The 57,671-nt window shown below is 63.8% G+C and carries 49 protein-coding genes (1 of these 49 running past the window's edge); 26 read left to right on the top strand and 23 right to left on the bottom strand.

Going from position 1 to position 57,671, the window contains the following annotated elements:
* The first annotated feature begins 50 nt into the window (after window positions 1-50).
* From FAY22_RS01285 to FAY22_RS01270, 4 genes are read left to right on the top strand one after another with little or no spacing between them, the layout of a single operon-like run.
* Window positions 51-476: a MarR family winged helix-turn-helix transcriptional regulator gene (locus FAY22_RS01285; RefSeq protein ID WP_146328559.1), complete on the top strand. Its 426-nt coding sequence runs from the start codon at window positions 51-53 to the stop codon at window positions 474-476.
* A gap of 54 nt (window positions 477-530) precedes the next feature.
* Window positions 531-995, top strand: coding sequence for a cupin domain-containing protein (locus tag FAY22_RS01280; RefSeq protein ID WP_146328558.1), 465 nt, complete (start codon window positions 531-533; stop codon window positions 993-995).
* Window positions 996-1,054: 59 nt separating this feature from the next.
* Window positions 1,055-1,480: a PaaI family thioesterase gene (locus tag FAY22_RS01275; RefSeq protein ID WP_146328557.1), complete on the top strand. Its 426-nt coding sequence runs from the start codon at window positions 1,055-1,057 to the stop codon at window positions 1,478-1,480.
* Between the two features lies 1 nt (window position 1,481).
* Entirely contained in the window at window positions 1,482-2,126 is a 645-nt protein-coding gene (locus FAY22_RS01270) for an alpha-ketoglutarate-dependent dioxygenase AlkB (protein WP_146328556.1), read from the top strand.
* On the opposite strand, the gene FAY22_RS01265 is transcribed toward FAY22_RS01270, so the two are convergent.
* Entirely contained in the window at window positions 2,107-2,322 is a 216-nt protein-coding gene (locus FAY22_RS01265; protein ID WP_146328555.1) for a hypothetical protein, read from the bottom strand. The two genes, FAY22_RS01270 and FAY22_RS01265, sit on opposite strands and share 20 nt — an antisense overlap.
* Window positions 2,323-2,618: 296 nt before the next feature.
* Here FAY22_RS01265 and FAY22_RS01260 point away from each other — a divergent pair, with 296 nt between their 5' ends.
* From FAY22_RS01260 to FAY22_RS01235, 6 genes are all read left to right on the top strand, one after another.
* Window positions 2,619-3,071: a hypothetical protein gene (locus FAY22_RS01260; RefSeq protein WP_146328554.1), complete on the top strand. Its 453-nt coding sequence runs from the start codon at window positions 2,619-2,621 to the stop codon at window positions 3,069-3,071.
* Window positions 3,072-3,170: 99 nt separating this feature from the next.
* Window positions 3,171-3,542, top strand: coding sequence for a SirB2 family protein (locus FAY22_RS01255; protein ID WP_146328553.1), 372 nt, complete (start codon window positions 3,171-3,173; stop codon window positions 3,540-3,542).
* Window positions 3,543-3,590: 48 nt separating this feature from the next.
* Complete coding sequence (gene yegQ, locus FAY22_RS01250; protein ID WP_146328552.1) at window positions 3,591-4,958, top strand: tRNA 5-hydroxyuridine modification protein YegQ; 1,368 nt, start codon at window positions 3,591-3,593, stop codon at window positions 4,956-4,958.
* An 81-nt stretch (window positions 4,959-5,039) separates the two neighbouring features.
* Entirely contained in the window at window positions 5,040-5,909 is an 870-nt protein-coding gene (locus FAY22_RS01245) for a neutral zinc metallopeptidase (protein ID WP_146328551.1), read from the top strand.
* A gap of 37 nt (window positions 5,910-5,946) precedes the next feature.
* Window positions 5,947-6,165 carry an RNA-binding S4 domain-containing protein gene (locus FAY22_RS01240; protein ID WP_146328550.1) on the top strand — a complete coding sequence of 73 codons (219 nt, stop codon included), beginning with the start codon at window positions 5,947-5,949 and terminating at the stop codon, window positions 6,163-6,165.
* 128 nt (window positions 6,166-6,293) lie between these two features.
* Window positions 6,294-7,736 carry a 3'-5' exonuclease family protein gene (locus tag FAY22_RS01235; protein WP_146328549.1) on the top strand — a complete coding sequence of 481 codons (1,443 nt, stop codon included), beginning with the start codon at window positions 6,294-6,296 and terminating at the stop codon, window positions 7,734-7,736.
* 55 nt (window positions 7,737-7,791) lie between these two features.
* On the opposite strand, the gene FAY22_RS01230 is transcribed toward FAY22_RS01235, so the two are convergent.
* Both FAY22_RS01230 and FAY22_RS01225 read right to left on the bottom strand, forming a co-directional pair.
* A complete protein-coding gene (locus FAY22_RS01230; protein ID WP_146328548.1) occupies window positions 7,792-8,175 on the bottom strand; it encodes an Hsp20/alpha crystallin family protein in 384 nt (127 codons plus the stop codon).
* A 14-nt stretch (window positions 8,176-8,189) separates the two neighbouring features.
* Entirely contained in the window at window positions 8,190-8,630 is a 441-nt protein-coding gene (locus tag FAY22_RS01225) for an Hsp20/alpha crystallin family protein (RefSeq protein WP_146333106.1), read from the bottom strand.
* Window positions 8,631-8,821: 191 nt separating this feature from the next.
* On the opposite strand from FAY22_RS01225, the gene FAY22_RS01220 reads away from it, so the two are divergent.
* The 3 genes from FAY22_RS01220 to trxC are packed head-to-tail and all read left to right on the top strand — an operon-like array spanning window position 8,822 to window position 10,536.
* Window positions 8,822-9,772 carry a DnaJ C-terminal domain-containing protein gene (locus FAY22_RS01220; RefSeq protein WP_146328547.1) on the top strand — a complete coding sequence of 317 codons (951 nt, stop codon included), beginning with the start codon at window positions 8,822-8,824 and terminating at the stop codon, window positions 9,770-9,772.
* A 12-nt stretch (window positions 9,773-9,784) separates the two neighbouring features.
* Window positions 9,785-10,093 (top strand): chaperone modulator CbpM, encoded by a 309-nt coding sequence (locus FAY22_RS01215; protein WP_146328546.1) that lies wholly within the window; start codon window positions 9,785-9,787, stop codon window positions 10,091-10,093.
* Window positions 10,094-10,107: 14 nt separating this feature from the next.
* A complete protein-coding gene (trxC, locus tag FAY22_RS01210) occupies window positions 10,108-10,536 on the top strand; it encodes a thioredoxin TrxC (RefSeq protein ID WP_146328545.1) in 429 nt (142 codons plus the stop codon).
* A 74-nt stretch (window positions 10,537-10,610) separates the two neighbouring features.
* On the opposite strand, the gene phaP is transcribed toward trxC, so the two are convergent.
* Window positions 10,611-11,162 (bottom strand): TIGR01841 family phasin, encoded by a 552-nt coding sequence (phaP, locus tag FAY22_RS01205; RefSeq protein WP_146328544.1) that lies wholly within the window; start codon window positions 11,160-11,162, stop codon window positions 10,611-10,613.
* 330 nt (window positions 11,163-11,492) lie between these two features.
* On the opposite strand from phaP, the gene FAY22_RS01200 reads away from it, so the two are divergent.
* The gene (locus FAY22_RS01200) at window positions 11,493-12,503 is read left to right on the top strand and encodes a hypothetical protein (protein WP_146328543.1); all 1,011 of its coding nucleotides are present in this window, start codon (window positions 11,493-11,495) and stop codon (window positions 12,501-12,503) included.
* A 53-nt stretch (window positions 12,504-12,556) separates the two neighbouring features.
* Here FAY22_RS01200 and FAY22_RS01195 read toward each other — a convergent pair whose 3' ends face one another.
* The 4 genes from FAY22_RS01195 to FAY22_RS01180 form a co-directional block, all read right to left on the bottom strand.
* Window positions 12,557-13,258: a hypothetical protein gene (locus tag FAY22_RS01195; protein ID WP_146328542.1), complete on the bottom strand. Its 702-nt coding sequence runs from the start codon at window positions 13,256-13,258 to the stop codon at window positions 12,557-12,559.
* Between the two features lie 389 nt (window positions 13,259-13,647).
* The gene (gene phbB / locus FAY22_RS01190) at window positions 13,648-14,388 is read right to left on the bottom strand and encodes an acetoacetyl-CoA reductase (protein ID WP_146328541.1); all 741 of its coding nucleotides are present in this window, start codon (window positions 14,386-14,388) and stop codon (window positions 13,648-13,650) included.
* A gap of 52 nt (window positions 14,389-14,440) precedes the next feature.
* Window positions 14,441-15,616, bottom strand: coding sequence for an acetyl-CoA C-acetyltransferase (locus FAY22_RS01185; protein WP_146328540.1), 1,176 nt, complete (start codon window positions 15,614-15,616; stop codon window positions 14,441-14,443).
* A gap of 376 nt (window positions 15,617-15,992) precedes the next feature.
* Window positions 15,993-16,463 (bottom strand): MarR family winged helix-turn-helix transcriptional regulator, encoded by a 471-nt coding sequence (locus FAY22_RS01180; protein WP_146328539.1) that lies wholly within the window; start codon window positions 16,461-16,463, stop codon window positions 15,993-15,995.
* Between the two features lie 99 nt (window positions 16,464-16,562).
* On the opposite strand from FAY22_RS01180, the gene FAY22_RS01175 reads away from it, so the two are divergent.
* Together FAY22_RS01175 and FAY22_RS01170 are read left to right on the top strand one after the other, a co-directional pair.
* Window positions 16,563-17,714: an efflux RND transporter periplasmic adaptor subunit gene (locus FAY22_RS01175; protein ID WP_146328538.1), complete on the top strand. Its 1,152-nt coding sequence runs from the start codon at window positions 16,563-16,565 to the stop codon at window positions 17,712-17,714.
* Complete coding sequence (locus tag FAY22_RS01170; RefSeq protein ID WP_146328537.1) at window positions 17,711-20,830, top strand: efflux RND transporter permease subunit; 3,120 nt, start codon at window positions 17,711-17,713, stop codon at window positions 20,828-20,830. Before FAY22_RS01175 ends, FAY22_RS01170 begins: the two co-directional genes overlap by 4 nt.
* 135 nt (window positions 20,831-20,965) lie before the next feature.
* On the opposite strand, the gene FAY22_RS01165 is transcribed toward FAY22_RS01170, so the two are convergent.
* The 10 genes from FAY22_RS01165 to FAY22_RS01120 form a co-directional block, all read right to left on the bottom strand.
* A complete protein-coding gene (locus FAY22_RS01165) occupies window positions 20,966-21,622 on the bottom strand; it encodes a hypothetical protein (protein WP_146328536.1) in 657 nt (218 codons plus the stop codon).
* 33 nt (window positions 21,623-21,655) lie between these two features.
* On the bottom strand, window positions 21,656-23,476 hold the full coding sequence (locus tag FAY22_RS01160) for an alpha/beta hydrolase (protein ID WP_146328535.1): 1,821 nt from the start codon (window positions 23,474-23,476) through the stop codon (window positions 21,656-21,658).
* A complete protein-coding gene (locus FAY22_RS01155) occupies window positions 23,473-26,508 on the bottom strand; it encodes a type VI secretion system Vgr family protein (protein WP_210411869.1) in 3,036 nt (1,011 codons plus the stop codon). Before FAY22_RS01155 ends, FAY22_RS01160 begins: the two co-directional genes overlap by 4 nt.
* A 136-nt stretch (window positions 26,509-26,644) precedes the next feature.
* Window positions 26,645-27,439 (bottom strand): IclR family transcriptional regulator, encoded by a 795-nt coding sequence (locus FAY22_RS01150; protein ID WP_146328534.1) that lies wholly within the window; start codon window positions 27,437-27,439, stop codon window positions 26,645-26,647.
* Window positions 27,440-27,491: 52 nt separating this feature from the next.
* Window positions 27,492-28,199: an ABC transporter ATP-binding protein gene (locus FAY22_RS01145; RefSeq protein WP_146328533.1), complete on the bottom strand. Its 708-nt coding sequence runs from the start codon at window positions 28,197-28,199 to the stop codon at window positions 27,492-27,494.
* Window positions 28,192-28,905 carry an ABC transporter ATP-binding protein gene (locus FAY22_RS01140; RefSeq protein ID WP_146328532.1) on the bottom strand — a complete coding sequence of 238 codons (714 nt, stop codon included), beginning with the start codon at window positions 28,903-28,905 and terminating at the stop codon, window positions 28,192-28,194. The genes FAY22_RS01145 and FAY22_RS01140 overlap by 8 nt, the downstream gene beginning before the upstream one ends.
* Window positions 28,898-29,842 (bottom strand): branched-chain amino acid ABC transporter permease, encoded by a 945-nt coding sequence (locus tag FAY22_RS01135; protein WP_146328531.1) that lies wholly within the window; start codon window positions 29,840-29,842, stop codon window positions 28,898-28,900. Before FAY22_RS01135 ends, FAY22_RS01140 begins: the two co-directional genes overlap by 8 nt.
* A 4-nt stretch (window positions 29,843-29,846) precedes the next feature.
* Window positions 29,847-30,719: a branched-chain amino acid ABC transporter permease gene (locus FAY22_RS01130; RefSeq protein WP_146328530.1), complete on the bottom strand. Its 873-nt coding sequence runs from the start codon at window positions 30,717-30,719 to the stop codon at window positions 29,847-29,849.
* 70 nt (window positions 30,720-30,789) lie between these two features.
* Entirely contained in the window at window positions 30,790-31,962 is a 1,173-nt protein-coding gene (locus FAY22_RS01125; protein WP_146328529.1) for an ABC transporter substrate-binding protein, read from the bottom strand.
* Between the two features lie 30 nt (window positions 31,963-31,992).
* The gene (locus tag FAY22_RS01120) at window positions 31,993-33,546 is read right to left on the bottom strand and encodes a class I adenylate-forming enzyme family protein (RefSeq protein ID WP_246860612.1); all 1,554 of its coding nucleotides are present in this window, start codon (window positions 33,544-33,546) and stop codon (window positions 31,993-31,995) included.
* Window positions 33,547-33,855: 309 nt separating this feature from the next.
* On the opposite strand from FAY22_RS01120, the gene FAY22_RS01115 reads away from it, so the two are divergent.
* The 9 genes from FAY22_RS01115 (at window position 33,856) to FAY22_RS01075 (ending at window position 48,225) form a co-directional block, all read left to right on the top strand.
* Window positions 33,856-35,397: a 3-hydroxyacyl-CoA dehydrogenase gene (locus tag FAY22_RS01115; protein WP_146328528.1), complete on the top strand. Its 1,542-nt coding sequence runs from the start codon at window positions 33,856-33,858 to the stop codon at window positions 35,395-35,397.
* A gap of 3 nt (window positions 35,398-35,400) precedes the next feature.
* Complete coding sequence (locus FAY22_RS01110) at window positions 35,401-36,603, top strand: 3-oxoadipyl-CoA thiolase (protein WP_146328527.1); 1,203 nt, start codon at window positions 35,401-35,403, stop codon at window positions 36,601-36,603.
* A 23-nt stretch (window positions 36,604-36,626) separates the two neighbouring features.
* Entirely contained in the window at window positions 36,627-37,805 is a 1,179-nt protein-coding gene (locus FAY22_RS01105) for an acyl-CoA dehydrogenase (protein WP_146328526.1), read from the top strand.
* A gap of 87 nt (window positions 37,806-37,892) precedes the next feature.
* Window positions 37,893-39,089, top strand: a complete 1,197-nt coding sequence (locus tag FAY22_RS01100; protein WP_146328525.1) for an acyl-CoA dehydrogenase family protein — start codon at window positions 37,893-37,895, stop codon at window positions 39,087-39,089.
* A 9-nt stretch (window positions 39,090-39,098) separates the two neighbouring features.
* Complete coding sequence (locus tag FAY22_RS01095; RefSeq protein ID WP_146328524.1) at window positions 39,099-40,244, top strand: acyl-CoA dehydrogenase family protein; 1,146 nt, start codon at window positions 39,099-39,101, stop codon at window positions 40,242-40,244.
* A gap of 125 nt (window positions 40,245-40,369) precedes the next feature.
* Window positions 40,370-41,056: a TetR/AcrR family transcriptional regulator gene (locus tag FAY22_RS01090; protein ID WP_146328523.1), complete on the top strand. Its 687-nt coding sequence runs from the start codon at window positions 40,370-40,372 to the stop codon at window positions 41,054-41,056.
* Window positions 41,053-44,367: a carboxyl transferase domain-containing protein gene (locus tag FAY22_RS01085; RefSeq protein WP_146328522.1), complete on the top strand. Its 3,315-nt coding sequence runs from the start codon at window positions 41,053-41,055 to the stop codon at window positions 44,365-44,367. The genes FAY22_RS01090 and FAY22_RS01085 overlap by 4 nt, the downstream gene beginning before the upstream one ends.
* A gap of 174 nt (window positions 44,368-44,541) precedes the next feature.
* The gene (locus FAY22_RS01080; protein WP_168204725.1) at window positions 44,542-47,658 is read left to right on the top strand and encodes an EAL domain-containing protein; all 3,117 of its coding nucleotides are present in this window, start codon (window positions 44,542-44,544) and stop codon (window positions 47,656-47,658) included.
* 6 nt (window positions 47,659-47,664) lie between these two features.
* Entirely contained in the window at window positions 47,665-48,225 is a 561-nt protein-coding gene (locus tag FAY22_RS01075) for a DNA-3-methyladenine glycosylase (RefSeq protein ID WP_146328520.1), read from the top strand.
* Here the strand turns inward: FAY22_RS01075 and FAY22_RS01070 are convergent, their stop codons facing one another.
* The 5 genes from FAY22_RS01070 to FAY22_RS01050 all read right to left on the bottom strand — a co-directional run bounded on the left by FAY22_RS01070 (window position 48,226) and on the right by FAY22_RS01050 (window position 57,289).
* Window positions 48,226-49,482: an EAL and HDOD domain-containing protein gene (locus FAY22_RS01070; protein ID WP_146328519.1), complete on the bottom strand. Its 1,257-nt coding sequence runs from the start codon at window positions 49,480-49,482 to the stop codon at window positions 48,226-48,228.
* A gap of 163 nt (window positions 49,483-49,645) precedes the next feature.
* Window positions 49,646-52,030, bottom strand: coding sequence for a cache domain-containing protein (locus tag FAY22_RS01065; RefSeq protein ID WP_168204724.1), 2,385 nt, complete (start codon window positions 52,028-52,030; stop codon window positions 49,646-49,648).
* Between the two features lie 203 nt (window positions 52,031-52,233).
* Window positions 52,234-53,763, bottom strand: a complete 1,530-nt coding sequence (locus FAY22_RS01060) for a hypothetical protein (protein WP_146328517.1) — start codon at window positions 53,761-53,763, stop codon at window positions 52,234-52,236.
* Window positions 53,756-55,501, bottom strand: a complete 1,746-nt coding sequence (locus FAY22_RS01055) for an alpha/beta fold hydrolase (RefSeq protein ID WP_146328516.1) — start codon at window positions 55,499-55,501, stop codon at window positions 53,756-53,758. The genes FAY22_RS01060 and FAY22_RS01055 overlap by 8 nt, the downstream gene beginning before the upstream one ends.
* Before the next feature lie 33 nt (window positions 55,502-55,534).
* Window positions 55,535-57,289, bottom strand: a complete 1,755-nt coding sequence (locus FAY22_RS01050; protein ID WP_146328515.1) for a GMC oxidoreductase — start codon at window positions 57,287-57,289, stop codon at window positions 55,535-55,537.
* Between the two features lie 227 nt (window positions 57,290-57,516).
* Here FAY22_RS01050 and FAY22_RS01045 point away from each other — a divergent pair, with 227 nt between their 5' ends.
* Window positions 57,517-57,671, top strand: partial view of a 7TM diverse intracellular signaling domain-containing protein gene (locus FAY22_RS01045; RefSeq protein ID WP_146328514.1) — the 5' end (the start) only. Its footprint extends 3,181 nt past the window's final position; only the first 155 of its 3,336 coding nucleotides appear in the window; the start codon lies at window positions 57,517-57,519; its stop codon lies beyond the right edge, outside the window.

Below are 57,671 nucleotides of genomic sequence, written 5' to 3'. Positions count from 1 at the left end.
TAGATGTATATGCATCTATATTCATTGCATTCGTTTTCTTTTTCTATCCCGTGAAGCCGATCAGACTGCCCTGCTATGCCGGCTCGTTTCGCCAGGCCGCGCGCATCGTGACGCAAATGTACGATGCCGCGCTCAAGCCGTCGGGCGTGAAGATCACCCAGTTCGGCATCCTGCGCCTGCTGAACGCCTATCCGGGCCTGACGACCGGCGAGATGGCCGAGGCGCTGGTGATGGACAGCACGACGCTCACGCGCACGCTGAAAATCATCCAGGACAATGGCTGGATTGCGGTGGTGCCCGGAGCAGACCGGCGCGAGCGGCACTGGAGCATCACGCCGGCGGGGCTGGAAAAGATGCAGCAGGCGCTGCCGCTGTGGAAGAATGCACAAAAGGAATTTGCGGGACTGGCGCAGGACGTGGACCTGGACAGCCTGACCCGCACGGTTTTTCACTTGGTGCAGAAAGTGGGTACATAAATTTTTTTGCCCGAATAGATGTATATACACCCTTATTACGGAAGGAGCAGGACGATGAGCGAATCGCAACTCGACGTAGTAACAGGCAGGAATTTTTCCAGCGCACAAGTCGGCGCATTAAGCAATCTGGATCGCTACCAGTTCTTCCACCCGCTGGGCAAGGGGCGCGGCTTTCCAGGCAAGCTGTTCCTGAAGGAGGCGCTCGGCATGAACGGCATGGAAGTGTCCCTCAACAAGCTGCCGGCGGGCCAGGGCGTACCGTTCTATCATCAGCACATGACGCACGAAGAGCTGTATATCTTCCTGCGGGGACGCGGCCAGTTCCAGGTCGACGGGCAGGTGCTCGACGTGTGCGAGGGCACCGTCATCCGCATCGCGCCCGACGGCGTGCGCACCTGGCGCAATCATTCGGAGGAAGACCTGTATTACATCGTGGTACAGGCCAGGGCCGGCAGCATGGAAGCAAGTGCCATCGACGATGGCGTGGCGTGTCCTGAAAAGGTAAGCTGGCCGGCCTGATCCGTGCTGGAACGCCTGTGCGCCCGGCATGAATATCCAACCAAGCGAGGTTCAGAACTATGCAAGCAAGCATCACCGCAGACGCCTTCAACGAGCGCGGCAAGCCCTTCCTGCCGGGACTGCTCGGCATCGTCGTGACCGCCGTCGACAAGGAATTCCTCAAAGCCGAACTGGCGGTGCAGCCATCGCACTTGGCGCCCAACGGTTACCTGCACGCCGGCAGCGTGGTGACGCTGGCCGATACGGCCTGCGGCTACGCCTGCATCGCCAACCTGCCGCAGGGTGCCGCCAGCTTCACCACCATCGAACTCAAGAGCAATTTCCTGGGAACCGCGCGCGAAGGCGTGGTCGAATGCGAAGCGCGTGCCGTGCACACCGGCCGCAATACGCAAGTGTGGGACGCATTGGTCAAACACCGCGACACCGGCAAGCTGATTGCCACCTTCCGCTGCACGCAGATGATCCTGTGGCCGAAGCAGGCGTGAGATGAACGACCTGTTCGGGCCAGCTCCGGCGCTGGAGCCGATCCCGATGATCGACGCCGACGTGACGTTCATGCACGGCTTCTACCGCCAGCCGCACACCGGTTTCCTGCTGCAGGCGCTATTGCGGGAAATCGCGTGGCGCCAGGAGACGATCCGCCTGTGGGACAAGGAGTACCTGCAGCCGCGGCTGTCGGCCTGGTATGGCGATGCGGGGGCGCGCTACACCTACTCCGGCTCCACCTTCGAGCCGCATGCGTGGACGGAAACGCTCATGGGCATCAAGGAAGACATCGAGGCCCTGAGCGGGCATCGCTTCAACAGCGTGCTGTGCAACCTCTACCGCAACGAGCGCGACAGCGTGAGCTGGCACAGCGACAACGAGGCCGAGTTCGGCGAGCAGCCGGTGATCGCTTCGCTGAGCCTGGGCGAGACGCGCGTCTTCAAGTTGCGCCACAAGCGCCGCAAGGACCAGAAGCGCATCGCGCTCGAGCTGACCGACGGCAGCCTGCTGATCATGGCGGGCGCCACGCAGCAGCATTGGCAGCACGCCGTCGAGAAGGAACGCGGCCCTTGCGGGCCACGCATCAACCTTACCTTCCGCAATATCGTGCTACCGCGCGCGGCAATTATCCGCGCGACGCCATGAAGCGCAATTCGTTGGCCAGATTCGGCGTCAATCCCTCGTAACGACGGCACAGGGAAGCGAGGTCGTCGGTGGCGGATGCGCGGCGGCGGCGCGGCTTGACCGCCAGCAGCGCGGACAGCAACGCCAGCGCGGCCTTGCCGACGTTGTTGAAATACCGATCGCCGAAAACGGGTTGGGTGCTGGTCAGAACCGACATGGCTATTCCTTTCATTCATGCATTGCCTTGTTCGATTCCAATGTAGATGGGCAACAACCATAATTCCAATTGCGAATCCCCATATCAGACATTCGCCGAAAATATATCTTCGGCCCGCACGGAGACAATGCGGAAAGTTTGCAACCGGATGTAACCCGGCTGCGGCTAAGTACATGAATTTATTGCAATCTTGCATTTCTTAGCGTTACATTCTTCTACAAGCCGGTACGCATGCTTCGCCGCGCATCGACCAAGATACCGTCATGGACAAGCCTGCCCGGAAGGAGAACACCATCATGAAAAACCGCTATCTGCTACTGGCCGCCCTCGTCATGGGCATGGGCGCCGACTTCTCGGCACTGGCCGACCCGCCGCCGTGGGCACCGGCACATGGCCGCCGCGCCAAGGAAATGCAACCGGAAGTGGTCGAAGTGCGCCCCGTCGTGCGCCAGTACAACTACATCTATTACCCGGCCTACCAGGTGTATTACGCGCCCGATTCGCAAATGTGGTTCTGGATGAGCGGCGGGAATTGGCAGTTCGGCATGAACCTGCCGGTCCAATACTCGCGCTACAGCTATGCCGGCGGCGGCGTGACCGTCATGCTCAATTCGGACCGCCCGTTTGTCGAACACGCCTACGTCGAGCGTACGTATGGAAGGCCGTGGCGCGAAAAACACGGGCACAGGGAAGATCACGACAGACGCGACGACGATCGCCACGGCGACCGCCGAGGGCATCGCGACTGAACGCGGTGACCGCCGCAGCGCCGGCAAGCTGCCGGCGCAGGGCAGGCCGAATCTGCTCTACAATGCCGCTCATCCGACCACATCCCGCATTTGCCTCCGATGAGCTACCTCGCAATCAAGCACCTCCACATGACCTGCGCCGCGCTGAGCGGCAGCTTCTTCCTGGTGCGCGGCATCTGGATGCTGCGCGACTCCGCCCTGCTCAAGCAACGCTGGGTCGGTATCGCGCCGCATGTGGTCGATACCGTGCTGCTGGGCAGCGCGCTGACGATGGTGGTGTGGAGCGGCCAGTATCCGTTCGTGCAAGGCTGGCTGACCGCGAAGGTACTCGCGCTGGTCGCCTACATCCTGCTCGGCGCGGTGGCCTTGAAGCGTGGCAGGACCAAGGCCGTGCGTACCACGGCGTTCATCGCGGCGCTGCTGGTATTCGCCTACATCGTGAAAGTCGCGCTCACCCGGCAGGTATTTTGACCGGCCCGGTATAATCACGGCCGTCGTTGTTCTCCCTGAAAGTCCCCCATGCCTCGCGCCCCCGAACTCCTGCTCCCCGCCGGCTCGCTGTCCAAGATGCACGCCGCCTTCGATTTCGGCGCCGACGCCGTCTATGCCGGCCAGCCGCGCTACAGCCTGCGCGCGCGCAACAATGAATTCTCGACGCTGGATGCGCTCGCAGCCGGCATCGGCGAAGCCCATGCGCGCGGCAAGCTGTTCTTCGTCGCCTCCAACATCTTCGCGCACAACGCCAAGCTGAAGACCTACCTGCGCGACATGGAGCCGGTGATCGCGATGAAGCCGGATGCATTGATCATGGCCGATCCCGGCCTGATCATGATGGTGCGCGAAAAGTGGCCGGAAGTGCCGGTGCACCTGTCGGTGCAGGCCAACGCCGTGAACTGGGCCGACGTGAAGTTCTGGCACAAGATGGGGCTGACGCGCGTGATCCTGTCGCGTGAACTGTCGCTCGACGAGATCGAGGAAATCCGCCAGCAATGCCCGGAGATGGAACTCGAAGTCTTCGTGCACGGCGCCTTGTGCATCGCCTATTCCGGGCGCTGCCTGCTGTCCGGCTACTTCAATCACCGCGACCCGAACCAGGGCACCTGCACCAACTCCTGCCGCTGGGATTACAAGGTGATGAATGCATCGGAAGACGCCAGCGGCGACATCGCGCGCATTCCGGTGGAGACGCTCAAGTTCAACTACCAGCAGGCGCTGGAGGAAGCGAACCAGTCGTTTTCCGCGCTGGGCGACATGCCGCGCCATCCGCTGGCCGACCAGCCCTACCTGATCGAGGAAGCGGGGCGTCCGGGCCAGCTGATGCCGATCCTGGAAGACGAGCACGGCACCTACATCATGAATTCGAAGGATCTGCGCGCGGTCGAGCACGTCGAGCGGCTGGTCAAGATCGGCGTCGACTCGCTCAAGATCGAAGGCCGCACCAAGTCGCTGTACTACGTGGCGCGCACCGCGCAAGTGTACCGCCGCGCCATCGACGACGCGGTGGCGGGACGCCCGTTCAACGAAGGCTTGCTGGGCGAACTGCAGGGGCTGGCCAACCGCGGCTACACCGACGGCTTCTACCAGCGCCACCATACGCAGGATTACCAGAACTACATGAGCGGCGTGTCGGAAGTGCACCGCAGCCACTATGTCGGCGACGTGCAATCGGTGGCCGACGGCTGGGCCGAGGTCGAGGTAAAGAACAGGTTCTCGGTCGGCGACCGGCTGGAAGTGATCCACCCCAGCGGCAACCAGATCGTCAAGCTCGAATCGATGAAATCGTCGGAAGACGGTGCGCCGCTGACGGTCGCCGCCGGCAGCGGCCACCGCGTGCGCATTCCGCTCGAAGCGCGCTTCGACAAGGCCTTGCTGGCGCGCCTGCTGTAAGGCGGCATCTCTTTCCATGGCACTTACGTCCATCTTTGTTGTCCATCCATTTCCGGCGAGTACGGCTACAGGAGAAACGTCATGAGGTGGGAAGGCAATCGCGAAAGCGACAATGTGGAAGACCGCCGTGATGGCGGCGGCGGTTTCGGCATCGGCCTGGGCGGCGGTTCGCTGGGCATCGGCACGGTCGTCATCGCGGTCGTGGCGTCGCTGCTGTTCGGCGTCAACCCGCTGTCCATCCTCAGCATGCTGAGCGGCGGCTCGCAACAGACCGCGCAAGTCCAGTCCCCGCAGCATGCGCCCGCCAACGACCAGATGACGCGCTTCGTGCGCACCGTGCTGGCCGACACCGAAGACACCTGGACCGATCTGTTCCGCGAGCAAGGCCGCCAGTATGTCGACCCGCGCCTGGTGCTGTATTCCGGCAGGACGCCAACGGCTTGCGGCACCGGCCTGACCGCGGTCGGCCCGTTCTATTGCCCGGGCGACCAGAAAGTGTATATCGATCTCTCCTTCTACCGCCTCATGCAGCAGCGCTTCAACGTTTCCGGCGAATTCGCGCAAGCCTACGTGATCGCGCATGAAGTCGGGCACCATGTGCAGCACCTGCTCGGCATTTCGGACAAGGTCGACAGCATGCGCCGCCGGGTGTCGGAAGCGCAGGCCAACGCCTTGTCGGTGCGACTGGAACTGCAGGCCGACTGCTTCGCCGGCGTCTGGGCCTACCACGCGAACCAGACGCGCCACATCCTGGAAGAAGGCGATGTCGAAACGGCGCTGAACGCCGCGTCCGCGATCGGCGACGACGCACTGCAAAAGCAGGCGCAGGGTTATGTCGTGCCCGATTCATTCACCCACGGCAGCTCGGCGCAGCGCGTACGCTGGTTCACGCGCGGCATCGAAACCGGGAAAATGAGCGCCTGCAATACCTTCGAGGCACGCCAGCTCTGATTACCACGCGGGCGCTTGCCCGCACTTACCTCCGACCATGCAAAAACTTGATTTCACCCTTGACGGCGAATACGTCGAACTCAACCAACTGCTCAAGCTCGTCGGCATCTGCGACAGCGGCGGTGCCGGCAAGGCGCTCGTGGCCGGCGGCGATGTCTGCGTCGACGGCAAGACGGAATTGCGCAAGACGTGCAAGATCCGCGCAGGACAAGTCGTCAGCCTGGGCGACGTGCGCATCCGCGTCGTTTCTGCCTGAATGTGCAGTGAACTTTTTGCATTTTCTGCGGTCAAAGATTGATTCTGCCGGCGCCCGCCGGCCGCCCTTCTTCCTGTAATCAGCGTTGCCCCACATCGCTGGTCAGCCGACTGTGGAATTGCACCGCCATGCTCAATCGCTATCCCAAGCTGATCTTCATCGACCTGGAGACGACGGGGCCCAATCCGGCTGCCGACTTCATCACTGAAATCGGCCTGGTGGAGGTTTCCGCCGCCGGCGTGAGCCGCTGGTCGGCGCTGGTCAATCCGCAAGCACCGATTCCACCGTTCATCCAGCACCTGACCGGCATCAGCGACGCCATGGTGCGCGACGCACCGACCTTCGCCACGCTGGCCGGCGAGGTGCTGCACCGCCTGCAGGGCGGCCTGTTCATCGCGCACAACGCGCGCTTCGATTACGGCTTCCTGCGCAATGCGTTCAAGCGCCTCGGCATGACGTTGCGCTGCGAGGCGCTGTGCACGGTCAAGCTCTCGCGCAAGCTGTTTCCGCAGGAGATCAAGCATAGTCTCGACGCGCTGGTGGAGCGTCACGGCCTGTCGGCGCAGGCGCGCCATCGCGCGCTGGCCGATGCCGACCTGCTCTGGCAGTTCTGGAGAAAGCTGGAGGCGACGCTGGCGCCGGAAGCCCTCGATGACGCGGTCGGACAACTGCTGCAGCGTCCGAGCATTCCTGCGCAGCTGGAACCGGAACTGCTCGACGACCTGCCGGACACGCCGGGCGTGTACGTGTTCCATGGCGAGCACGACGTCGCGCTGTATGTGGGCCGCGGCCAGCAACTGCGGCAGCGCGTGCTCGCGCATTTCCCCGACCACCCTTCCAGCCGCGGCGCGCAGCTCGCGCGCGCCGTGCGCCGCCTCGCGTGGCACGAGACGGCGGGAGAAATCGGGGCGCAACTGCTGGAAGCGCAACTGCAAAAGCGCCTGAGACCGGTGCACGGCGCGCCGCGCGAACGCGACATATGCAGCTGGCAACTACGTCCCGCGCCCGACGGCCGCCGGCGACCGGTGCTGGTCCATGCCAGCGAACTGGATTTCGGCCGCGGCGAGCACCTGTACGGCTTGTTCAATTCACCCGACAAGGCCGAGATGGCGCTCCAGGCGCTCACCGACGAGCATGGCCTGTGCCCGGTACTGCTCGGGCTGGAAGCGCGCAACGATACCGGCCTCGCATGCAACGCGCACGCAGCGGGCCGCTGTCGCGGCGCATGCGCTGGCCAGGAGCCGCCGGAGCAGCACGAGGCCCGCCTCGAGCTCGCGCTGGCCGCGCTCAAACTCAAGCCCTGGCCCTACGTCGGGCCGATCGGCCTGCTCGAAACCGGCACCGCCGGCAGAAGCGAGGTGCACGTGGTCGACAACTGGAGCTACCTCGGCACGGTGCGCGACGAACGCGACTTGTGGGACATCCTGGAGCAGGCGCCGGCGCTATCGGCCTTCGACGTCGACACCTACAAGACCGTCACGCGCGCGCTTGCGCTGGGCAAGCTGCAGGTCCACCCGCTGTCGGCACGCAAGATCGCCTCGCCGATCCGCCTGGCGCAATTCGTGCAATAAGCTCGTGCAATAAAAAGGCGGGACCGTAGTCCCGCCATGCACGAACGCAAGCCGGTCAGCTTACCTTGATGTCGATCTTGCGCGGCTGCGCATGTTCTGCCTTCGGAATGCGCAGCTTGAGCACGCCATTCTTGAATTCGGCCGCTGCCTTCTCGCTGTCGAGTTCCTTGGACAGGGTAAACACGCGACGGTAGCGCGGCAGCCTGACTTCGGCATGGCTCGATTCCATACCTTCCGTCGTGCCCAGCGCGACCTCGCCCTCGATGGTCAGGCTGTCAGCTTCCAGCTGCAGGCTCAGCTTATCCTTCGGCACGCCCGGCAAGTCGGCGTATAGCGTGATGCCGGACGCATCCTCGACCACGTCGACCGGCGGCAGCAGGGCCGCCTCGTTGCGAGCCGCGCCGTCTTCCTTCTTCGTCACATTGGTGTTTTCGCTCATGATCGATCTCCTTCTTACTGAATGGCGATGCGGCGCGGCTGCGGTGCCTGGCGGCGCTTGACGCTGACATGCAGCACGCCGTCACGATAGGTGGCCGACACGCCGCTCGGATTGATGTCGTCATCCGGCAGGCTGACCACGCGCCGGAAGCGGCCGGCGAAGCGCTCGTTGATATGGACCGAGGTCTTCTCGTCCTCCTTGGGCAGTTCGGCCGCGCGCTCGCCGGAAATCGTAAGCACGCCGCGGTCCAGGTGGACATCGATGCTGTTCGGATCGAGGCCCGGGGCGAATGCATACAGTTCCACGCTCTGCGGCGTGCCGCCGATGTTCAGCGCGGGAAAGGCGCCATAGCCCGCGCCGCGGATGCTGGGATTGGTATCGAGTGCCTGCTGCAGGTCGCGCTGCAGGCGGTCAAACTCCGCGAATATGTCGCGGGGGAACATCGACCGGTACATCATGCTGTTCTCCTTCATGTGCAATGGGTTTAATTCACCAGCCGGCGCACGTTTCAGCCGTGCCGCAGCGGCCTGTATTCCCAACATAAGTTCGCCGTGCAAAATTTCAATGCCTTGATTTCGGGCGTGGCCGGCACCATCTTTTACGACGACAATCCTTTGTAGTTCCTCAGTTCTGAAGGAGATCTTTCTTGGAATTCAAGGACTATTACCAGACCCTGGGCGTGTCCCGGGATGCCAGCGCGGACGAGATCAAGAAGGCGTTCCGCAAGCTGGCGCGCAAGTACCATCCGGACGTGTCGAAGGAACCGGATGCGGAAGCGCGCATGAAAGAGGTCAACGAGGCGTTCGCGGTGCTTTCCGATACCGAAAAGCGCGCCGCCTACGACCAGCTGGGCCAGCGTTATCACGCCGGGCAGGAATTCCATGCGCCGCCCGACTGGGATGCCGGATTCGAATTTTCCGGCGCGGGCATGCCCGACGGGGCCGATTTCAGCGACTTTTTCTCCGAACTGTTCGGCGCCCATATGGGGCGCGGCGCAAGACATGCCGGCCAGGCACACTTCCAGATGCGCGGCGAAGACCATCACGCCAAGGTCATGCTAGATCTGGAGGACGCCTACCATGGCGCCACGCGCACCCTGACGCTGCGCGTGCCGCGCCAGGATGCGCGCGGCCACGTCGGCCTGGCGGAACATACGCTCGACGTGCACATTCCAAAGGGCGTGCGCGAGGGGCAGCTGATCCGGCTGGCCGGACAGGGCAACCCCGGCATCGGCGGCGCTCCGCCCGGCGACCTGTACCTGGAAGTGCATTTCAAGCCGCATGCGCGCTATCGCGTCGAAGGGCGCGACGTCTATGCGACGCTGCCGATCGCGCCGTGGGAAGCGGCGCTGGGCGCAAACGTGCAGGCGCCGGTGCCGGACGGCGTGCTCGAGGTGCGTATTCCGGATGGCTCGCAGACCGGGCGCAAGCTGCGCCTCAAGGGGCGCGGCATTCCGGGCCCGACGCCCGGCGACCTGTACCTGGTGATGGAAGTGGTGCTGCCGCCGGCGGCCAGCGAGAAGGCGCGCGAACTGTACCGGACCATGGCGCGCGAGATGGCGTTCAATCCCCGCGAGAGGATTCATGCCACCCTCTAAGGAGTCTGAGTCATGCAAGAACACGTCGCATTGCTGCTGGAGGACGCGCAGCTGACGCTCGACGAGCTGGCGGTAAGCTGCGCCGTCAGCCGCGAATGGATCATCGAACACGTGCAGGCCGGCGTGCTGCCAGCCCGGCCTGGCGCGGACCCGGCGCGCTGGCTGTTTTCCGGCGGCGACCTGCGGCGCACGCTGCGCCTGACCGGAATCGAACGCGGCTTCGACGCCAATCCCGAGTTGGCCGGGCTGGTAGCCGACCTGCTGGATGAACTGGATCGCCTGCGGGTGCGCATGCGGCGCGCCGGACTGTCACTGGACTAGAAAAGGAATATCCCATGCCCCTGCACATCGTCTGCCCCCGCTGTCAGGCGGTCAACCGCGTGCCGTCGGAACGCCTGTCCGAGTCGCCCGATTGCGGGCGCTGCCACCGCCCCTTGTTCGACGGCCATCCGGCGACGCTGAACACGGCCGATTTCGAGCGCCACGTCAGCCGCGGCGACATCCCGCTGCTGGTGGATTTCTGGGCGCCGTGGTGCGGCCCCTGCCGCATGATGGCACCGGCGTTCGAGCAGGCGGCCGCGCAACTGGAACCGAGGGTGCGGCTGGCGAAGGTAAACACCGACGAAGAACAGGCGCTGGGGGCTCGCCTTGCGATCCGCAGCATCCCCACGCTCGCGCTGTTCCATCAGGGACGGGAGATTGCGCGCCAGGCCGGCGCGATGGGCGCGGGCGACATCGTGCGTTGGGTACGCGCCCATCTGTGATACGCGTGGGGCAATAAAAAACGGGCCGCGACGCGGCCCGTTTTTTTTGAGCTGAAACTTGCCGCTGCTATCGATCAGGCAGCGCGCTGGACGGCAGTCTTGACGAACTGGCCGACGGCGGCATTCACGTTCGCTTCCAGCATTTCCATCGCCTGCTTGGCGGTGCTGGCGAACTGCTCGTAACCGCCGTTGGCATTGCCCAGAGCGGATTTCATGATGGCGACCACGCCTTCGGTGCCGGCCGGCGCCTTCTTGCTGGCTTCGTCGACGAGTTCGTTGACCTTGCTGGCGAGCGCAGCCATCTGCACTTCGGCCGCCTTGACGAATTCGGCATGAGCGCCGCTGGCGATACCGGAGACATGGTTACCGTAGGCGACCGCCTTTTCCAGAGCCGGCTTGCTCTGCGCCGTGACGACGGTAAGGAATTCCTGCGGGTCCTTGGCAGCCAGCAACTGGCGCGCGGCGGCCGACGATTCTTCCATCGAGGCCTTGACCGCGGTGATGTTCAGGTTGACCAGCTTTTCGATGCTTTCGAGAGTCTTGTTGGTCAGCGAGGCGTACAGCGCGAGGTTCGCTTCGAGGCTGTTCTTGGTGGCGACGGAAATCTGGTCTTGAATCGGGAACATGGGCTTCTCCAAAAATTCGGGCGCGCAAATGCGCGGTGGCGGTTGACAGAAAAACGTTGTCAGAATTTGTTGCGCAGCAACATGGAATATTCTAGAGATGCCGCCGGCGCAACACAAGGCAATTTTTGTGCATTGCACGAAAAAAGACGGCTTTTCTGGTTCGTCTGGCAATCTTCAATATCGAACCCGCAACAGCAGCGATCCCGCATGGATATGTATTCAACAAGTATGTTTAAAGTTCGCTAATATGAAAGCGGACAAACATACGCACAATGCCGGCCGCGCCGCCTTGCCGGAACCGGCTTTCCTCAATCTGGGAGGATCTCTGATATGGATAAAGACAATCCACGCGCCCGCCTGTATTACCTGTTCGGCGCCAAGCCCGGCGCGCACAGCCTGTCCTGGCCGGCACGTGTGCCGCCGGGGCTGTTCGCCGTTTCGGTCGGGTTGTTCGGATTGATCGGCGCATGGCGCCGTGCGGCGGCCTACGGATGGTCCGCTGCGGTCGACGTCGAACGCGTGATGATCTGGCCCGTCACCGCAATCTGGATCGCCACGCTGCTGCTGTATCTGTACAAGTGCGCGCGCTATCCGGGCACGGTGCTGCAGGAATTCCGCCATCCCGTACAAAGCTCACTGCAGGCGCTGCTGCCGCTGTCCATGCTGCTGGCGGTAATCATCCTGGCCCGTCCCGGCCAAGCCGCATGGCTGTCCGTGGCACTTGCTGCCCTGGCGCTGCATGCGCTCATCGGCTGCCGCGTGGTCGCCATGCTCGCCACCGGCCGCCTACCCGAAAATGCCATCACGCCAGCGCTCTACCTGCCCATCGTCGGCGGCGCGCTGGTTGGCGGCATGGCGCTGGCGACGCTGGATTACCGGGGCTGGGGAGCACTGCTGTTCGGCACCGGCCTGTCCGGCTGGGCGCTGCTGGAGGCGCGCATCCTTTCGCGCCTGTTCGAAGGTCCGATGCCGGAAGCACTGCGCCCGACCATCGGCGTGGAACTGGCGCCGCCGGCCATCGCCACGCTATCGGCGGCCGTAATCTGGCCCGAGCTGCCGGGCCAGGTGCTGGTGGTCGGCCTGGGCATCGCCGTGTCGCCGATCGTCGGCGTGCTGGCGCGTTTCCAATGGTGGGGAAAGGTGCCGTTCTCGCTCGGGTTCTGGTCGTTTTCTTTCCCGTTGGCCGCGCTGGCTTCGGCCGTCATCGAGGTAGTGCATCGCGGCGGCTGGCCGCAGGAAGCCGGCATCGCCGCACTGCTCGCCGCCTCGGCCGTGATCGCGCTGCTGGCGTTGCGGACCGTGGCGCTGCTGCTGCAAGGCAGGCTGCTGCCGGCGGGATAGATTTCGCGGCGACTGTCTGTGGCGCGCGACCGCCACGCGTCATCTATCCGAGATTAGGTCCTGCGCGTTCCCCGCCGATCCGCGGAATGCAGGGACACGCTGAACTCCAGGTTCGTGATCCCGATCGCACCGGGCGGCCCAGCCACGAACCCGAACCCCGGCTTCACCGGAAACAGCGAATCGTCGCGCAGCATCAGATCGGTCTGGCAGTTCGGGCTTGGGGAAAACAGGTACTGCTTGACCTCGCTCCAGACCGACTCGGTCACCCAGCCGAACAGGAAGAGCTGGTTCGGATACATCGAACTGTCCGAGTCGATGTAGCCCTTCTGGTTCTTTTGCAGGGGCGGCTCAGCCGGCAGGGAATCGGCGATGACCAGGGTCACCGCGCCCTCCCCGATCGAAAACGCCTCTTCGTTCTGGATCGACGCATAGGCCAGCCGCAAATGCCAGCGGCAGTTCAGGGCCACGCGCTTTTCCGAGCCGATCTTTTCGGTCTGCATCGACAAGCCGTCGGTCAGCGTCAGCTGGGTGCACTTCACCTGTCCTACCAGAGTCGGCTCCAGCTTTCTGAATTCGTCGAGGTTTTCATGCATGTTCCAGAAGAACCACTTGGCGCGCTCCCCTTCCGTCATGTCCGGCAAATCGCCGATGGTGCGGGAGCCGTGGGCCTCGATCGTGCGCATCACTTCCTTGCGCGACTTTTCATGCATTTCGTCAAGATCAGAACTGAACCGCTGGGTGTATTCGCTCCGCATAAAACCTCTCCAAATTCAGACTGTGGATTGTTTGTGATTGCCGCGCCATCCCGGCAAGGCCGCATCATTTCAGTGTAGGACTCATTTCACAGGTATCAAGCGTCGCCCCTGCGTGGCGTCTTCGCTGGCTTCGCATGTCAGGCCAATAGAGATGCATTCGAATCAATTAGTTCGTTGGCGGCAGCGCAAATGCGGCGATTTCGCGTGCCTCCCGGCGCGGCAGGGAAGTAAAACCATGAAGCCGTGCTCCGGCGCCTTCGGCATCCATGGCGATATCCCCGCGTATGCTGCACCGCACATCAAGGACACGCAAAAAACAATGGCGCGGTTGAACACGCATGTTCAACCGCGCCATTGGCAGGATGCGGCGACTGCCGCGCTCCGCTGCGTCAGTACATGTGCTGCCCGCCGTTGATGGCGATATTGGCGCCGGTCAGGAACGCCGCTTCATCGGACGCCAGGTAGGCGACCAGGCCAGCCACTTCTTCCGGCTTGCCCAGGCGGCCCATCGGGATCTGCGGAATGATCTTGCTTTCCAAAACCTCGGACGGAATCGCCATCACCATCTTGGTACCGATATAGCCCGGCGAGATGGTGTTGACGGTGACGCCCTTTTTCGCCACTTCCAGTGCCAGCGCCTTGGTGAAGCCGTGCATGCCGGCCTTGGCGGCGGAATAGTTGGTCTGGCCGAAGGCACCCTTCTGCCCGTTGACGGACGAGATGTTGATGATGCGGCCCCAGCCGCGATCGGTCATGCCGTCGCACACCGGCTTGGTCATGTTGAAGACGGAGTCGAGATTGGTCTTGATGACCGCATCCCAGTTGGTCTTGTCCATCTTCTTGAAGGTCATGTCGCGGGTGATGCCGGCGTTATTGACCAGCACGTCGACCGGGCCAATTTCCTCGGTGATCCGGTTGATGCAGGCTTGCGCCGAATCGTAATCCGCAACGTCGCACGGATAAGCGCGGAAACGGAAGCCCTTCTCTTCCATCTGGCTCAGCCATTCGCCAGCCTTGGTATTGCCCGGCGAATAGGTGGTGACGACTTGATAGCCGAGCGCCGCCATCTTGATGCAAATGGCTTCCCCTAATCCGCCCATGCCGCCTGTAACTAGTGCAACTCTTGCCATGTTCTATTCTCTCTCTATTTTCTCGTCTGTAATAACAACACCTCTGCGACTCTCAGCGCTCCACTGCGAGTGCAACTCCCATGCCACCGCCGATGCACAAGCTGGCCAAGCCACGCTTCGCATCACGACGGATCATTTCATGCAGCAGCGTCACCAGAATGCGGCAACCGGATGCACCAATCGGGTGACCGATCGCGATAGCGCCGCCGTTGACGTTGATCTTGCTGGTGTCCCAGCCCATCTCCTTGTTCACGCCGATCGCCTGCGCCGCAAACGCCTCGTTGATTTCCATCAGATCGAGATCGTTGTGGGTCCAGCCCGCCTTCTTCAGGCACAACTGGCTGGCCGGAACCGGGCCCATGCCCATAATGGTCGGATCGACGCCGGCCGAGGAATACGCCTTGATGCGCGCCATCGGCTTCAGGCCGAGTTCGTCTGCCTTTTTCGCCGACATCATGATCACCGCCGCCGCGCCGTCGTTGATGCCGGAAGCGTTGCCAGCGGTGACGGTGCCGTTCTTGTCGAATGCCGGACGCAGGCCGGCGAGCGAATCGAGCGTGACGCCCGGCTTGATGAACTCGTCGGTATCGAACACGACGGAGCCTTTCTTCGAGGCGATTTCCAGCGGCAGGATCTCATCCTTGAACTTGCCGGCCTTTTGTGCGGCTTCCGCCTTGTTTTGCGAAGCCACGGAGAACTCGTCCTGCTCCTGGCGCGATACGCCATATTTCTTCGCGACGTTTTCGGCGGTGATGCCCATGTGGTATTGGTTATAAACATCCCACAAGCCGTCGACGATCATGGTGTCGACCAGCTTGGCGTCGCCCATGCGGAAGCCGTCGCGCGAGCCGTTAAGCACGTGCGGCGAGGCGCTCATGTTTTCCTGGCCGCCAGCGATGATGATGTCGGCGTCACCGGCCTTGATCGCCTGCGCCGCCAGATGGGTGGCGCGCAGGCCGCTGCCGCATACCATATTGATGGTCATGCCGGGCACCATGTCGGGAAGGCCCGCGCGGATCACCGCCTGGCGCGCCGGATTCTGGCCCACGCCAGCCGTCAGCACCTGTCCCATGATCACGTCGTTGACCATTTCCGGCTTGATGCCGGTCTTGGCAAGCAGGCCCTTGATGACATGCGCGCCCAGATCGGCTGCGGCGATCTTGGACAGGGTGCCACCGAACTTGCCGACGGCGGTACGACCTGCGGCGACGATTACGACATCATTCATTTCAATTCTCCCTAGAAAGCGAACAATACGGCGCGAGATGCATGCCAATATGCATGCAACCTGCCCGCGCCGGCATGGTGGTTATGACGGCAGGACGTGCCCGGAAAAAAGCAGCGCCCATCATAGTCTTGAAGACAAGCACTTCATTTGATTTCACTCAATGCTCTGATGTGAAGTCAACAAGTGAACGAACGTGCTGCCGTTCACATGGAACATGTACGACAAATACATCAAGTTTCAAATTCGAAACCACGGCACAGCCCAACTGGCCCGCCCGGAGGAACGGGTCCCGAAACGATTATTCACTTCAAATTTGACACAGCGCTGACAAGCTAAATTCCCCGAATCGGAAAAAGCTTCATGGGCGAGGAGCGGATCACACGTCGTCTAGCAGGCGCTGCAACGCCTGGAGCACGGCCAATCCCGCCGCGGCCTGTTTTCCGGTAAGCCGGCCGATCGTTTCGGCTCGCAACTGCGCCACCTCGGCATCGATGTGCCGCATGGTTCTTTTCGTCTTCGGCGCCAGGTGCACAACCTTGCAGCGCGCATCGCCGGGCAACGCGCGGCGCTGCACCCAGCCGCCGTCTTCCAGTTGCTTGACCAGACGCGTCACGGTGGGCGCCTCGATGCCGAGCATGCGGGCCAGGTCCGTCTGGGTGAGGCCGTCGCGCGTGCGAGAGATGTAGAGCAGCGTGCGCCACTTCGATTGCGACAGGCCGAGCGGCTTGAGGCGCTGGTCCAGCTTGTGGCGCCAGCTGCGTCCGATCTCGCCGATGGCGAGGCCGAACTGCTCCTGCACGGTGGGCGGTTCGTGAAAATCCAAAGTGTCGACAATGGGCTGGCTCATGAGTGATATTGTATGCGAGTGGTAGAATTGCTTGCACTAGCTAACTATTTCGGAAGCGATGCTCGCCATCTTATCCGATCGTCATCCCGCCTATCTTGTATGAAAAGACGGAACGCCGCCTTATTGATCGTCATCGCCGCCGCCGGCAGCACCGGATGGTATCTAACCAGGACCGCCCCGAAGCAGGAAACCGGCCAGCAAAAGCAGACGCCGGCAATCGCCGTTAGCGTCGCCGAAGCTGCGCAGACGGATGTGCCGGTGCGGCTGGAAGCAAACGGCTATGTCAGCTCGCTCAACAATGTCGAGGTGCGGCCGCAGGTGTCCAATCTCGTCGCGCGCGTGCATATCAAGGAAGGCCAGTTCGTCAAGGCGGGCGACGTGCTGTTTTCGCTGGATGACCGCGCCGACCGCGTGAACCTGCAAAAGGCGCAGGCGCAGCTGGCGAAGGACCAGGCCGGCCTGGCCGATCTCGAACGCCAGCTGGCGCGCAGCCGGGAATTGCTCGGCAAGGGCTTCATTTCGCAAGGCGCGACCGATACCGTGCAGGCACAGGCAGAGGCTGCACGCGCCACGCTGCGCGCCGACGAGGCGGCGGTCGAGGCCGCGCGCGTGGCACTCGGCTATGACACTATCCGGGCGGCGTCCTCCGGGCGCGTCGGCGTCATTTCCGTTTTTGCCGGCACCCTGGTGCAGCCGAGCGCGACGGCCGCGCCGATGGTCACGATTTCCCAGATCGATCCGGTCGCCGTCACGTTCACGCTTCCGGAGAGAGAACTGGGCGCCCTGCTGGCGGCGCAACGTGCGGGCGGTGCAAAGGTAGTCGCGACACTGCCCGGCGCGGCCGGCGCGCTGGAAGGCAAGCTCAGCTTCGTCGACAATGCCGTCGATTCGCAAAACGGCACCATCAAGGCGAAGGCGATTTTCCCGAACGAGCAACACCTGCTGTGGCCCGGCCAGTACGTGCCCGTCACGACCGTCGTGCGCGAACTGAAGAATGCCGTCGTCATCCCGCAGGCCGCCATCATCACCGGCGTCGATACCCGTTCGGTGTACGTGGTCGGCACCGACCAGACCGCGCAGCTGCGCCGCGTCGAATTGCTGTATTCGTTCGGCACCAAGGCCGCCGTCAGGGGCGTGGCAGCTGGCGACAGCGTGGTAGTGGACGGCAAGCAGAACCTGCGTCCCGGCAGCAAAGTGCGTGTGGCCGATGCGCGCCAGGACAGCCGCGTCGCGCAAAAGAACCAGCAATGAATATTTCCGAGCTTTGTATCCGGCGGCCGGTGATGACCGTGCTGCTGTGCGCTTCGGTGGTGGTCGCCGGCATCCTGGCCTACCTGAAGATTCCGGTGGCGGCGCTGCCCAGCTATAACACGCCGGTCATCAGCGTGACCGCCACCCTGCCTGGCGCCAGCCCCGAAACGATGGCGGCATCGGTGGCGCTGCCGCTGGAAAAGCAGTTCGCCACCATCGCCGGGCTGAACGTCATCAGTTCCACCAGCACCTTGGGCAATACCTCGCTGACGCTGGAGTTCGACCCGGTGCGCGACATCGATGCCGCTGCCGTGGATGTGCAGGCGGCCCTGCTGCGCGCGCAGCGCTCGCTGCCGGCGGAGATGACGCAGCTGCCGTCCTACCGCAAGGTCAATCCGGCCGATGCGGCGGTGCTGCTGCTGGCGCTGACGTCGCCGTCGCTCGACCTGTCCGAGCTGAACGACTACGCGGAAAACCTGATCTCGCCCAGCCTGTCCACGCTAAATGGTGTGGCGCAGGTCAACATCTACGGCCAGAAACGCTACGCAGTACGGGTGAAGGCCAACCCGGCGCTGCTGGCGTCGCGCAACCTGTCGCTCGACGACCTGGTGGTCGGCATCCGCGCCGCCAACGCGAACACGCCGGTCGGCACGCTCGACGGCGCGCAGCAGACGCTGACGATCCAGGCCAATCCGCAGATGAAGAACGCGGCCGAATTCGCCGACCTGATCGTCGCCAGCCGCAACAACGTTCCGGTCAAGCTGCGCGAGGTGGCGCAGGTCGAGGACAGCTACGAATCGGTCAAGACCGCCAGCCGCTTCAACGGCGAACGCTCCATCGTGCTGGCCATCCAGCGCCAGCCCAACGCCAACACCGTGGCAGTGGTCGATTCGGTGCGCGCGATGCTGCCGCGCTTTAAGACGCAGCTGCCGGATTCGCTCCAGATCAACCTGCTCAACGACCGCTCGGTATCGATCCGCGAGGCGATGCACGACGTAAACATCACGCTCGGCATCACGGTGGCGCTGGTGGTGCTGGTGATCTTCCTGTTCCTGCGGCGGCTGGTGGCGACGCTGATCCCGACGCTGTCGCTGCCGGTGTCGCTGGTCGGCGCGGTGGCCCTGCTGTACGGACTCGGCTACAGCCTCGACAACGTGTCTCTGCTGGGCATCACGCTGGCGGTCGGCCTGGTGGTGGACGATGCGATCGTGGTGCTGGAAAACATCGTGCGCCATGTCGAGAATGGCGAACCACCCTTCAAGGCGGCGCTGGTCGGCTCGAAAGAAATGGGATTCACCATCGTATCGATCTCGGTGTCGCTGATCGCCGTGTTCATCCCTATCTTTTTCATGCCAGGGGTGATCGGCCTGCTGTTCCACGAGTTCGCGGTGGTGGTGTCGCTGGCGATCCTGGTGTCGGCCATCGTGTCGCTGACGCTGGTGCCGATGCTGTGCAGCCGCTACCTGACCTCCGACCACGGCCACAAGCACAACGTCGTCAGTCGCGGCTTCGAGCGGCTGTTCGATGCGATGCTCAAGCGCTACACGCGCACGCTCGACTGGGGCCTGCGGCACCGCTTCGCCATCCTGATGGTGGCGCTGGCCACCTTCGTCGTGACGGCTTACCTGTTCGTGACCATTCCCAAGGGCTTCTTCCCCGAAGAAGACATCGGCCAGATCAGCGTCACCACCGAAGCGTCGGAAGACATTTCGTTCGCCGCCATGTCGGACAAGCAGGCGCAGGTGGCCGACATCGTCGCCGCCGACCCGAATGTCGGCAGCGTGGCTTCGACCCTCGGCGGCGGCCTCAACACATCCAACACCGGCCGCATGTTCATCAACCTCAAGCCGCGCGACGAACGCGAGAAGATGCCGCAGGTGCTGGAAGGCCTGCGCAAGAAAGTGCGCGCAGTACCGGGCATCGCCGTGTATTTCCGTCCCGTGCAGAACCTGCAGCTGGGAGGGCGCGTCTCCAAGAGCCGCTATCAATACGTCCTGCAGAGCGTCCAGGCGGCGGAATTGAACGACTGGAGCGCCAAGCTGCTGGACCGGCTGCGCGGCGACGAGGCGTTTCGCGACGTGACCAGCGACTCGCAGCTGAAAGGCCTGCAAGCGTCGCTCAAAATCGACCGCGACAAGGCCAACCTGATGGGCGTGCAGATGCAGGACTTGCGCAGCGCGCTGTACAGCGCGTTCGGCGAGCGCCAGGTATCGACCATCTACACCAGCAGCAACGACTACCAGGTGATCCTGCAGGTGGACGATCCGTACAAGCGCGACGAGTCGGCCTTCGAACGCATCTTCGTGCGCGCCAAGGCCGGCAACCTGGTGCCGCTGATCAGCTTCGCCAGCGTCGAGCGCACCGTCGGCCCAACCGCGATCAACCACCAGGGACAGCTGCAGGCGATCACGATCTCGTTCAACCTGGCGCCGGATGTGCCGCTGGGTGTTGCCTCCAGCAAGATCGAAAGCTACAAGAACGAAATCCGCATGCCCGCCAGCGTGATCACCTCCTACGGCGGCGACGCCGCCGTTTTCAAGGAATCGCAGACCAGCCAGACGGTGCTGCTGGTGGTGGCGCTGCTGGTGATCTATGTGCTGCTGGGCGTGCTGTACGAAAGCTTCATCCACCCGCTGACCATCCTCTCCGGCTTGCCGTCGGCCGCGGTCGGCGCCCTGCTGACGCTGCGCCTGTTCGGGATGGACCTGACGCTGATCGCCACCATCGGCATCCTGATGCTGATCGGGATAGTGAAAAAGAACGCGATCATGATGATCGACTTTGCACTCGTCGCCCAGCGTGAAGAAGGCAAGCCGCCGCAGGAAGCAATCCGGCAGGCGTGCATTTTGCGCTTCAGGCCGATCATGATGACTACCTTCGCCGCGCTGATGGGCGCATTGCCGATCGCGCTAGGTTGGGGCGCCGGCGCCGAACTGCGTCAGCCGCTGGGCTTGGCGGTGGTCGGCGGACTGCTGTTTTCGCAGGTGATCACGCTGTACATCACACCAGTGATTTACCTGTACCTTGATCGGTTCAGCGGAAACGGGCCGCTGACGGGTGGGATAGAGGAATTGGACAAGGTTGATGCGGAAATCAGGCAGAACGTCGTCGCGTAATAGGGCTTGCGGTCTGGAATCCTCTTTCGGATCACGATAAATATGGGGGATTATCCGCCCTGCCATGAGCGTGAATAGAAAAAGATGCGTGTCGACCGCAAGCGCTAAGAGGGGCCACTCTGGTTAATTCTTGATTTATTTGGGGCGAATGCTGTCGTCGCAGACGTACTGATCTTGCCCTGAGGGAGTAGTAACCTGTGGCACCCCTTTAATTCCCCCGACAAGATCACGTCCCAATGATGCTGTCGGCCGATTCCCCCTTTCTAATGTCCATACATCTGCACGGCTTCCCTTTGCCAAATACAATTGGTTGCCTTTAAGGGTAACGAAAATTCTTCTGGTTTCCTGATAGGGAACGTCCGGATGCATGTTATCCCCGCTAGGCAGAGTCCACGGGTGAAAGCGATCAAATGTCCGCCCTCCATCCAGCGAATAATTGATCGCTAATGAACATCCTCTATCACCGCAAAATTGGGCCGCCGGACCGGGCGCATCGGGAAATGCCAGGATATTAGGATCCCCATTCAGATTCATTCGCCCCAAAAACGTAGGCGATCCATATTGAATACGTGTTCTGATCCCATTGAGCGTATCGTTGAAATAAAGAATGCCGTCACCGTCACATTTGGAGTAATTTTCAAACGTTAAGTAGCGAGTCTTATCAAGTGAGAATATTACCTGCGGGGCGACGTCGTAAGCCGGCGGCTGGTATCTGGCCGCCGGCATCGCTCCGGCACTGGTAGCGATCATGGTTGCTGGAATCTGGCAACCTGCCAGCAGCAAGCCTGCCACTACGCTTCCCCACTTCCCATAAGAATTCATGCTTTACATGCTCCCGCGTCTATTATCTATTTCATCCTGAACGGTTTCCCGTTCGATCTCGTCCGGCATCGGAGGCACTGTCAACAGCCCCTTGGTGTAATACGGATCATTGCCCGTCAACCAATCAGCCTCCCTGCGTAGTTCACTCCAAAAAACACCATCAAAGGTGCTTTCACAAAATCCTATTGGCAAATCATATGCCACCACGCGCTCCATGAAGGCTCGATGTTGCGGCAGGCTACTGTGGTCGGTCGGCTCGGGAATGTACCTCGAGATGCGCTGTTCCATTTCTTCTTGAGTTTCCAAGTGCCTGATCTTGTTTTGGCCTGGTGTGTCTGCATACGGATTGTCATCGTCCCGCCATTTTTCACGCTGGTAGATGGCTTTGAAATATCGGAAATCATGATCGTCACTGAAGAATTTCCCCGCATGCGCTGCTTTATCCATGTCCTGGATTCTCGCCTCGTCAAACGTGCCCAGTTCTTCAGGGCGTAAAGGCTCGGGTACCGCTTCGGCATTTATCAGCACGGTGCGCTTGGGATCGGGTGTCGCCCAAAGATCGGCGACACCCATCAACTTGCGGTTGCCGTCCCAGAAGGACTTGGTTTTACCGGTTGTCGGCTCGATGGTCTGCATATCCGGCAAAGTACCAAACGGTTTAGCCCCTGGAGCATCACCACAGGGTAAATTGCGAGCAAGCATACGCTGCTTCAGAACATTGCCATACGCTTGCACAATATCGTTGGAGGTCCCCTGCCAGCCGATACTTTGCAACGCCGTGCTGCCCATCACGCGATCATGCGGATTGAAATAGACATATAGCCGTCCATGGTTGTCGCGTTCCGAAACGTTGCCTTCTGCGGTCGGGATGCTGATGTTAGGTGCCCAGCGCTGCTTGTCCGATGTTGCACCCACACGCAGGTTTTCGAGATCGGCGGGGGTAAGCAGCTGCTTGTCTTTTTCGATGCGCTTAATCAGGTTGACAAGAGTTTTGACGCGCGCCCGGTTGGTAGGTCGGTAGTTGCCCGATGTCATTGTATCGGTAGCTTTGTCCTGCAGCGCATAGGGTGAGTTCATCAGAATGACTGCATCGGGTGCGCGTGTCTTGCACAGGAGGCTAGCGGCCATCGCGATCATCGTTCCCTGGCTGTGGCTCATGACCGTTACCGTGTCACGTGGATATTTATTGCGAATCTTGTCGATCAGGTTGGCCAGCCGATTAGCAGCATGCGCGTAGTATTCCCGTGGCGGTGCATCCTGTAGCTGGCGATCCCATTCGGTGTTCAAGGCCTGCACATTGACCGGCAGCGGCCCGGCCCAAGCGCGGCGCTTGAAGCCCCATTTCTGCCATAACTGCGGCAAGTTATTGGTGCCGTTCTGGAAAGGGCCGCCACCCCAGTATTGCGGGGATTTCCATTGTCCCTCATCTTCCTTGATCCAAACCGATTTTTCCTGCTTATCCCGCAACGGGATCAGATAATCTTTTTCATGCCCATCCGGTGCTCGATAACCCCAATAGAAGCGAATGACAGGGGAATTACCTAATTCGTCAAGTCTATGCTTGTCTTTATCGTCGTACTTATTCGCCTGTAGGTCGGTTCGCCCTAAGCGCGCATTCAGTCCGGAGATTAAGCTCTCTTCAACGTTATCAAACCACTCCCCCTCGGAGTTCACTCCATGCACAAAGATGATAATCCCCGGCAAATGCGGCGGCACCTGGGCTTTCGCGCGCAACGTATTGCTTTCAGGGGAATACATCGATTCCCAGTAGTATTCGCCTTTTCTATCGGTTTTACGTTCGACGTTGCGGGCAGGTTCGGTCATGGTTGTCCCTTGTTCTTCGGGAGGAGCTGCAGCTTGAGGCTGCCGTAGGCAGCACTGGTGGCAAGAGAGGTTTCGCCCTTGTCATTCGTGATCCCCTCGATGGCCTGCTTGTCGGGGAGCGTGATGCGGTACGGTTGATTCTTCAGCGGCTCACCGGTCAGCTCATCCGCGATCACGAATTTTTCGTCAAATTTGCTCGTCGACCAGGCTGGCATATCGCGGCAGATATTGGCCGGCCCGCCAAAGCTCTTGCTCGCCGCCCTGATCGAAATCGTCCCCGGACAGGCGAAGGTGATATTGCCTCCCTCGATCGTCATGCTCGCGCCGCCTTCGGTGCACAGCGTGATGCTCTTGGCCGCGGCAAAATCGACATGACCACTCGTACTGGCGAGCTTGACCGTCTCCTTTGCCGCCAGCGTTATCCCGTCGTCTTGCGCCTGCAGTTCGACATCGCCCTGCCCTGCATACAGCTGGATGCCGGTATTGCCGTCGCCTGCGCCCGCCGCCCCGGCCAGCAGACCGAGCGCCTGCCCGGTGTGCAGCGTCAGCGTATCACCGGCCGCGATCTGCGTATCCCGCCCGCTGGCGAAATGCGCCACTTCGCCAGCGGCGACATGCAAGCCGTCGGCAGCTGCCACGCCGATGCCGGCTTGTGCGGTAACGACCACCAGCGGCTGGTGCATGTGCGGAATCTGCGGCCCCGGGCCGTGCATGCTGCCGTCCTGCGCATCAACCTGACCAGAGAGCGCTTTTAGCATCGCATCAATCGGAGCCAGTCCATCGCCGACCCGGCTTAGCCTATTTTCACCGCTCAATGCGCCGCCCTTGACCAGGACGAACTGCACCGTCTGATGTACTGCCGCCGACTGGTTGAAGGTGTTGGCAAAATCCCTGGCCTGCTTCAGCAGGGCGATGCCGGGCGCGTTGTCGCCGGCGGATTCGGGCTGGGCCCCGGTTACACCGCCGTTGCCGGTGCTGATCAAGATCCCCTTTCCTGCGCGGACTGCGCCATAGGCATCGGTTCGCAATTCCCATCCGCTGCCGCGAAAGCTGCCGCGGTAGTTGTCGCTCTGGTGGATCAGGTGGCCGAGGTTCAGTTGGGTGGCGGCAGTGTCGGTCGCCAGGCTGGTGCGCAGGCGCGCGGCGGTGTCGTCGAAGATCAGCTGGTTGGACTGGCGCGTGTAGCCGTCCGCCCCTAATGCCACCGACTTGAAGCCGGACAGGTATCCGGCATGCCGGTGCTGGCCGGCGGCGCCATGCCAGGCCGGCGACGCGCCGCTTCCTATCTTGTTGTCCTGCCCGGCCGTTACGTGGTCGACCACCTGTGCGAAGGCGTCGTCTGCGTCCTGCCCCTGCCCGTTGTACAGCACGCCGGTGACGATCGGCCGGTCGATGTCGTTCTCGAAGAACTTGACCAGTACTTCCTGCCCGATGCGCGGGATGAATTGCGCGCCGTAGCCGGGGCCGGCGAACATTTGCGCCACGCGCACCCAGCAGCTTGCGTCGCCGTTATGCTGCCAGTGAAAGCGGATGCGGATGCGTCCCAGACGGTCGCTGTGGACCGTGCCCGCATCGGCGGTGGAGCCGTCCGGGCCGACCACGATGGCGGTCTGGCTGCCCCAGGCAGTGGGTTTGGGATTGAGCAGCGCACCGGTGCCGTCGTATAGCGCCGGGCGCCACGGCACGTCGGCGCGGATGGCGGCAAAGCGATTGGCATATCCGGTGATTTCGGCCGCTTCCCGCAGGCGGGACCAGGCAACGGGATCGAAATGATCGTCGCAGTCGGCACCGCCGTGCGGGTGGGGAGATGACGCATCGCCCATCGGCGCGCCTGCCTCGCCGCATGCGGCCGGACCGACCGCCCCGAGGCGGGCGGATACCTCCTTCAACGCGACCGGCAGGTTGTTGACGCCAGCATGCAGCACGTCCAGCAGCGCGAACCGCTTGCCCTGCGCATTGTCCGGGGCGGCGAGCGCAAGACCGAGCGGCGCCGCCAGGTCGAACGCTCTGCCGGCGCGGAACGTGCGCACGCCGCCGTCGCCGAACCAGGTCTTGGCGCCGGCATCGGCGGCCTCGCGCAGGATGCGCGCATAGTGCTCGGCCTCGTCGGCGCTTGCGAAGGCATACACGCCGGCCCAGTCGCAGGATTCGACGCGCGGCGCTTGCCCGCCGCCGAAGGGCTGCGCGCTCGGCAGCGATGCCGCGATCACGTGCTTGGCACGGTAGTCCCAGGTGCTGACGGTCGTGATTGCGCTCGGCAGCCGACGCGTGCTGCCGAGCGCCTGGATGCTGTCACGCCGTTCGGCGGCGCCATTACGCTGGAGGTGGAGTGCGCCTTCCTTGCCTGAAGAATAGTCGTCGGCGAAGGCGGACGAGTCGGCAAACAGCACGAGCCGCTGCCGGGAAAGACTGTTGCCGGAATCCGGGTCTTCCTCGAAATAGAAGCCGATCCCCTCCTCGGCCAGCAGTCTCGCCACGAACGCGTAATCGCTCTCACGGTACTGGCAACAGTAGCTGCGCGGGCGCACGCGCGCCAGGAAGCGCTCGACCTCGGGCGCGATGCGCCAGTTTGCCCTTTCGCCGTCGGCGGCGAAGACTTCTTCCACGATGCCGAGGACGCTCTTGTCCTGGAGGGCGCGGCTGTTGCGCCGCTGCGTTGCCAGCCACAGCCATGGCACGACCGTCAGGCAATAGCGCGCAAACCCGCCGTCGGCGCCGAGCTGCTCGACCTGCGACACCCAGCCGCTGCGCACGGCTTGCGTGCCGTCGGCGAGCCGCGTGCGCAGGAAGACCTGCTGCGCGACGAGCGACTTGAGTTCGAGGTGGACGTCGGCGGCAAGGCAGAAGACGCGCCATTCGTACAGCGCGGACAATCGCTCCCGCCCGAACCAGCATTCGACCAGCAGCCGGTCCGGGCCAAGCGGGGTTTCTATTTCGTAGAGCCGGGTGTCCGAACTGAAGCCGTCAAGCCGGGCGGGGATGGAATCTGCAAATGTCGAACGAGGAAGGTCATGCGCCTGGGTGATAGTCACGATTTGCCTTGATGATTGCCGTGCAAAAGCATGGCAATTATGGCAATTTATTGCAATTTTGACAAATATGCGCGTGACGGGAATGCTCGCTTGCGAACGGGTGGATCGCCGCGACCGAACGGCGCGGCTTACGGGCTTATGCCCGGCGCAGCCGGTCCCGCAACTCCAGCAGGCGCGGCCTGACTTCGTTGAGCAGGAAATCCTGCGACAGGTTGAATGCCGGCCCGCCGCAGTTAATGCTGAGGATCGATGCGCCGCTGGTCGGCCTGAACGCCACCGCGATCGCGTTCACATCCGGCTGCCAGTCGCCGAACGAGGTGCAGCAACCCAGCGTCTGGTATTCCTCGACCGAGCGCATCACGCCGGCGCGGATATCCGGAAACTTCCAGTGGTCGAGTTCGCGCACCCGCTCCAGGATGTCTTCGCGCTCGGTGGCGGAAGCCTCGGCCAGATAGGCGCGGCCCATCGCCGTCAACGCGATCGGGATGCGCGCGCCGACGTCCAGGCGCAGGGTCAGCGCCGCCTGGCTGCGGCAGTTCTCGACATAGATCATGCTGAGCCGGTCGCGCATGCCAAGCGACACCGTCGCATGCGAGAAATCCGCCAGCTCCTGCATGTAAGGACGCGCGATCTGCCGGATGTCGAGCTTGGACAGCATGGCGCTGCCGAGCGCGAGCGTGGCGGTGCCGAGGCGGTACTTGCCGACCTCGTCGTCATATTGCAGATAGCCTAGCTTGGTCAGCGTATAGGTCAGGCGCGAGACGGTGGATTTCGGCAGCTTGGCGCGATCGGCCAGTTCCTGGTTGCCCAGCAGCTTGTCGCCCGAGCGAAAGCAGGCCAACACCTCGAGGCCGCGTGCGAGCGCCGTCACGAAATGCCGGTCTTCCTTCGCATTCGATTTCTGCGCCCCCTGTACTTGCTCGACGCTCATTTCTTTCGCCATTTCATTCTGTATGTGCCTGTGCGCCGCATTATCCGACAAACTACGCCTCCAGCGCAAAATACAAGTCGTGCAGTTTCGCGACATCAATCTCGGATGCCGGCTTGTCGAGCACCACGCGCCCGCTGCGCATCATGTAGACGCGGTCGGCCACGCTGAGCGCCATATGCGTGTTCTGCTCGACCAGCACGATGGTCACGCCCTGCTGCTTGAGCTTGCCGAGGATGTGGAAGATTTCATGCACGATGACCGGCGCCAGGCCGAGCGAGGGTTCGTCGATCAGCAGCAGGCGCGGCTCCGCCATCAGGCCGCGCGCCATCGCCACCATCTGCGCTTCGCCGCCCGACAGCGAACCGGCCAGCTGCTTGCGCCGCTCCTTGAGCTTCGGGAACAGTTCGTAGGCGCGCTCGATATTGCGCGCCGCCGCGGCCCGCCTGCTTTTCGGGAACGCGCCCATCGTGAGGTTTTCCTCGACGCTCATGTCACGAAACACCATGCGGCCTTCGGGCACCAGCACCACGCCCTGCTCCGACATGTCCCAGGTGCGCTGCTGCGCCAGCGAGGCGCCGCGCAGCGTAATGTCCCCCTGCGAGGACGGCACCAGGCCCATGATCGCCTTCAAGAGCGTCGACTTGCCGGCGCCGTTGGGGCCGACGATCGTGGTCAGCTCGCCTTCGGCGAAATCCAGGCTGACATCCCACAGTACATTGATCGCGCCATAGCCGGCGCGCAGGTTGCTGATCTCAAGCATGGCCCGCTCCTGTATAACTCTTGATGACTTCCGGGTCGCGGAAGACGGCATCCGGCGTGCCGTCGGCGATGACCTTGCCGAAATTCAGCACGACCACGCGGTGGCATAGCGTGGACACGGTTTCGATGTCGTGTTCGATGATGAGGATGCCGATCTTGAACTTTGCGTGCAGCTCTTCCAGCTTGGCGGTGAAGTAGCGCTTGCCATTGGTTTCCAGGCCGGCCAGCACTTCGTCGAGCAGCAGGAGCTTGGGCTCCGTGGCAAGCGCCTTCGCCACCTCCAGCCGCTTGAGCTGCTGCAGCGCGAGACCGGTCGCGGCATCGCTGTCCGCCTGGTCATGCAAATCCATGAACTTCAAGATCTCGTCGATACGCGCATGATCGACGCGGCCGTTGCCGAAGCGCTGCGCGACCACCAGGTTTTCGCGCACCGTCAGCTCGTGCATCGGCTGCGGAATCTGGAACGTGCGGCCGATGCCGACCCGCGCCCGGGTGTACAGGGGCTTTCTGCCCAGTTCGATCCCATCGAAGGCCACCGAGCCATGGGTCGGCTTCACCAGGCCGGAGATCGCGTTGAACAGCGTGGTCTTGCCCGCGCCGTTCGGCCCGACCAGGCCGACGACCTGGTCCGTCCCCATCGAAAAGCTGATGTCCTTCAGTGCGGTCAGGCCGCCGAACTGGATCGTGATGCCGTCGAGTTTAAGCATGCTGCCCTCCTGCATTGCGCTTCCTGAATAGCGAGAGCAAGCCGTCCGGCGCCAGCAGGATCATCGCCGCCAGCACGACGCCGAGCACGATCTGGTGGCCGGATGACAGCACCGCCTTGAATACCAGCTGATCCACCAGGTAGATCGCCACCGCGCCGATCATCGGGCCGAGCACGCTGCGGTAGCCGCCGAAGATCGCCGCCACGATGGGCAGCACGCTCCAGGCCGGGCTGAACGCGTAATCGGGCTCGAGGAAGTTGATGATGTGCGCATTGAAGGCGCCGATGGTGCCGGCCATGAAGGCCGACAGCAGCAGCATCCACGACTTGAGCAGCACGCTGTTGACGCCGACCACGCGCGTGGCGTCCTCGCTCTCATGCATGGCGCGCAGCGCGATGCCGTAATCGCTCCTGCGCACGCGGGCATAGACCAGGCAGAACGCCAGCACGATGGTCAGCGCCAACAGGTACGGCCCCAGCCCAACGAGAAAATCGACCGTCGCCACCGACGGCAGCCCCGGGATCGAGGACAAGCCGCCGGAGCCGCCAGTCAGGTCGGTCAGTTCGGTGGCGAGGATGCGGAAGATGTGCGCATACGCCAGGATCGCCAGCGCAAAATACGGCCCCGACAGGCGCAGCGCCGGCAGCATGGCCAGCGATGCCAGCGTAGCAAACAGGCCGCCTGCCGGAATCGCCAGCAGCACCGGCATGCCCGCCTTCATCGTCAAGAGCGCCGATGCGTAAGCGCCGATGCCGAAGAACGCCGCATGGCCGAAACTGACCATGCCGCCCAGGTTGCCGAGCAAGGCCCAGGCCACCGCGATGCCGGCGACGATCAGGGACGAGACAGTCATGCTGAGGATGTAGCTGTTTCCTTTCAGCAGAGCCGGCACGACGAGATACAGAATGGCGAGCGCCACCCAGATGAATTTTTTCATGGCATTAACCCCGGCGCTTCTTGGCGCCAAACAGGCCGTTCGGCAGGATGAACAGCACGATCAAAAACAGCAGCATGCCGGCCAGTTCTTGCAACGCGGAGCTGGCCAGCGTGACCGTCAGCGCCTCGGTAATTCCAAGTAAAAATGCTGCCAGCACCACGCCCGGCACCGAACCGACGCCGGCCAGCACGGTGATGATGAATGCCTTCACCGTCAGCGAATGGCCGAGCGGCGGCGAGATCACGCCGGACGAGAAGATCGCGATGCCGGCTACGGATGCCAGCACGCCGGCCACCAGGAACGACACCAGCTCCACCTTGGACGGGTTGATGCCCATGAGCTTGGCCGCGTCGCGATTGGACGACACGGCGCGTACGGCACGGCCATACCAGCTGCGAGACAGCCACCAGCCGAGCACGCCGGCCACGGCCAGGCTCGCGACGAAGAACAGCAGTTCGCTGAACATGGAAAACAGGTTGCCGAACTGGACAGCATCCTGCATGCCGGCGTTCGCCGTCGAATGAATGTCGCTTTTCCAGATCAGGAGCACGCCGTTGGTGATGATGGTGCCGAGTGCAAAGGTCAGCATCAGCGAATTGAGCTCGCGGTTGCGCTTGATGCGGGAAACGAGAAAATACACGACCGCCGAGCAGCAGCAGACGACGGCCAGCGCGATCGGCAGCGCCAGCATCGGGTTGACGCCGAAGCGGCTTTCCACGGTATAGCCGATGTAGGCGGCCAGCAACACCAGCTCGCCGTGCGCCAAGTTGATGATGCGCATGGTGCCGAAGGCAAGCGTCAAGCCGAGCGCGATCAGCGCATAGACGCCGCCGACCAGCATGCCCGAGTAAAGGGATTGCAGAATGAGTTCTGACATGGTGACTGAATGAAGCCGAAGCTGTGAGAATAGTCCCTCCCCCGTTCACGGGAGAGGGGCGCATGCCGACTTACCAGGGCAGCCCCGGATACTTGATCGGCGCGGTCGCCTGATACGACGGCGACACGATCGCGATCTTGCCGTTCTGGTGCTGGCCCATGCGCTGCTGGAAGTTCGGGTTGTCGCCGTTGGCATCGAACGTCACCTTGCCGATCAGCGTGTCGCGGTTGGTCTTGCGCAGTTCCTCCGACAGACCGCCCTTCTTCAGCGAACCGTTGTCGGCCGCGCGCGCGAGCGCCTCGAACAGCAGCGTGGCCTTCACATAGCCGAACTGGGCGAGGTAGTCGACGTCCTTGTTGAACATCTTCTTGTAGGTCTCGGCGAACTGCTTGCCTTCCGGCGTCTTGTACTCGACCGGGAACGGCAGCATCGCGGTGCCGATCACGTTCGGCATCAGGTCCGGGAAATCGGCGGCCATCTTCGCTGTGGCGAGCGACCAGACGCCGACGATCGACTTGATTTCCGGCTTCAATACCTTGGCAGCGCGGATGATGCCGACGTAATCATTCTCGTAGCCGCTCATGAAGAGCACGTCCGGCTTGTCCTGCAGCTTGATCTTGTTGATGATCGGCTTGAAGTCGGTGATGGCCGGGTCGAACGGATGCAGCGTGACCTTGATGTTCTTGGCGGCGAGCGCCTTCTGGATATCCTTTGCCAGGTCGCTGGTGGCTTCCTTGGTGGAGTACACGACGGATACCGAGTGCGCCTTCACTTCCGACATCAGCTGGCTCACGGCCAGCTCGTAGCCGCGCGTGTTGTTGATGCGGAAGAAGGTCTTGTAGCCGCGCCTGGAAAGTTCATCGTTCACGCCGCCGGCAGTGATATAAGTCAGGCCGAGGCGGTTGGATGCGTCCGATGCCGGGCCGATGATGTTGGAGCCGTAGCCGCCGATGACCGACGTCACGCCCTCCGAGGCCAGCTTTTCCACAGCCGCGACCGCCTTGGCCGGCGCCGATTCGTCGTCGATGGTGACCATCTTGATCTTGTGCTTGCCGTTGGTGCGGTTGAAGATGTCCACCGCGGCCTGGATGCCTTCGTTGAAGCCCTGCCCGGAGCGAGCCAGAGTGCCAGTCAGCGGCATGTGGGCGCCGACCTTGAACTCTTCTGCGGCGGCGGACGCGCCCATCAGCGCCGCGCCCAGCAATGCACCAAATTTTGCAACGGTAGTGAGTTGGAATGTCATTTGTCTTCCTCTTGTCTTGAGACGAACGCCTCAGGGTTGGATTTTTCCAGCGGCTTGGCGCTGTGCAGCTTGTAGTTGCAGCTCCCTCTTCAGCACCTTGCCGGTCGCTGCAGACGGCAAGTGGTCGAGAACGACGATCTCCGAAGGTATCTTGTAGGGGGAAAGGTTGGCCCGCAGCCACGCCTGCAGCGCGAGCAGATCGATCGACGCTTCCTGCGACGGCTCGATGAAAGCGACCACTTCTTCGTTGCCTTCCACCTCGCGGCCGACGACTGCGGATTGTACGACACCGGGGAAGGCGTTCAGCACCTGCTCGACCTCGACCGGATAGACGTTGAAGCCGGAGCGGATGATCAGTTCCTTGCTGCGACCGACGATGGATACCGCGCCGTCCGGGTCGATGCGCGCCAGGTCGCCGGTGCACAGCCAGCCGTCCGGCGTGATCGTTTCCGCCGTCAGTTCCGGTGCGCGGTAATACCCCTTCATGACGTTCGGGCCACGCACCCACAGTTCGCCAGTGCCGTCCGTGCCGGCTTCGGCGCCGTTCAACCTGATATCGACGCCGGGAATCACCTGCCCGACCGAACAGTCGGCGCGCGGTGCGTCCATCCGCGTCTGGCAGATCGAGGGCGACGCTTCGGTCATGCCGTAGCCGTTGTGCAGCGTGAGCCCGAAGGTCTTTTCGAACGCCTGTTTGAGCGGCATGGTGAGCGGAGCGCCGCCCGATTGCGCCACGCGCAGCGCAGGCGCGCGCAGCGGCGTGCCGGTGCTTTCGCTCCATTCGAGCATCTTGGCATACATGGCCGGCGCGCCGTGCATCACGCTGACGCCGTCGTACGCCAGCGCATGGGCAAGCGCGTCGGGCTGGTAGCGCGCCACCAGGTGCAAGGTGGCGCCGCCCAGCAGCGCCGCCGCGAGCAGCGACGACAAGCCGTAGACGTGCGACAGCGGCAGCACGCCATAGATCACATCATCCGGCGTAATGCGGCGCATGCGGCAGCTGTTGGCTGCGACAAACAGCAGGTTGGCGTGGGTGAGCATCACCGCCTTGGGCGCGCCGGTGGTGCCGGACGTGTAGACCATCGCGGCGACCTGTTTGGCGCCATCGGCTTCAACCGGCTCCGGCACCGCCTGTTCGTTCAAGGGGCCCAGCATCAATTCACCGATGCCGGGCCATTCCACCGCCTCGGCGCCGCGCTGGCGGCCATGCGTGCCTGCCTGCGGCGAGACGGCGCTGAAATACAGGGCGCGGCGCGCGCCGGAATGGGACAGGAAATTATCGATCTCGCGCTCGGACAGGCGCGCGTTGACGGTGGCCGACCAGGCGTCGAGGCGGCTGACGGCAAGAATGCATACACCCAGCGCCACCGAATTCTCGGCCACCAGCAGCACGCGGTCGCCGGCGCGCACGCCGGCGTCGCGCAATCGCTGCGCCACTGCGTCGACCACCCCACCCAATTCGCCGTAGGTCAGGTTGCGCTGCGGATCGGCCAGCGCGACCTTGTCGCCATGCGCCGTGATCCAAGCCTGAAAGGCGTCGTGAATGCGGCTCATCGAGGCAGCCGGATGCGCTGCTTGCGTCATGTCCCCTCCTGTTTATGTCTTTGTGCCGGCTTGAAATGCATGGCTTTGCATGCGGCCAGGGTCACGATACTGGCATATCCAAAAAGAAAAGGCAACGTTTTCTGCGGAATTGCGTACTGCAATGCAGAACTACAAATGAAAAATGTTGGCTGCCAGAAATTAGCCTCACCTGCCTAATTTTTCGATTTTTATTCCTTTAGACTAGGGAAATGCTTTTCTTGACAGATCAAGCCTGAAGAAATACAGTTCCATTTTTAAATGCTATATTCTGCACCGCAGAACTCCCAATCAAACTCAAGGAGACGCCTGATGCAGCACCGAAATCGCCCCGAACCGTCGTCAAATGACGTTATCGTCGGACTTGTTGGCTGCGGCGTCATGGGACGCGGCATTGCGCAGATCGCGGCGCTGGCAGGCGCGCAAGTACGCCTGAGCGACAGCCGGCAAGGCGCGGCCGAAGCCGCCCGCGCCGATTTGCTGGCGACCTTCGGCAAGCTGGTCGACAAGGGCAAGCTCGATTCCGGCACTGCCGCTGCCGCCGGCGAACGCCTGCACGCCTGCGGCGGACTGCAGGATATGTCGGGTTGCCATGTGGTAGTGGAAGCGATTGTCGAAGACCTCGATGCCAAGAAATCGCTGTTCAAGACCCTTGAGGGCATCGTCGACGCCGGCGCCATCCTCGCCACCAATACCTCGTCGCTGTCCGTCACCGCGATCGCCGCCGGCCTTGCGCATCCCGAGCGCGTGGCCGGCTTTCACTTTTTCAATCCGGTGCCGCTGATGAAAATCGTCGAGGCGATCGGCGGCTTCCTGACCGATCCGGCCGTCGTCGATTACCTGCTCGCGCTCGGCCACCACTGGGGCCACACGGCGGTGCGCGCCAAGGACACGCCCGGCTTCATCGTCAACCATGCCGGGCGCGGCTACGGCACGGAAGGCTTGCGCCTCCTGGCCGAAGGCGTGGCGTCGGTGCCGGTGCTGGACAACATCCTGCGCGACACTGCCGGCTTCCGGCTCGGCCCGTGCGAGCTGCTCGACCTGACCGGGCTGGACGTGTCGCATCCGGTGATGGAATCGATTTACCACCAGTATTACGAAGAGCCGCGCTTTCGGCCGCAGGTGCAGACGCGCCAGATGCTGGTTGCCGGCGCCCTCGGCAAGAAGGTCGGGCATGGCTTTTACCGCTACGGCGCCGACGGCAGGAAGGAAGCGATTTCCGAGCCCGCGCAGGCGGCCAGCCAGCCGGCCAGCGTCTGGCTCAGCCAGGAGCGGCCGGAACTGGCGGAACGCCTCGGCAGCCTGATCGCGGCGGCCGGCGTGCCGATGGAGTCCGGCGCGCGCCCGAGCGACGCCGCGCTGTGCATCGTCACGCCGCTGGGCGAAGACGCTACGACCTGCTGCGTGCGCGAACAACTCGACGCGCGCCGCACCGTCGCCGTCGAAACCCTGCTCGACACCTCGCGCCGCCGCGTCGTGATGACCACGCCGGCCACGACGGAAGAATTCCTGGCGCAAGCCTGCGGGCTGTTCGGCGCGACAGGCGTTCCTGTCAGCATGATCCGCGACAGCGCCGGCCTGGTGACGCAGCGCGTGGTGGCGCACATCGTGAACATCGCCTGCGAAATCGCGCAGCAAGGCATCGCCGATCCGCTCGACATCGACCGCGCCGTGACGCTCGGGCTCGGCTATCCGCTGGGGCCGCTCGCCTGGGGCGACCAGCTCGGTGCCAGGACCGTCTTCACCATCCTGAAAAATCTCGAACAGCAAACCGGCGATTCCCGCTACCGCCCCAGCCCCTGGCTGCAGCGCCGCGCCCTGCTCGGCCTGTCCCTACATCACAAGGAGATCTGATCCATGCTCGACGCCTATATCTATGATGGTCTGCGTTCGCCGTTCGGCCGTCACGCCGGCGCACTCGCCCCGGTACGCCCCGACGATCTGGTCGCGGAAGTCATGCGCGCAGTGGTTGCCCGCAACCCGTGGCGGCCCGATCAGATCGAGGACGTGATCCTGGGCGACACCAACCAGGCCGGCGAGGATTCTCGCAACGTCGCGCGCAACGCGCTGCTGGCAGCCGGCCTGCCGGTGACGGTGCCGGGCCAGACCGTCAACCGCCTGTGCGCCAGCGGCCTGGCTGCCGTGATGGATGCGGCGCGCGCGATCACCTGCGGCGAAGGCGAGCTGTATCTGGCCGGCGGCGTCGAGAGCATGAGCCGCGCGCCGTTCGTAGTGGCGAAATCCGAATCCGCCTTCGGGCGCGACTTCAAGGTGTTCGATTCCACCATCGGCGCCCGCTTCCCGAACCCGAAGGTCACCGAACAGTACGGGGCCGACACGATGCCGGAAACCGGCGACAACGTCGCGCGCGAATTCGGCATCACGCGCAGCGATGCCGATACGTTCGCGCTGGCATCGCAGATGAAGTACGACGCCGCGCTGCAGGCGGGCTTTTTTGACGGCGAAATCCATCCGATCTCGGTTCCGACCGGCCGCAAGACGCCGCCGGTGTCGGTCGACAAGGACGAGCATCCGCGCCCCGAGACCACCACCGCCAGCCTCGCGAAACTCAAGCCGCTGTTCGAAGGCGGCGTGGTCACCGCCGGCAACGCATCCGGCATCAACGATGGCGCTGCAGCGCTCTTGGTCGGCTCCCGCGCCATTGGCGAAAAAGCCGGCAAGGCGCCGATGGTGCGCATCCTGTCGGCGGCCGTGGACGGCGTGGAGCCGCGCGTCATGGGCATCGGCCCGGTCTACGCGATCCGCAAGGCGCTCGCGCGCGCCGGCCTCACGCTGGCCGACATGGACATCATCGAGATCAACGAGGCGTTCGCCAGCCAGGTGCTCGGCTGCCTCAAGCTGCTCGATATTTCCTTCACCGACTCCCGCGTCAACCCGAACGGCGGCGCCATCGCCCTCGGCCATCCGCTCGGCGCCTCGGGTGCACGCCTGGCACTGACCGCCAGCCGCGAACTGATCCGCCGCAACGGCCGCTATGCGGTGGTCAGCCTGTGCATCGGCGTCGGCCAGGGCTTGGCCGTGGTCATCGAACGAATCTAACTCAAGGCAAACCGGAGACAGGAATGAAAAACAAGGTGCAATTCCACTGGGACGACCCGCTGCTGCTGGACCAGCAGCTGACGAACGACGAGCGCATGGTGCGCGACGCGGCCAACGCCTACTGCCAGGACAAGCTGGCCCCGCGCGTGCTGGAAGCCTTCCGCCACGAAAAAACCGATCCCGCCATCTTCCGCGAAATGGGCGAACTGGGCTTGCTCGGCCCCACCATCCCGGAACAGTATGGCGGCCCCGGCCTGAACTATGTCAGCTACGGCTTGATCGCGCGCGAAGTCGAGCGCGTCGATTCCGGCTACCGCTCGATGATGAGCGTGCAGTCGTCGCTGGTGATGGTGCCGATCTTTGAATTCGGCAATGAAGCGACAAAACAGAAATACCTGCCCAGGCTGGCAACTGGCGAATGGATCGGCTGCTTCGGCCTGACCGAGCCGAACCATGGTTCCGACCCGGGCAGCATGATCACGCGCGCGAAGAAAGTGCCGGGCGGCTTTTCGCTTACCGGCAGCAAGATGTGGATTTCCAATTCGCCGATCGCCGACGTGTTCGTGGTGTGGGCGAAAGACGACGAGGGACAGATCCGCGGCTTCGTGCTGGAAAAGGGATGGAAGGGCTTGTCGGCCCCGGCGATCCACGGCAAGGTCGGCTTGCGCGCCTCGATCACCGGCGAGATCGTGATGGACGAGGTGTTTTGCCCGGAAGAGAACGCCTTCCCCGAGGTGCGCGGCTTGAAGGGGCCGTTCACCTGCCTGAATTCGGCACGTTACGGCATTGCCTGGGGCGCGCTGGGCGCGGCCGAGGATTGCTGGCATCGTGCCCGCCAGTACGTGCTGGATCGCAAACAGTTCGGCAAGCCGCTGGCGGCGAATCAACTGATCCAGAAGAAGCTGGCCGACATGCAGACTGAAATCACGCTCGGCCTGCAAGGCTGCCTGCGCCTGGGCCGCATGAAGGACGAGGGCACCGCCGCGCCCGCCATTACCTCGATCATGAAGCGAAATTCCTGCGGCAAGGCCTTGGACGTGGCGCGCCTGGCGCGTGACATGCTGGGCGGGAACGGCATTTCCGACGAGTTCGGCGTGGCGCGCCATCTGGTGAACCTGGAAGTGGTCAACACCTATGAAGGCACGCACGACATTCACGCGTTGATTCTGGGCCGCGAGCAGACGGGGATCGCGGCGTTCTGAATCCACTGGACAAGACAGGAAACAGTCGCGCAGAAGGCATTCGCGGATTTCGCTGAAGCCGCCACCAAGAACAAGCAAGAGGAATAAATGAACCTGAACTTCACCTCCGAAGACCTCGCCTTCCGCCAGGAAGTACGCGACTTCATCGCCACCTCGCTGCCTCCCGATATCCAGCACAAGGTCATCAACGGCCTGGTCCTGGACAGCACCGACTACACCCGCTGGCAGAAAGTCCTGCACGCCAGGGGCTGGGGCGGCGCCGCCTGGCCGATGGAATTCGGCGGTACCGGCTGGAGCGCCGTGCAGCAATACATTTTCGAAGAAGAATGCGCGGCAGCCGGCGCGCCGCGCATGATCCCGTTCGGCCTGAAGATGGTCGCCCCGGTCATCATGCGCTACGGCTCCCCCGCGCAGCAGGAACGCTTCCTGCCCAAGATCCTGGCTGCCGAGGAATGGTGGTGTCAGGGGTACTCCGAACCGGGCTCCGGCTCCGACCTCGCGTCGGTCAAAACCCGCGCAGTCAGAGACGGCGCTCATTACATCGTGAACGGCCAGAAAACCTGGACCACGCAAGGCCAGTACGCAGACTGGATCTTCTGCCTGGTGCGCACCGATCCGGAAGCCAAGGCCCAGCGCGGCATTTCCTTCCTCCTGATCGACATGAAAACGCCCGGCATCACGGTGCGTCCGATCATCACGATGGACGGCGCACATGAAGTCAATGAAGTCTGGTTCGAAGACGTGCGGGTGCCGATGGAAAACCTGGTCGGCGAGGAAAACGCCGGCTGGACCTATGCGAAATTCCTGCTCGGCCACGAGCGCACCAACATCGCCGGCATCGGCATCGCCAAGCGCGAACTGGCGAGGCTAAAACGCATCGCGTCGCTGGAAACGAAGAACGGCAAACCGCTGATCCGCGACCCGCTGTTCGCGTCGCGCATCGCACAAGTCGAGATCGACCTGACCGCGCTGGAAATCACCAACCTGCGCGTGCTGTCGGCCGAAGCCGAGCGCCGCGCGCCGGGGCCGGAAGCATCGATCCTGAAGATCAAGGGCACCGAAATTCAGCAGGCGATCACCGAACTGCTGGTGCAGGCCGCCGGCCCCTACGGTCTGCCGCTACGGCGAGAAGCGATGGCCGCCGGCTATCAAGGCGATGCCGTCGGTCCGTTCTACGCCACGCCGCTGGCCGCCAACTACCTGAACATGCGCAAGCTGTCGATCTACGGCGGCTCCAACGAAATTCAAAAGAACATCATCTCCCAGATGATCCTGGGCTTGTAGGAGAACGCCATGGACTTCACTTTCAGCGAAGAACAGCAGATGCTGCTCGACACCGCCCGCCGCTTCGTCGCCAAGGATTACGGTTTTGAAGCGCGGCGCCAGATCAAGGAAAAAGCGCCGGAAGGCTTTTCCCGCGAAGTCTGGCAAGGCCTGGCCGACCTCGGGCTGCTGGCTCTTAACGTGCCGGAAGCCGAGGGCGGTCTGGGCGGCAGCGCGGTTGAAACCATGCTGGCGATGAACGCCATCGGCGAAGGATTGCTGCTGGAGCCGTATCTCGCCAGCGCGGTGCTGGCGACGCGCACGATTGCCTCGCTCGGCAACGACGCGCAACGTGCCGCGCTGCTGCCGGCGCTGGCGGCCGGAGAAAAGATCGCGGCACTGGCGCACGACGAAGCATCTTCCCGCTATGAGCGCATGGCGATCGAGACGCGCGCCTGGCCGGTCGGCAGCGGCTACGTCATCACCGGCCACAAATCCGTGGTGGCGCACGGCTCGTCCGCCGACGTGCTGCTGGTCACGGCCCGCCTTGCCAAAGCGGGCGAATCCGGCCCGCTGGCGGTATTTGTCGTGCCGCGCGACGCAGCCGGCCTGCGCCAGGTCGCATACAAAACCGTCGATGGCGTGCCGGCGTGCGAGCTGTGGCTCAACCAGGTATTCGTGCCGGCAGCCGCGCTGCTCGGCAAAGGCAACGATGGCGGCGACGTGCAAGCGCAAGTGGAACAGGTGCTCGACTTCGGCCTGGCCGCGGTCTGCGCGGAAGCCGTCGGTGCGCTCGACAAGCTGCTCGCCGCCACCGTCGAATACGCGCGCAACCGCAAGCAGTTCGGCCAGCCGATCGGCAAGTTCCAGGCGCTTCAGCACCGCATGGCGGACATGGTGCTGCATATCGAGCAGGCGCGCTCGATGAGCTACCTCGCCGCGGTGCGCTGCGCCGACGACGATGCGGAACTGCGCGGTCGCTCGCTGTCGGCTGCGAAAGTCGTGATCGGCCAGGCCTGCCGCTTCGTCGGCCAGCAGGCGGTGCAGCTGCACGGCGGCATGGGCGTGACCGACGAGCTGGATGTGAGCCACTACTTCAAGCGCCTGATGGCCATCGAACTGCAGTTCGGCAGCACTGATCATCACCTTGAAATGTACGCAGCGCAGCTGGCGTAAAAAAATGCCCCTCTCCTGCGGGCGGGAGAGGGGCATGGGTCGCTGAAATATACCGACCGGTAGCATTTTCATACTATCTGGTATATTGTTCCGGAACGCTGCCTTCCACAGTTCCGGACACTTCCATGAAAAAAGCCGCCGCCCGGCACGCCCAGCACCGCCAGGAAATCGCCGACGATGTGCGCGACCAGAAACGGGAACGCATACTCGAAGCCGCCGAAGACCTGTTTTTCAGGCATGGCTACGCCGGCACCACCATCGCCGACATCGTCGACGAGCTGGGCGTGACCAAGCCCTATCTCTACTACTACTTCAACAACAAGAACGAAATCTTCGAGACGCTGTGCTGGCGTTCCTCGGTCGCCTGCCTGACCTCGATGCGTTTCGGCGCGGACGACGCGCGGCCGGCCGTGGAAAAACTGCGCGACGGCCTGCACCGTTTCGCCGCCGCCAACATCGCCTACTTCAAGGCCGGCACCTTCGCCTACCGGGAAGGTGCGGCGCTCGACCCGGCATTGATGAAATCGCTGCGCGCCATGGCGCGCCGCTTTTACCGCGAGCTGGGCGCCCTGCTCGAACAAGCCCGGAAAAGCGGCGACTGCGATTTCGACAATGCCAAGCTGACCGCCCTGGCGATCGGCGGCGTCGCCACCTCCCTGTACACCTGGTACAAGCCGGACGGTTCGATCGCGCCCGGGGACATGGTCGATCAGCTGACCCGGATCATGCTCAAGATCGCCGGCGCGCAGCCTGCCCCCGCCAAGACCGGACAGAAGCGCAAGGCCACAACTTCGAAGAAAGCGCAACCATGAACATCGCCAGACTGCTGATCGCCAATCGCGGTGAAATCGCCATTCGCATCGCGCGCGCTGCCGCCGAACTGGGCATCGCCACGATCGCCGTGTACTCGGAAGACGACGCCGCCTCCCTGCACCTGCGCAAGGCCGATGAAGCGCTCGCGCTCGCCGGCAAGGGCGCGGCCGCCTATCTCGACATCGAGCAGATCGTGGCGGCCGCGCTCCGCGCGGAATGCGACGCGATTCACCCCGGCTACGGCTTCCTGAGCGAAAACGCACATTTCGCGCGGCGCTGCGCGGAGGAAGGCATCCTGTTCGTCGGCCCGCAGCCGGAAGTGCTGGCCCTGTTCGGCGACAAGACGGCGGCGCGCGAACTGGCGCAGCGGCACCAGGTGCCGGTCGTGCCGGGAACCCAGGGGCCGACCTCGCTGGAGCAGGCGCGCGCCTTCCTCGCGTCGCAGGGAGAAGGCGGCGCGATGATGATCAAGGCGCTGGCCGGCGGCGGCGGACGCGGCATGCGCGCCGTCGCTCGCATGGACGAGGTCGATGCCGCGTACGCGCGCTGCCAGTCGGAAGCGCTGGCGGCCTTCGGCAGCGACGCCGTCTACGTCGAACAGCTGGTGCGCCGCGCGCGCCATATCGAGGTGCAGGTGCTGGGCGACGGCACCGGACAGGTCACGCACCTGGGCGAGCGCGAATGCACGCTGCAGCGGCGCAACCAGAAGCTGGTCGAGATCGCGCCCAGCCCCACGCTGCCGCACGGGCTGCGCGAGCGCATCGTCGCCGCCGCGGTGCAGCTGGCGCAGGCGGTGCATTACCGCGGGCTCGGCACCTTCGAATTCCTGGTGGACGCCGACGCCCACGGCGACGACGCGCCCTTCATGTTCATCGAAGCCAACCCGCGCCTGCAGGTGGAGCACACGGTGACCGAGGAAGTAACCGGCATCGACCTGGTCAAGGCGCAGCTGCAGGCCGCCGGCGGCGGCACACTGGCGCAGCTCGGCCTGATGCAGCACGAGATCCCGGCGCCGCGCGGCTTCGCGGTGCAATTGCGCGTCAACATGGAAACCATGGACAACAGCGGCAATGCGCTGCCGGCCGGCGGCACGCTCGCCGCGTTCGAGCCTCCCTCCGGCCCCGGCATCCGCGTCGACAGCTACGGTTACGCCGGCTACACCACCAATCCGAACTTCGATTCGCTGCTGGCCAAGGTGATCGCGTTCAGCCCGTCCCCGCATTATCCCGATGTGCTCACGCGCGCCTACCGGGCGCTGTGCGAATTCCGCATCGAGGGCGTCGCCACCAATGTCGGCTTCCTGCAGAACCTGATCCGGCAGCCGAACGTGGTCGCCAACCGCGTGCATACCCGCTTCGTGGAGCAACATATCGACGCGCTGCTGGAGGCGGAAGGCGGCGAGCACCGCAAGCTGTACTTCGAGCAAGCCGGCGATGAGGCTGACCTTGCGACGCCGCCCCGGCGCATGGCGCAGGCGCCCGCCGGAACGGTTGCCGTCGGCGTGCCGATGCAGGGTTCGGTGGTGTCGCTCGACGTGCGGGAAGGCGACGCGGTGCACGCCGGACAGCAGGTGGCTGTGATCGAGGCGATGAAGATGGAGCACGTGGTGAAGGCGGAAGCCGCCGGCTACGTGCGTCTGATCGCCGCGAAACAGGGCGATGTGCTGGCGCACGGCGACGCACTGCTGTTCATCGAACCGGCCGACGTCGACCAGGCGCAGGCGCTGGATACAGAGGCCATCGACATCGACCGCATCCGCGCCGACCTGGCCGAGGTACGCGCGCGGCACGAGATCGGCCTGGATGCGGCGCGCCCGGACGCGGTGGCGCGCCGGCGCAAGACCGGCCAGCGCACCGCGCGCGAAAACATCGACGACTTGTGCGACGCCGGCAGCTTCATCGAATACGGCGCGCTGGCGGTTGCCGCGCAGCGCCGCCGCCGCCCGCTCGACGAGCTGATCAAAATCAGCCCCGCCGACGGGCTGGTGGCCGGCGTGGGCAGCGTCAATGGCGAATTGTTCGACGACGAGCGCGCGCGTTGCATGGTGCTGTCCTACGACTACACAGTCTTCGCCGGCACCCAGGGCATGATGAACCACAAGAAGACCGACCGCATATTCCAGCTGGCCGAGCAATGGCGACTGCCGGTGGTGATCTTCGCCGAAGGCGGCGGCGGCCGGCCCGGCGACACCGACGCGCTGCTGGTGGCCGGGCTGGACGTGATGTCCTTCATTAACTTCGCCAAGCTCAGCGCCCTGGTACCGCGCGTGGGCATCGTGTCCGGCCGCTGCTTCGCCGGCAACGCGGCCTTTCTCGGCTGCTGCGATGTCATCATCGCGACCGAGAACGCCACCATCGGCATGGGCGGGCCGGCCATGATCGAAGGTGGGGGCCTGGGCGTGTTCGAGCCGGAACAAGTCGGCCCGGTATCGATGCAGGCGCCCAACGGCGTCATCGACGTGGTGGTGCGCGACGAAGAGGAAGCGGTGCGCGCGGCGCAGCAATACCTGTCGTATTTCCAGGGCACCGTCACGACGTGGGAATGCGCCGACCAGCGCGAGCTGCGCCACCTGGTCCCGGAAAACCGGCTGCGCTCCTACGACATCCGGCGCGTGATCGACGCGCTGGCGGACAGGGATTCGGTGCTGGAATTGCGCCGCAGCTTCGGCGCCGGCATCGTCACCGCCCTGGTCCGCATCGAGGGCCGCCCGTTCGGCCTGATCGCCAACAATCCGATGCACCTGGGCGGTGCAATCGACGCCGACGCGGCCGACAAGGCGGCGCGCTTTATGCAGCTGTGCGACGCCTTCGACCTGCCGATCCTGTCGCTGTGCGACACGCCCGGCTTCATGGTGGGGCCGGACGCGGAAAGGACGGCCATGGTGCGCCATGTCTCGCGCATGTTCGTCACCGCAGGCAGCATCAGCGTACCGTTCTTCACAGTCGTGCTACGCAAGGGTTACGGCCTGGGTGCGCAGGCGATGGCTGGCGGCAGCTTCCATGCGCCTTTCTTCACCGTCGCGTGGCCGAGCGGCGAATTCGGCGCCATGGGACTGGAAGGCGCGGTACGGCTCGGCTATCGCAAGGAACTGGAAGCGATCGCCGACCCCGACGAGCGCCGGGCGACCTTCGAAAAGATGGTTGCCGCATCCTACGAGCAAGGCAAGGCGATCAACATGGCGTCGTTCCTGGAAATCGACGACGTGATCGATCCGCTCGACACGCGCCGCTGGGTGTTGCGCGGCTTGCGCTCGGCGCCGCCAGCGGCGCCGCGTTCCGGCAAGAAGAGACCGTTCATCGATACCTGGTAAGTTCCGCGGTGACGCCGCCGCGCACGGGAAGCATATGAGGTGTCGCAATGCATGAGGTGGCGCAATAAATCATGTCACACCGGCATCTCCGCAGAACGGATGCGCCACCCGGCAGTCATACATTGGGCGGCGCCTGCACTGCATCGCGCCAAGTGTAGTGCACCTTGTTCGCACATGTTTACCTCATTTCCCAAAAACGGTGGCACGACCGCGCGGCATGCTTGGCTGGCAACACTTTTCCTCACGCTGCTGGTTCTTCTTTCCATAGCCGTCAGTTACCTGGTCTATCGTCACCTGGTGCGAAACGAGGAAAGGCAATTCGAAGCCACTCTGGACAACACTGCCGATATCCGCACCGCCGCCGTGTCCGCCTGGGTGCAGGAAAGACTGGGCGATACCATGGTGTTCGCCGGCGGCCGTTTCCTGGGCGCGGCCCTCAGCAACTGGCGCGCGCATGGCGCGCCGGACGATGCGTTCAAGCGCCAATTGCGCGAGCAGCTCGACGCTATCAAGATCACCTATGGCTACACCGAAGCATCGATACTCGACAGGGACGGCGGCATGCTGGTGTCGACCGAAGACGGCCCCACGCCGCTCGATGCGACTGCGCAGCAGGCGATGACGCGCGCTCTTGCCAGCATGCATACTGAAATTTCCTCGATCCACACGCCGCCCTCCGCCCCGGATGCCGGTCGGGTGGTCGATATTTTCAGCCCGATACTCCCGGCACGTAACAATGGCGAGGCGATATCCTCGGTTCTCTTCCTGCGAGCCAACGCCGACCTGCCGCTCGACCCCTTCGTGCATCCGATGCCGCTCCTTAACACCTCTGCCGAGATATTCCTGGTTGAAATACGGGACTCGCGCGCCGTCATCGCCTCCAGCAACAGCGAGCACGGACCATTACGCTTCGAAAATCCGTTGCCGATCACGGCGCAACAGCTGGAAGCCTCGGCGCGCGCGCCGGCCACGCATTTCCTGATGCATGGAAACCAGGGAGACGTCTGGGTATCGGCCGCCCGCAAAATCCATGGCACGCCGTGGTTTCTGATCGCCGCGCTGGACCATGACGAAATCAGCACGAACCTGCGCATCCTGGCCTGGAGCGTCGGCGGCATTGCCGCGGCATTCGCCGTCCTCCTGGGCCTGGCCGGCCTGTCGTGGCTGCGGAAAAAGCAGAGCGACATGCGCCTGGACGCACTGCAGGCGGCTACCGAAAGGCAGCGCCTGCAGCGGCAGTACGACTACCTGTCCAGGTATGCCAACGACATGATCATGCTGACCGATGCCGACGGCCATATCCTGGAAGCCAACGACAAGACCTCGCAGCTGCTCGGTATCGAGCGCGATGCCTTGCTGCGCCTGCGCATCGAGGACTTATTCCCGCCATCCTGCCGCGCGATGTTGCGCGCCACCCTCGGCAAACTGCGCGACGAGGGCACGGCGGTGTTCGAACTGCAGCAGCAGCGCGCCGATGGCAGCGCCCTGCCGGTCGAAGTGAGCGCGCGCGCGCTTGCCCTGTCGGGACAAACGCTGATCCAGATGATTTCGCGCGACATCAGCGAACGCAAGCAGGCGCGGGCAGCGCTGCAGGAAAGCCGCGACCAGTTGAACGGCATCCTGGCCTCGATCCAGGACGTAGTCTGGTCATTTTCGCCCGGCATGGAACGGCTGAACTACATGAACCATTCGGCCGAAAACATCTACGGCTATGCGCCATCGGACTTCGAGCGCGATCCGCGCCTGTGGCTCGAAGTGATCCATCCGCAAGACCGCCCGCGCATCGATGAAGCGTTGCGGGGCCTGGATCGTGCGCATCCTTCCTGGGACATGGAGTTCCGCATTGCCCGGCGCGATGGTGCGTTGCGCTGGGTGCATTGCCGCAGCAGGCTGGTCTGCGACGCGGCGGGGCAGCCGCTGCGCCTCGACGGCGTGTGCACCGACATCACGCAGCGCAAGAGCGCCGAGCAGCAGGTGCAGGCGCTCGCATACTACGATAACGTCACCTCCCTGCCCAACCGTACGCTGTTTGGCGACCGCCTGGCGCAAGCCACGCACATGGCACTGCGCAGCAGCAAGAAGGTTGCGGTGCTGTTCATGGACCTCGACAACTTCAAGCATGTCAATGACTCGCTCGGCCACCAGGCCGGCGACCAGCTGCTGCGCGCCATCGGCGCACGCCTGCTGCAATGCGTACGCGGAGAAGACACGGTGGCGCGCCTGGGTGGTGACGAATTCGTGGTGGTGCTGCCCGATATCGACCGCGGCGAGCAGGCAGCGGCAGTGGCGGACAAAATCCTGCACATCATGGCCCAGCCATTCATGCTGCAGGGGCAGCAGGTCCATGCCACCATCAGCATCGGTATCAGCGTGTTTCCCGACGATAGCCGCGATCCGTCCGAGCTGCTCAAGCATGCCGACGCAGCGCTGTACCAGGCCAAGAGCGAGGGCCGCAACAACTGCCAGTTTTTCACGCAGGAGCTGAACCGCCAGATCATCCGCAGCGTCCGCGTGGAACGCCAGCTGCGGCATGCGATCGACGCCGGCGACCTGCAGCTGCTGTATCAGCCGCAGGTCGACAGCAGGTCCGGCAAGGTGATCGGTGCGGAGGCGTTGCTGCGCTGGCGCCATCAGGACAGGGATGTCATGTCGCCGGCGGAATTCATCCCGGTGGCGGAGGAGCGCGCCCTGATCGGCATCATCGGGGAATGGGCGCTGCGCGAAGCCTGCCTGCAAAGCCGCCGCTGGCAGCAGGATGGCCTGCGCCCGCTGCCGCTGTCGGTCAACGTATCGCCGCTGCAATTCCAGCAAAAGGGCTTTGCCGCTTTCATCACCCGTCTGCTGGAGGAAACCCGCATCGATCCCACCTGCCTGGAGCTGGAAATCACCGAGACCGCGATCATGCGCCGTGCCCCGCAGGTGGCGGAACTGGCCAGGAACCTGCGCAGTGCGGGCGTGAAAATCAATATCGACGATTTCGGCACCGGTTATTCCAGCCTGAGCTATTTGAAGCAGATACCGATCGACAAGATCAAGATCGACCGTTCCTTCATCACGCACATGCTGGACAACCCGGACGACGAAGCCATCACCTGCGCCATCATCAGCCTGGCGCGCAGCCTGAAACTGGGCGTCATCGCGGAAGGCGTCGAATCGCGCGAACAGCTGGAGCGCCTGCGCGAATTCGGCTGCCATGAAGTGCAGGGCTACTACTACAGCTCGGCGGTGTCGGCCGAAACCTTGCGCGCGTTCCTGGCGAGCGACAAGATCTTTGCGGAACCTGTAACATAAAGGAGCATGAAGAAAAGCACGAAGCTGCCCTCCTCGTTTTACGAACGCGATACCGTCGAGGTCGCGCGCGAACTGCTGGGCAAGCACCTGGTGCATGTATGCGACGGCGTAGCGCGCATCGGAAGAATCGTCGAAGTGGAGGCCTACGTCGGGGCGCACGACCTGGCGTCACATTCGTCCAGGGGAATCACGCCGCGCACCAGCGTGATGTACGGTCCGCCCGGCCGTGCCTATGTCTACCTGATTTACGGCATCTACCATTGCATGAACGTGGTAACCGAGCCGCAAGGCCACGGCGCCGCAGTCCTGCTGCGCGCACTGGAACCGCTTGCCCACCTCGAAGGCAATACCAAGGGACCGGGCCTGCTGTGCGGCGCGATGGACATCGACCGCCGCCTGAACGGCCACGATTTGACCAGCGAGGATTTTTATATCGAGGACCCGGGGCCGGGAGAACCCCTGTCCATCGTCGAACGCCCGCGCATCGGCGTGGCCTACGCGCGGGAATGGGCGGAGAAAAATCTGCGCTTTTATATCGCAGGCAACCGCTTCATCTCCCGGAAATAGCTAGCGCGCGTGATGAACCAGGTTGCGCGACGCCTGGTCGCTCCATTCGAACGCCGCAAGCTGCAGCAGGTACAGGTCGTTATGCGACAGCCGCAGGGCCGCCATCCGCTGGCGCAGCTGTTCGCCCTCGCGCTCGATCCGCTCTGTGTGTTCCGCCAGCGTCAGCAGCATGCCGAAATAACCCTGGCGCGACAATAGCGCCTCGCGCACCTCGTCAACCACCGGGATGCGCTGCAGGATGTCGTGCATCGGCAGGTCGAACACGGTATCCATGAGCGACATGATGCCGACCATGAAAGCAGTGTCGCCGATGCCGCGGTTTCCCGGCACCAGCTTGTGCGCCAGCAGTTCCAGCAGGCGGCCACGCGTGGTGGCCTGCATCAGCAGGGGCATCATGCGTCGTGCATCGATGCCGGAGTCTTCATGCTGCATGATCTGCAGCCAGCGCCGCAGCTGGTCGCGCCCGACCACCGCCAGCGCCTGGCGCAGCGAGTCGATGCGGTGCGAGCTGGTGGCCGGCGTGTTGGCCAGCCGCAGCAAGTTCAGCCCGAGCGCGACGTTGGTCTTGATGCTGCGTTCGATGTCGGCGTCGGGCGCATCGGCGTCGATCATCGCGATCAGTTCGGCAATCGCCTGTTGCGCGGGATTGAGCTTCTGGCCGCTTTGGTCCTGGCGCTCGATGAAGTGATAGCCTGCGAAGTAATCGAAGCCGAGCGCGTGGCATGCCTCGAACTGCGCAAGCGTGTCGACGCCTTGCGCCAGCAGCCGCTTGCCGTGCGACCTGAAGTCCCGGCACAGGATCGTCAGCTGTTCGGGCGCGGCCGCCGCGATATCGATCCTGACCGTGGCGACCAGCGGCAGCAACTGGCGTGCCGCCTCCGAATCGCCGGCGACATCGAGCGCAAACGCAAAGCCTGCCTGCGCCAGCTCCCCGATGCGGGACAGCAGATGCGGCGTGACCCGCATCGAATCCGCCAATGCCAGCACCACGCGCTCCGGAGGGATGGCCTGCATCAGGTCGCTCGCCAGTACGGCCGCATCCACCTTCAGGTAGGCGGGCATGTCACCCAGGATGCGCGTCACGCCGTGCCGCATCACGTCGGCGATGACGGCGCTCGTGTCCGCTCCCGCGCCAGCCGGGCAGAAGAGCAGCTCATGCGCGGCCAGGTGCCTGCTGCGGTCGAGGATGGGATTGCGCGCCATGAAGAAGTCGGAGCTCAGCACATGTGCGCTGCTGAATGTGACGATGGTGCTCATGCTGCCCTCCTCTGCGTGCCCATGCGGTGTGGGCGCGACGTACGCACGCCACTCCCTTCGCCTTGTTTACGGCATTAATGGCGGCAGTCTTGAGGGTTGCAAATATTGTTCGATTACTAACGATCAGGGCGATGGGGCGGCGGCGCGTGAAAGTGCGGGCGGCTTATCGTCCGAACCCGAAATCGAGCCGCGTCATCACCTTGTCCAGCAAGCCGAGCGCCGTTTCAAAGTCGCTCCGGCCGATGGCCTGCTCCAGATGTTCCACCCGGCGGCCGAGCGCCGATGCCAGCTCGTCGCGGTGCTCGGCAAAACAGTCCAGGGCAAAGCGGTCGCCGCTCGACAGATAGCCGACCAGCTGCTGAAAGGTTTCTTTCGAAATCCGTCCTGCGGCGCGGCTGTCCGCCGGCGCCAGGCATGAAACGGCCGCGTGCGCAAACTCCTGCGTTGCGCCCGGCCGGCCGGACGCATCGTCATAGGCCGGCAGCGCCGGCGGCTGAGCACCTGTCGTATCGAGCCCGAACCTGGCGGTGAAACAGAATGTGCTGCCGACGCCCAGCCTGCTTTCGACCGCGATGGCCCCGCCCATCATGTCGACCAGGCGCTTGCAAATGATGAGCCCGAGCCCGATGCCGCCATGCGCCTGCCCATGTCCCTCGCGCAGCGGAATCTCGAACAGGCGCTCGCGCTGCCCGGTCGGGATGCCGATACCCGTGTCGCGCACCACGAAGCGCAGCGTGACATGGTTGTCGGTGCTGTAGACGCGCTCGACGCGCACCGCCACTTCGCCGCGTTCAGTGAACCTGACGGCATTGTCGGCAAGGTTGACAAGGATCTGCTCCAGGCGCAGGGGATCGCCGCACAGCGCGCGCGGTATGTTCTGCGGCACGCTGAACGTCAGCGCCAGCCCCTTGCCGGCGGCCGCAGGGCCGGTTGCGGCTGCGACCTTGTCGATGACGTGATCGAGCCGGAACCGGTCGAATGCGAGCACGAGCTTGCCGGCATCGATCCTGGCGAAGTCCAGGATGTTGGAGAGGACGCCGGCCAGGCCGGTGGCGGCCTGATGGATGTTGCTGATGCGGTCGACCTGCGGCGCGGCCAGATCATCCTTGAGAGCACGCTGGCTCAGGCCGATGATGGCGTCGAGCGGCGCACGGATTTCCTGGCTGATGTTGCACAGGAAGGCAGATCTGGCGCGTGCCAGATTTTCCGCGTCGTCCCTGCCCCTCTGCATTTCCTCTTCCCGTCTGCGCGCCGACGTTTCGTCCAGCCAGCAGCCGTTCCACACCCAGTCTCCGTCGACCAGGCGCGGCGCGGCCGCACATGCGCGAATCCAGCGCGTAGCGCCGCCGATCTGGACGCGCTGATACGCTTCGGCCGGCTGGCGCGCTGCCCGCGCGCTTTGCAAGACCGGCTCGATCACGGCCCGGTCCTCGGGAAGCGTGGTACGCCAGCGCGCCTGCTGGTCCGCCACAATTTCCGCCGCATCCACGCCGAGCACTTCGCGCGCGCTCTTGCCGACGAAGCTGAAGCCGGAGCTGCCGTCGGCCGTCTCGCGGAACTGGTACACCGCCAGCGGCAGGGCGTCGATCATGTCCAGCAGGCGCTTGTGTGCCTGCTCCGCCGTCTGCCTTTCCTCCTGCGCGGCTTGCGCGTGTGTGGCCGCCCGGCGCACCGCCTGCTCCTGCTCTTCCTGCAAGACAGAAACTTGCCTTGCCGCGCGACGGATCATCGCGATTCCGGCCGCCGCCATCGCCAGCAGCCCGATCAGCATCAGCGCGGCGCTGCGTGCAGCCAGCACCGGCAATGGCACCAGCGCGGCGCCGGACGGAATCGCGATCGCCACCTTCCAGCCCAGCGGCGCGACCATCGCCTGTGCATCGGCGTCCATGGCCGGCAACGCCAAGCCGGTTTTCTGCAGCTTCAATTCGGGGTCGGCCAGCGCAATGACTTGTCCATGCGCATCAGCCACATAAACCGGGCCATCGGAGGCAATCCGGCCAAGGCCGTCCAGCAGGAAGCGGATATCGATTTCGGCCACAATGATGCTCGTGCCCTCAGGGGCGGTAGCCATGGCGATCGTGATGCGCGGCTCGTTGTCGGCGCCTAGATAAACCGGGCTGAAGTACGGCTGGCCCACGCGCGCCTGCTGAAAGGCGGCACTGCGCGAATAATCGGTCTTGCTGCCGGCCGTCTCCGAGCCGGCGCGCGGCATGCGCAGCAGCTCGCGGCCTTCGCGGTCGAGCAACAGAACGTCGGAAATTGCCGGCAACTGGCGCAACAGGCCGATGTCATGCGTACGAGAGGCGACGTCATTCGCCGTCGCCGGCGACGGCGCGCTGGCGCCGATCTGGCTCACGATCCCGGACAGCCGTTGTGCAATCCCGTCCGCGGCCGCCTCTGCGCGCATGCGCTGCAACTCAAGGAAGGCGTCGCGGCTGTCCTGCCACGAAAAATAGAGACTGATCGTTCCGCTGGCCAGCAACAGGAATCCGGCCAGGACGACAAAGTTGATCAGATGCTTGCGAAATAGCGTGCTGCGCGGCTTCATACGTAGTCGTGTTGGTACGGGAGTCGTTTTCCGGTCCGGGATATCCTGACCGGCATCGCAAGCAAGGGTGCCGGATGCGGCGGCAGTGCCCATGCTGCTGGTGGCGCAAGCGGAAATGACAGATTGCCGGCCTATGCGACTATGTTGCAAAATTTTCTAGTGAGCAATCCCATATTCATGGCATTTGCGGGTCCGCGATGCGATCACCAGCTGTCCAAGCGATCGCCCCAACTGGTCATGTCGCTCGCGTAAAAGCGATAGGAATCGTCCGGACCGTGCGGCGCCAGACGCGCCAGGTCGACAATGAACAAGGCACGGCCGATACCGCGGCGCCGGTAGCCGCGATTGCGCTTGGGCAGGATCGTATCGCGCCAAGCGCCCAGGTTGACGTAGGTGTAGTTGTTGCGCCCTTGGCGCGGCTGAGAAAATTGCGCATCGGCTTGCAGCGCCACATGAGTATGTCCCTCCACATGCAGGCGCAAGCCGAGCGCGCGATAGGCGGGCTGGAAAGCCGGCAGCGCCAGCAGGGTCCGGGTGGCGATGCGCGCTTCCGGCTCCTGCGCCCATGCCATTAGGCGCATGAGCAGCATGTCCAGCCAGTACCAGCGCAGGCGCGACAGGCTGCTCAATCCGATCAGCCCGATTTTCGTGCCGCCCCAGGCGCTGTCCCAGGTGGCGGCATGGGCCAGCCAGGCGCGCAGGCTGGCGCGAAAGCAGCGCAGTACCGTTTCATGCAAGCCGCGCGCCTCGGGCAGCCGGCGCGCCAGGCGGCGCGACTCGCGCAGCAGGCGCACCACGGCCGCCACCGACGGACGGTACAGGTCCATTTCGTCGAGCAGGTTGCACAGACGCTTGGCTCCCGGCATCGTCACGTCGATCTTGGCTCTGGCGCTCCAGATGAAGTGCGACAGCATGCCGGCGGCCACCGTATCGCCGAAGCACGGCTCGCTGAATGCCCGGTAGCGCTCGGCGCGCCACTGCTGCGGCAGCCAGCCACAGCGCGTGTTCCAGTGCGATGTCGCGCGCGCATTATCCTTGTCGCGCCACTGCCCGTGCGTGGCCAAAAGCCGCAGGCCGCTGTCGGCGAAGTAGAACGGCAGGCAGGGATACGGGTCGTCGCGGACCGTGCCGAGCTGGGCGGCTAGCCAGGCGCGGTAGCTATCGGAAATGTCGAACGCGCAGAGGCCAAGGCATTCTTCATAGAACACCTGGCGCGCGGCTGCGGACACCTGCAGTTCCTTGTCATGGTTGCCGACGATGGGAATGATCGTGGTTGCCACGCCCAGATCGCGCAAGCGCGCTACGCTTTTCCGCATCCAGTAGAAAAATCCGGAATACGGCTGCGCGCTGTCGCTCGGTCTTTCCCGCGCATGGATCGCGACGATGTCGCGCATGATTTCCAGCAGTACCTGCTCGAAGCGCGGATCGTCGCGCTGCCACGGATAGACGCCGGCTTGCGCCCATTTGCTGCTGCGCACCAGGTCGACGATGTCGCCGTTGAGGATGAGGATCAGCTCCTCGACCTGCCCTGCCGCCGGCGTGGCGGCCATGTCGCCCGGGTTGCACACGGCAAACGACATCTGCTCGAAAAACAGCTGCCAGTCTGTCTCCGACGCAGTCTGATTGCCGACCGTGCAATCGGTGCAATGGATGTCGGAGATCAGCACGCACAGCCGGTTGCGCCGTGCGCTGCCGGCCGGCCACAGCACCAGGCCCGGCGCGGCGTCAGTCATGCGCATGCTGCCGCAGGAACGCCAGCAGGCGCGGGAAGATATCGGCTGCGACATCCTTGCCCATGAAGATATCCTGGTGGCCATAACCGGGAAACACATGCAGCTGGTGCCGCCCAGGCACGATCTTTTCCAGCCGCTCATAACACTGGATGATGGAATCGGCGAACACGCGGTTGTCCTGCCCCTGGACCAGCAGCAGCGGCGTATGGATGTCGGCGACATGGTCCATATAGTTGTCCGGCAGTGCCGCGTAGCGCGGATTGCCCGGCTCGAACTTCACCGCGGTGTTGCCACTCCTGACCATCTTGTTGACATGCCGGTAGTAGTGCACCGAAATGCCGCCGAACAGGTCGCCCAGCCGGTCGTGGGTTTGCTGCGCCATGTTCTCGTGGTTGAACAGCGCCGGATCGCCGCTGCCCCACATGAAACTGAGCATGTGGCATTCGGGCGACGTGCATTCCCGGTGCATCAGGTCGGCGCCGGTTGCCAGCAGCTTGCCGACCGACCAGCCGCGCTGGCGGCGCCAGCGCGGATTGTAGTATTCGATGCCGAGCAGGTAATCGGAGGCCCACGGCCCCACCGCCAGCTTCACCTTCGACCATGCCGGCACATGAGGAGTAAGCGCCACGCTGTTGAGAATGACGCTGCGGATGCCCTGCACGGCCTTGCCGAACAGGCTCATCGCCATCGTCAGCGCGCCCACGCAATGCGCGATCACATGGATGCGGCGGTTCGGGCCGATATGGCGGCGCAGCTCGGCGATGGCGGCCGGATGGTCGAAGAGCGCGAGGTCGTCCAGGTTGTAGCGGCTGCGCGACAGATTGTAGGGAAAGCGGTTGCTGCCGCGGTGGTCGAGCGTCCAGACGTCGCCGAAACCTTCGTCGAGCAGGGTCTGCACCAGGTTCCGGTGCTCGGGCATGATGAACATGTCCGACGAAGTGGTCAGCCCGTGCACGATGAGGACCACGTCATCGCAGGCGGCGCGCCGGTAGCGCGTGAGCGTCAGCCCCAGCCCGTCGGCGGTGGAAAACGGATGCACGGTGACGGCCGCGCCGCCGACGCCTTCACTGGTAAAGCGCGCGAAATGCTGAACCGGCTGATGGACCGGCGGCGGCAGCGAGGGGCCGTACACCTCCCACAGTTTTCCGGCAAAGAAGGCGCCGAACGCGGCCAGCCCTTCCAGGCTGGCGCTGCCGCCGGCGTCGGTGGCGTGCAGCCCGCGCAGCACGCGCATGAAATCCGACAGGCCGAGACTGAGGATGCCGCAGGCCCAGTGCTGTGCCCGGGCCGGCCGCTCGGGATCGGCATGGCCGCGAAACACGTTGACGAACAGGGTGGTGGTGTCGCGCCACAGGTCGAGCGGCGCGTCGTGCTGCACCTGCTTTTCGCCGACGAAGGTGAATGGCTCTCCCTGCGGGGTTTCGCAATATGCCTGGTAATACATCACCTTGCGGTTCAGGTCGGCGCTGTCCGTCAGCAGGCGGAACGTGCCCGACCGCACCGGGCAGCGCCCGCCCAGCAGCGGGCAGTCGACGTAGCCGGACAGGCTGCCGGCATGCTCGGGCTGCGCAAGGAACGACGCGAGGTCGTCGATGCCGACGGTAACGTGCAGCGACAAGCCGTGGCCGGCCTCCTCGCCGTCTGCGTAGCCGTGCGCGAACGTCGTGGCTTCGGCGCTGACATAGCCCTTCATGACTTCGGAGAACGTGATTTTCACGCCGTGCAGGTTATTTGACATCGTGCTGGCTTCGCTTGAAGGTTGATTGGAGGTTCACAGCCCCGCATCCGGCGCGTTTCCCGTGATTTCATGCGCGATCCATTCCGCCAGCGCGGCGATGGTCGCCGCCGGGTTGGCGCCGAGCGCGGTCGGCATCAGCGAGCCGTCCGCCACGTACAGCCCCTGGTAGCCGAACACCTGGCCGCGGCTGCCATCGTGCGCGCTCACCACGCCTCTTTGCGGCGAGTCCGCCAGCGCGCAGCCGCCGAGCGGGTGGACCGTGACGTTGCGCTTGAGCGGCCATAGCCAGGTCGGCATCGGCAGGTAGCGCCGGCCGCCGATGAAGTGCGTGAAGCGCTCGCCCAGGCGCACGATGGCGTCGTACAGCGGGCGGTTGCCGTGCTGCGGCCAGTCGATGTCGAGATGGCCGTGCCGGTTCAGGCGCAGCGCGCCGTCGGCCTTGTCGAGTCCCATGCACAACAGCACGGCGCTGTACTGCGACAGGTCGTGTGAAAACAGCTTGTGCATCAGGTAGCCGGCGCTGCCGCTGGTGCGCCCAGGATAAGCGCGGTCGAAGGCATACCGGATCAGCTGCCACAGCTTTTCCAGCGGATGCATGACCGGCCCCAGGGCCGCCGCCGCCCAGCCGGCCTGGGTCGGATAGCTGGCATCCTGCAGCAGGAAGGCCTGGCTGCGGTCGAGCCGGTCGAACAGCCTGTGGTCGGCGTACTGGGTAATCACCGGGCCGTAGGTGGAATCGATCTCGCGCTTGCCGTCCAGCGCAAAGGCCAGGAAATCGCCGTTGCCGGAAAAGCGCTGGCCCAGGCAGGACGAAACGCGCGGCAGCGTGGCATGCAGGTCGCGACAGCGCAACAGCAGCTCGGTGCTGCCCAGGGTGCCGGCCGCCAGCACCACGCGCCGTGTGGTGACGCGATGCTCTGCGCCGCTGCGCACGTCGCGAAAAACCACCCGGTAACCGTGGCGGCCGTCGCCGTCCGGGTCGTCCTGCGCCTGCGCGTCGAGCGGCGTAATGCGCACCGCTTCCGACCGGGTGCGCACGGCGAGCCGGTAGCGCGCCTGGGCCACGTGCAGGTAATTGCGGTCGAGCGAATTCTTCGCCTGCACGTTGCAGCCGATGTCGCATTCGCCGCAATAGGTGCACGAAGTCTGCAGCGCGCCGTAGCGGTTCGTTTCCTGCACGCCGAGCGGCGTGGGCGGACCGCTGCCGTCGCCGTAGCCGTTGCCGAAGAAGACGCAGATGTCGGCCAGCGCCGTCGGCAGCCGTTCGGCGCGCGCAAAGGCCTGGAAATGCCCGGTGCGCCGGATGTGGCGCCGGTCGTGCGGGCCCTGTGCCGGCGGCACCGGACGCGCGCCGAGCACTTGCTGCGCCACGTCGTAATAAGGCGCGAGCGTGTCACGGCTGACGTTGCACGGCCAGTTTTGCTCGAACACGGCGGCCGGCGGGCGCAGGAAGACATTGGCGTAAATCTGCGAGCCGCCGCCCAGCACGGCGGCGGTGACGGTATCGATCCGGGCGAAATGGCGGATGTCGAACATGCCGTCCAGGTGGCCGCGTCGTTCCTTGTGCCGGCGCACGGCGCGCGGGCGCCGCGCCTGGTCGCCTTGCGGGCACCAGACGTTGTCGGCCATGTCGTGCGGGCTGCGCGGATAAGCGCCCAGCGGGAACGCCTTGCCGCGTTCGAGCAGCAGCACCCTGCCCGGCCATTTCTTCGACAGGCGCGCGCACATCACCGCACCGCCGAAGCCGCTGCCGATGACGACTGCCTCGTACTCCAGGCTGGTACCCATTTTCCCCTCCCCTACCCGGTGGTACGCGTACCGCCGGAACTCGTGGTACTGACTTATTATTGACTAACGGCAACAAATTGCGCAGATCATATTTGATTTTGATCAATGCACGGGAATTTTCCGGGCGCCTGATTCCGAGCAGAAATGGTCGCGAAGGAGAGTGAATCTGTTACGATCGGTTACGATGTGTTTCATACCTGAAACTTCCGACGGACCGTTTCGATACGATGCCTGCGTTTTTCCGTTTCTTCCGCTTTTGTTTCCTGCCGGTACTGGCATGGTTTTTCCTTAATGCAGCCGCGCATGCCGGCGTGGTCGAAGCAAGCGGTTCGGCGCCGCTCAACCTGACATCGCATTGGGACGCGTTGCAACAGGTGCCACG

The organism is Noviherbaspirillum sp. UKPF54 (genome assembly GCF_007874125.1).
Lineage (GTDB): Bacteria > Pseudomonadota > Gammaproteobacteria > Burkholderiales > Burkholderiaceae_D > Noviherbaspirillum.
Note: the sequence above shows the minus strand (reverse complement) of the source record. Positions and strands in the feature narration are given on the sequence as shown.

Bases quoted from the DNA above. Each gene is read 5' to 3' on its own strand.
- FAY22_RS01280 (WP_146328558.1), top strand. From the start codon at position 531: ATGAGCGAATCGCAACTCGACGTAGTAACAGGCAGGAATTTTTCCAGC.
- FAY22_RS01275 (WP_146328557.1), top strand. From the start codon at position 1,055: ATGCAAGCAAGCATCACCGCAGACGCCTTCAACGAGCGCGGCAAGCCC.
- FAY22_RS01270 (WP_146328556.1), top strand. From the start codon at position 1,482: ATGAACGACCTGTTCGGGCCAGCTCCGGCGCTGGAGCCGATCCCGATG.
- FAY22_RS01265 (WP_146328555.1), bottom strand. From the start codon at position 2,322: ATGTCGGTTCTGACCAGCACCCAACCCGTTTTCGGCGATCGGTATTTC.
- FAY22_RS01260 (WP_146328554.1), top strand. From the start codon at position 2,619: ATGAAAAACCGCTATCTGCTACTGGCCGCCCTCGTCATGGGCATGGGC.
- FAY22_RS01255 (WP_146328553.1), top strand. From the start codon at position 3,171: ATGAGCTACCTCGCAATCAAGCACCTCCACATGACCTGCGCCGCGCTG.
- yegQ (WP_146328552.1), top strand. From the start codon at position 3,591: ATGCCTCGCGCCCCCGAACTCCTGCTCCCCGCCGGCTCGCTGTCCAAG.
- FAY22_RS01245 (WP_146328551.1), top strand. From the start codon at position 5,040: ATGAGGTGGGAAGGCAATCGCGAAAGCGACAATGTGGAAGACCGCCGT.
- FAY22_RS01240 (WP_146328550.1), top strand. From the start codon at position 5,947: ATGCAAAAACTTGATTTCACCCTTGACGGCGAATACGTCGAACTCAAC.
- FAY22_RS01235 (WP_146328549.1), top strand. From the start codon at position 6,294: ATGCTCAATCGCTATCCCAAGCTGATCTTCATCGACCTGGAGACGACG.
- FAY22_RS01230 (WP_146328548.1), bottom strand. From the start codon at position 8,175: ATGAGCGAAAACACCAATGTGACGAAGAAGGAAGACGGCGCGGCTCGC.
- FAY22_RS01225 (WP_146333106.1), bottom strand. From the start codon at position 8,630: ATGTACCGGTCGATGTTCCCCCGCGACATATTCGCGGAGTTTGACCGC.
- FAY22_RS01215 (WP_146328546.1), top strand. From the start codon at position 9,785: ATGCAAGAACACGTCGCATTGCTGCTGGAGGACGCGCAGCTGACGCTC.
- trxC (WP_146328545.1), top strand. From the start codon at position 10,108: ATGCCCCTGCACATCGTCTGCCCCCGCTGTCAGGCGGTCAACCGCGTG.
- phaP (WP_146328544.1), bottom strand. From the start codon at position 11,162: ATGTTCCCGATTCAAGACCAGATTTCCGTCGCCACCAAGAACAGCCTC.
- FAY22_RS01200 (WP_146328543.1), top strand. From the start codon at position 11,493: ATGGATAAAGACAATCCACGCGCCCGCCTGTATTACCTGTTCGGCGCC.
- FAY22_RS01195 (WP_146328542.1), bottom strand. From the start codon at position 13,258: ATGCGGAGCGAATACACCCAGCGGTTCAGTTCTGATCTTGACGAAATG.
- phbB (WP_146328541.1), bottom strand. From the start codon at position 14,388: ATGGCAAGAGTTGCACTAGTTACAGGCGGCATGGGCGGATTAGGGGAA.
- FAY22_RS01185 (WP_146328540.1), bottom strand. From the start codon at position 15,616: ATGAATGATGTCGTAATCGTCGCCGCAGGTCGTACCGCCGTCGGCAAG.
- FAY22_RS01180 (WP_146328539.1), bottom strand. From the start codon at position 16,463: ATGAGCCAGCCCATTGTCGACACTTTGGATTTTCACGAACCGCCCACC.
- FAY22_RS01175 (WP_146328538.1), top strand. From the start codon at position 16,563: ATGAAAAGACGGAACGCCGCCTTATTGATCGTCATCGCCGCCGCCGGC.
- FAY22_RS01170 (WP_146328537.1), top strand. From the start codon at position 17,711: ATGAATATTTCCGAGCTTTGTATCCGGCGGCCGGTGATGACCGTGCTG.
- FAY22_RS01160 (WP_146328535.1), bottom strand. From the start codon at position 23,476: ATGACCGAACCTGCCCGCAACGTCGAACGTAAAACCGATAGAAAAGGC.
- FAY22_RS01150 (WP_146328534.1), bottom strand. From the start codon at position 27,439: ATGAGCGTCGAGCAAGTACAGGGGGCGCAGAAATCGAATGCGAAGGAA.
- FAY22_RS01145 (WP_146328533.1), bottom strand. From the start codon at position 28,199: ATGCTTGAGATCAGCAACCTGCGCGCCGGCTATGGCGCGATCAATGTA.
- FAY22_RS01140 (WP_146328532.1), bottom strand. From the start codon at position 28,905: ATGCTTAAACTCGACGGCATCACGATCCAGTTCGGCGGCCTGACCGCA.
- FAY22_RS01135 (WP_146328531.1), bottom strand. From the start codon at position 29,842: ATGAAAAAATTCATCTGGGTGGCGCTCGCCATTCTGTATCTCGTCGTG.
- FAY22_RS01130 (WP_146328530.1), bottom strand. From the start codon at position 30,719: ATGTCAGAACTCATTCTGCAATCCCTTTACTCGGGCATGCTGGTCGGC.
- FAY22_RS01125 (WP_146328529.1), bottom strand. From the start codon at position 31,962: ATGACATTCCAACTCACTACCGTTGCAAAATTTGGTGCATTGCTGGGC.
- FAY22_RS01120 (WP_246860612.1), bottom strand. From the start codon at position 33,546: ATGACGCAAGCAGCGCATCCGGCTGCCTCGATGAGCCGCATTCACGAC.
- FAY22_RS01115 (WP_146328528.1), top strand. From the start codon at position 33,856: ATGCAGCACCGAAATCGCCCCGAACCGTCGTCAAATGACGTTATCGTC.
- FAY22_RS01110 (WP_146328527.1), top strand. From the start codon at position 35,401: ATGCTCGACGCCTATATCTATGATGGTCTGCGTTCGCCGTTCGGCCGT.
- FAY22_RS01105 (WP_146328526.1), top strand. From the start codon at position 36,627: ATGAAAAACAAGGTGCAATTCCACTGGGACGACCCGCTGCTGCTGGAC.
- FAY22_RS01100 (WP_146328525.1), top strand. From the start codon at position 37,893: ATGAACCTGAACTTCACCTCCGAAGACCTCGCCTTCCGCCAGGAAGTA.
- FAY22_RS01095 (WP_146328524.1), top strand. From the start codon at position 39,099: ATGGACTTCACTTTCAGCGAAGAACAGCAGATGCTGCTCGACACCGCC.
- FAY22_RS01090 (WP_146328523.1), top strand. From the start codon at position 40,370: ATGAAAAAAGCCGCCGCCCGGCACGCCCAGCACCGCCAGGAAATCGCC.
- FAY22_RS01085 (WP_146328522.1), top strand. From the start codon at position 41,053: ATGAACATCGCCAGACTGCTGATCGCCAATCGCGGTGAAATCGCCATT.
- FAY22_RS01080 (WP_168204725.1), top strand. From the start codon at position 44,542: ATGTTTACCTCATTTCCCAAAAACGGTGGCACGACCGCGCGGCATGCT.
- FAY22_RS01075 (WP_146328520.1), top strand. From the start codon at position 47,665: ATGAAGAAAAGCACGAAGCTGCCCTCCTCGTTTTACGAACGCGATACC.
- FAY22_RS01070 (WP_146328519.1), bottom strand. From the start codon at position 49,482: ATGAGCACCATCGTCACATTCAGCAGCGCACATGTGCTGAGCTCCGAC.
- FAY22_RS01065 (WP_168204724.1), bottom strand. From the start codon at position 52,030: ATGAAGCCGCGCAGCACGCTATTTCGCAAGCATCTGATCAACTTTGTC.
- FAY22_RS01060 (WP_146328517.1), bottom strand. From the start codon at position 53,763: ATGACTGACGCCGCGCCGGGCCTGGTGCTGTGGCCGGCCGGCAGCGCA.
- FAY22_RS01055 (WP_146328516.1), bottom strand. From the start codon at position 55,501: ATGTCAAATAACCTGCACGGCGTGAAAATCACGTTCTCCGAAGTCATG.
- FAY22_RS01050 (WP_146328515.1), bottom strand. From the start codon at position 57,289: ATGGGTACCAGCCTGGAGTACGAGGCAGTCGTCATCGGCAGCGGCTTC.